Annotated in this window: 42 protein-coding genes and 2 pseudogenes; 30 read left to right on the plus strand and 14 right to left on the minus strand. The window is 37.9% G+C overall.

Translation table 11 applies throughout. The features are described 5' to 3' along the window. Positions 1–50: 50 nt before the first annotated feature. From AAHB12_RS23035 to AAHB12_RS23070, 8 genes are all read left to right on the plus strand, one after another. Entirely contained in the window at positions 51–317 is a 267-nt protein-coding gene (locus tag AAHB12_RS23035) for a phosphocarrier protein HPr (protein WP_129730791.1), read from the plus strand. Positions 318–404: 87 nt separating this feature from the next. Beyond that, a complete protein-coding gene (gene ptsP, locus AAHB12_RS23040; protein WP_342047339.1) occupies positions 405–2,141 on the plus strand; it encodes a phosphoenolpyruvate--protein phosphotransferase in 1,737 nt (578 codons plus the stop codon). A gap of 77 nt (positions 2,142–2,218) precedes the next feature. After that, the gene (gene fsa, locus AAHB12_RS23045; protein ID WP_342047340.1) at positions 2,219–2,887 is read left to right on the plus strand and encodes a fructose-6-phosphate aldolase; all 669 of its coding nucleotides are present in this window, start codon (positions 2,219–2,221) and stop codon (positions 2,885–2,887) included. A 163-nt stretch (positions 2,888–3,050) separates the two neighbouring features. Then, the gene (locus AAHB12_RS23050; RefSeq protein WP_342047343.1) at positions 3,051–3,872 is read left to right on the plus strand and encodes a pyruvate, water dikinase regulatory protein; all 822 of its coding nucleotides are present in this window, start codon (positions 3,051–3,053) and stop codon (positions 3,870–3,872) included. After that, on the plus strand, positions 3,869–6,547 hold the full coding sequence (ppdK, locus tag AAHB12_RS23055; RefSeq protein ID WP_342047345.1) for a pyruvate, phosphate dikinase: 2,679 nt from the start codon (positions 3,869–3,871) through the stop codon (positions 6,545–6,547). The genes AAHB12_RS23050 and ppdK overlap by 4 nt, the downstream gene beginning before the upstream one ends. Before the next feature lie 60 nt (positions 6,548–6,607). Then, entirely contained in the window at positions 6,608–7,945 is a 1,338-nt protein-coding gene (locus AAHB12_RS23060; protein ID WP_342047347.1) for a glucose-6-phosphate isomerase, read from the plus strand. Positions 7,946–8,247: 302 nt separating this feature from the next. Further along, positions 8,248–9,198, plus strand: a complete 951-nt coding sequence (locus AAHB12_RS23065) for a sugar ABC transporter substrate-binding protein (RefSeq protein WP_342047348.1) — start codon at positions 8,248–8,250, stop codon at positions 9,196–9,198. A 255-nt stretch (positions 9,199–9,453) separates the two neighbouring features. Next, the gene (locus tag AAHB12_RS23070) at positions 9,454–10,563 is read left to right on the plus strand and encodes a GerAB/ArcD/ProY family transporter (RefSeq protein ID WP_342047350.1); all 1,110 of its coding nucleotides are present in this window, start codon (positions 9,454–9,456) and stop codon (positions 10,561–10,563) included. A gap of 96 nt (positions 10,564–10,659) precedes the next feature. Here AAHB12_RS23070 and AAHB12_RS23075 read toward each other — a convergent pair whose 3' ends face one another. The 6 genes from AAHB12_RS23075 to AAHB12_RS23100 all read right to left on the minus strand — a co-directional run bounded on the left by AAHB12_RS23075 (position 10,660) and on the right by AAHB12_RS23100 (position 17,106). Beyond that, positions 10,660–11,856, minus strand: a complete 1,197-nt coding sequence (locus tag AAHB12_RS23075; RefSeq protein ID WP_342047352.1) for a Ger(x)C family spore germination protein — start codon at positions 11,854–11,856, stop codon at positions 10,660–10,662. A gap of 17 nt (positions 11,857–11,873) precedes the next feature. Beyond that, entirely contained in the window at positions 11,874–13,454 is a 1,581-nt protein-coding gene (locus AAHB12_RS23080; RefSeq protein WP_342047354.1) for a spore germination protein, read from the minus strand. Between the two features lie 929 nt (positions 13,455–14,383). Next, the gene (locus AAHB12_RS23085) at positions 14,384–14,713 is read right to left on the minus strand and encodes a bh protein (RefSeq protein ID WP_342047355.1); all 330 of its coding nucleotides are present in this window, start codon (positions 14,711–14,713) and stop codon (positions 14,384–14,386) included. A gap of 93 nt (positions 14,714–14,806) precedes the next feature. After that, positions 14,807–15,760: an MBL fold metallo-hydrolase gene (locus tag AAHB12_RS23090; RefSeq protein WP_342047357.1), complete on the minus strand. Its 954-nt coding sequence runs from the start codon at positions 15,758–15,760 to the stop codon at positions 14,807–14,809. A 92-nt stretch (positions 15,761–15,852) separates the two neighbouring features. Next, on the minus strand, positions 15,853–16,035 hold the full coding sequence (locus tag AAHB12_RS23095) for a YolD-like family protein (protein WP_342047358.1): 183 nt from the start codon (positions 16,033–16,035) through the stop codon (positions 15,853–15,855). A gap of 294 nt (positions 16,036–16,329) precedes the next feature. Next, positions 16,330–17,106 (minus strand): Cof-type HAD-IIB family hydrolase, encoded by a 777-nt coding sequence (locus AAHB12_RS23100; RefSeq protein WP_342047359.1) that lies wholly within the window; start codon positions 17,104–17,106, stop codon positions 16,330–16,332. A 628-nt stretch (positions 17,107–17,734) separates the two neighbouring features. Here AAHB12_RS23100 and AAHB12_RS23105 point away from each other — a divergent pair. From AAHB12_RS23105 to lipA, 10 genes and pseudogenes are all read left to right on the plus strand, one after another. Beyond that, complete coding sequence (locus AAHB12_RS23105; RefSeq protein WP_342047360.1) at positions 17,735–17,863, plus strand: GapA-binding peptide SR1P; 129 nt, start codon at positions 17,735–17,737, stop codon at positions 17,861–17,863. Positions 17,864–18,267: 404 nt separating this feature from the next. Next, positions 18,268–19,251, plus strand: coding sequence for a pyruvate dehydrogenase (acetyl-transferring) E1 component subunit alpha (gene pdhA / locus AAHB12_RS23110; RefSeq protein WP_129730762.1), 984 nt, complete (start codon positions 18,268–18,270; stop codon positions 19,249–19,251). A 17-nt stretch (positions 19,252–19,268) separates the two neighbouring features. Next, positions 19,269–20,252 (plus strand): alpha-ketoacid dehydrogenase subunit beta, encoded by a 984-nt coding sequence (locus AAHB12_RS23115; RefSeq protein ID WP_342047361.1) that lies wholly within the window; start codon positions 19,269–19,271, stop codon positions 20,250–20,252. A gap of 12 nt (positions 20,253–20,264) precedes the next feature. Then, positions 20,265–21,644, plus strand: a complete 1,380-nt coding sequence (locus AAHB12_RS23120) for a dihydrolipoamide acetyltransferase family protein (protein WP_342047363.1) — start codon at positions 20,265–20,267, stop codon at positions 21,642–21,644. 24 nt (positions 21,645–21,668) lie between these two features. Beyond that, a pseudogene (locus AAHB12_RS23125) lies at positions 21,669–21,830 on the plus strand (alpha-ketoacid dehydrogenase subunit beta); the annotation flags it as partial. A gap of 30 nt (positions 21,831–21,860) precedes the next feature. Continuing rightward, positions 21,861–22,052 (plus strand): annotated as a pseudogene (locus AAHB12_RS23130) (biotin/lipoyl-containing protein); the annotation flags it as partial. Positions 22,053–22,175: 123 nt separating this feature from the next. Next, positions 22,176–23,603 carry a dihydrolipoyl dehydrogenase gene (gene lpdA, locus AAHB12_RS23135; RefSeq protein WP_342047391.1) on the plus strand — a complete coding sequence of 476 codons (1,428 nt, stop codon included), beginning with the start codon at positions 22,176–22,178 and terminating at the stop codon, positions 23,601–23,603. 51 nt (positions 23,604–23,654) lie between these two features. Further along, on the plus strand, positions 23,655–24,602 hold the full coding sequence (locus AAHB12_RS23140; protein ID WP_342047364.1) for a sugar-binding transcriptional regulator: 948 nt from the start codon (positions 23,655–23,657) through the stop codon (positions 24,600–24,602). A 691-nt stretch (positions 24,603–25,293) separates the two neighbouring features. Further along, a complete protein-coding gene (locus tag AAHB12_RS23145) occupies positions 25,294–26,241 on the plus strand; it encodes a sugar-binding transcriptional regulator (protein WP_342047365.1) in 948 nt (315 codons plus the stop codon). 150 nt (positions 26,242–26,391) lie between these two features. Further along, entirely contained in the window at positions 26,392–27,282 is an 891-nt protein-coding gene (lipA, locus tag AAHB12_RS23150) for a lipoyl synthase (protein WP_342047367.1), read from the plus strand. Between the two features lie 462 nt (positions 27,283–27,744). Here lipA and AAHB12_RS23155 read toward each other — a convergent pair whose 3' ends face one another. The 4 genes from AAHB12_RS23155 to AAHB12_RS23170 form a co-directional block, all read right to left on the minus strand. After that, positions 27,745–28,071, minus strand: a complete 327-nt coding sequence (locus AAHB12_RS23155; RefSeq protein ID WP_342047368.1) for a hypothetical protein — start codon at positions 28,069–28,071, stop codon at positions 27,745–27,747. 453 nt (positions 28,072–28,524) lie between these two features. Then, on the minus strand, positions 28,525–30,132 hold the full coding sequence (locus tag AAHB12_RS23160; protein ID WP_342047370.1) for an FGGY-family carbohydrate kinase: 1,608 nt from the start codon (positions 30,130–30,132) through the stop codon (positions 28,525–28,527). Positions 30,133–30,541: 409 nt separating this feature from the next. Next, complete coding sequence (locus tag AAHB12_RS23165) at positions 30,542–31,867, minus strand: NAD(P)H-dependent oxidoreductase (protein WP_342047371.1); 1,326 nt, start codon at positions 31,865–31,867, stop codon at positions 30,542–30,544. A gap of 404 nt (positions 31,868–32,271) precedes the next feature. Then, complete coding sequence (locus AAHB12_RS23170; protein WP_342047373.1) at positions 32,272–33,219, minus strand: sugar-binding transcriptional regulator; 948 nt, start codon at positions 33,217–33,219, stop codon at positions 32,272–32,274. Between the two features lie 387 nt (positions 33,220–33,606). Between AAHB12_RS23170 and AAHB12_RS23175 the strand changes: the two genes are divergently transcribed. From AAHB12_RS23175 to AAHB12_RS23190, 4 genes are all read left to right on the plus strand, one after another. After that, entirely contained in the window at positions 33,607–33,897 is a 291-nt protein-coding gene (locus AAHB12_RS23175; protein ID WP_342047393.1) for a hypothetical protein, read from the plus strand. A 582-nt stretch (positions 33,898–34,479) separates the two neighbouring features. Continuing rightward, positions 34,480–35,766, plus strand: coding sequence for an MFS transporter (locus AAHB12_RS23180; protein ID WP_342047375.1), 1,287 nt, complete (start codon positions 34,480–34,482; stop codon positions 35,764–35,766). 202 nt (positions 35,767–35,968) lie between these two features. Next, positions 35,969–37,408 carry an NADP-dependent glyceraldehyde-3-phosphate dehydrogenase gene (locus tag AAHB12_RS23185; RefSeq protein ID WP_446715602.1) on the plus strand — a complete coding sequence of 480 codons (1,440 nt, stop codon included), beginning with the start codon at positions 35,969–35,971 and terminating at the stop codon, positions 37,406–37,408. A gap of 79 nt (positions 37,409–37,487) precedes the next feature. Then, positions 37,488–38,339, plus strand: a complete 852-nt coding sequence (locus tag AAHB12_RS23190) for a lipoate--protein ligase family protein (protein ID WP_342047378.1) — start codon at positions 37,488–37,490, stop codon at positions 38,337–38,339. A 458-nt stretch (positions 38,340–38,797) separates the two neighbouring features. Here AAHB12_RS23190 and AAHB12_RS23195 read toward each other — a convergent pair whose 3' ends face one another. Next, a complete protein-coding gene (locus AAHB12_RS23195; RefSeq protein WP_342047379.1) occupies positions 38,798–39,688 on the minus strand; it encodes a sugar phosphate isomerase/epimerase family protein in 891 nt (296 codons plus the stop codon). A 132-nt stretch (positions 39,689–39,820) separates the two neighbouring features. Between AAHB12_RS23195 and AAHB12_RS23200 the strand changes: the two genes are divergently transcribed. Next, complete coding sequence (locus AAHB12_RS23200; RefSeq protein WP_342047381.1) at positions 39,821–40,627, plus strand: helix-turn-helix domain-containing protein; 807 nt, start codon at positions 39,821–39,823, stop codon at positions 40,625–40,627. A 339-nt stretch (positions 40,628–40,966) separates the two neighbouring features. On the opposite strand, the gene nspC is transcribed toward AAHB12_RS23200, so the two are convergent. Together nspC and AAHB12_RS23210 are read right to left on the minus strand one after the other, a co-directional pair. Continuing rightward, entirely contained in the window at positions 40,967–42,094 is a 1,128-nt protein-coding gene (gene nspC / locus AAHB12_RS23205) for a carboxynorspermidine decarboxylase (protein ID WP_129730728.1), read from the minus strand. Position 42,095: 1 nt separating this feature from the next. Beyond that, entirely contained in the window at positions 42,096–43,334 is a 1,239-nt protein-coding gene (locus AAHB12_RS23210) for a saccharopine dehydrogenase family protein (RefSeq protein WP_129730726.1), read from the minus strand. A 1,079-nt stretch (positions 43,335–44,413) separates the two neighbouring features. Here AAHB12_RS23210 and AAHB12_RS23215 point away from each other — a divergent pair. The 5 genes from AAHB12_RS23215 (at position 44,414) to AAHB12_RS23235 (ending at position 48,502) form a co-directional block, all read left to right on the plus strand. Further along, a complete protein-coding gene (locus AAHB12_RS23215) occupies positions 44,414–44,935 on the plus strand; it encodes a DUF1456 family protein (RefSeq protein WP_342047383.1) in 522 nt (173 codons plus the stop codon). A gap of 248 nt (positions 44,936–45,183) precedes the next feature. After that, positions 45,184–45,891 carry a M48 family metallopeptidase gene (locus AAHB12_RS23220; RefSeq protein ID WP_342047384.1) on the plus strand — a complete coding sequence of 236 codons (708 nt, stop codon included), beginning with the start codon at positions 45,184–45,186 and terminating at the stop codon, positions 45,889–45,891. Positions 45,892–46,145: 254 nt separating this feature from the next. Continuing rightward, positions 46,146–46,820, plus strand: coding sequence for a hypothetical protein (locus tag AAHB12_RS23225; RefSeq protein ID WP_342047385.1), 675 nt, complete (start codon positions 46,146–46,148; stop codon positions 46,818–46,820). A 104-nt stretch (positions 46,821–46,924) separates the two neighbouring features. Beyond that, on the plus strand, positions 46,925–47,767 hold the full coding sequence (locus AAHB12_RS23230; protein WP_342047387.1) for an IS200/IS605 family accessory protein TnpB-related protein: 843 nt from the start codon (positions 46,925–46,927) through the stop codon (positions 47,765–47,767). A gap of 555 nt (positions 47,768–48,322) precedes the next feature. Continuing rightward, positions 48,323–48,502: a zinc-binding dehydrogenase gene (locus AAHB12_RS23235; protein WP_129730718.1), complete on the plus strand. Its 180-nt coding sequence runs from the start codon at positions 48,323–48,325 to the stop codon at positions 48,500–48,502. Positions 48,503–48,710: 208 nt separating this feature from the next. On the opposite strand, the gene AAHB12_RS23240 is transcribed toward AAHB12_RS23235, so the two are convergent. Continuing rightward, complete coding sequence (locus AAHB12_RS23240; RefSeq protein WP_342047389.1) at positions 48,711–50,093, minus strand: L,D-transpeptidase family protein; 1,383 nt, start codon at positions 50,091–50,093, stop codon at positions 48,711–48,713. A gap of 918 nt (positions 50,094–51,011) precedes the next feature. Between AAHB12_RS23240 and AAHB12_RS23245 the strand changes: the two genes are divergently transcribed. Together AAHB12_RS23245 and AAHB12_RS23250 are read left to right on the plus strand one after the other, a co-directional pair. Beyond that, complete coding sequence (locus tag AAHB12_RS23245) at positions 51,012–51,266, plus strand: hypothetical protein (protein ID WP_129730714.1); 255 nt, start codon at positions 51,012–51,014, stop codon at positions 51,264–51,266. 131 nt (positions 51,267–51,397) lie between these two features. Further along, entirely contained in the window at positions 51,398–51,682 is a 285-nt protein-coding gene (locus tag AAHB12_RS23250) for an HU family DNA-binding protein (protein ID WP_129730712.1), read from the plus strand. Positions 51,683–52,159: the final 477 nt, after the last annotated feature.

The following is a 52,159-nucleotide window of genomic DNA, read 5'->3' on the forward strand; positions in this document are numbered from 1 at the left end:
AGCTATTGTAAAAGTATACAAACCTAAAAAAGATAATGGAGGAATCTAAGATGGTTGAAAAAAGTTACACAATAATCGACGAGGCAGGAATTCATGCTCGCCCTTCAACAGCATTAGTCAAGGCGGTTACGCCATTTACATCTGAAGTGACTCTTGAGTACAAAGAGAAACAAGTAAACTTAAAATCAATTATGGGAGTTATGTCACTGGGGATTCCAACTGGAGCCATTGTGAAGGTGATTGCAAAAGGTGATGATGCATTACAAGTAATTGAAAAACTTGACGAAGTAATGCAACAAGAAGGCCTTGCTAAATAAGGGAACCAGATTGACCTGAAATATATTTTAGAAGAGCAGAAGATGGGATGTAAGCCAAAAGTATAAAAGTAAGGGGTTATTAAAATAATGTCTACAACAATTAAAGGAATTGCAGCTTCTCCGGGGATTTCCATTGCTAAGGCGTTCCGTTTGGAGAATCCTGAGCTTACAGTGGAAAGGAAATCAGTGACGGATACAGAAGCAGAAGTATTACGCTTTGAAGAGGCGGTTACAAAGTCTGAAGCAGAGTTGGAAGTCATCAAGGAGAATGCTCGCAGGGACCTTGGGGAAGATAAAGCAGACATTTTTGCTGCTCATCTCCTTGTATTAAATGATCCGGAACTTATTAATCCGATTAAAGGTAAGATTACATCTGAACAAGTAAATGCTGAATTCGCTTTAAACGAAGTTGCAACAATGTTCGTTTCAATGTTTGAGGCCATGGAAAATGAATATATGAAGGAACGCGCGGCTGATATCCGCGATGTGACAAAGCGTGTACTTGCTCACCTCTTAGGAGTAACCATCGTCAATCCAAGTACGATTTCAGAAGAGGTAGTAATTATTGCAGAAGACTTAACTCCTTCTGACACTGCTCAATTAAATCGTCAATATGTAAAAGGTTTTACAACAGATATCGGCGGTCGCACTTCGCATTCAGCGATTATGGCTCGTTCACTGGAAATCCCAGCAGTTGTTGGAACTAAAACAGTTATGGCCGACATTGAAAATGGTGCGTTAGTCATTGTAGATGGTTTGGATGGACAAATTATTGTTAATCCAACAGAAGATGTCGTGAAGCAATATGAAGCTAAAAAAACTGCTTACGAAGCGCAAAAAGCGGAGTGGGCCAAGCTTGTCAATGAAAAAACAGTATCGGCTGATGGCTATCACGTAGAATTGGCAGCCAACATTGGGTCTCCTGATGATATGAAAGGTGTACTCGAAAACGGCGGTGAAGGTGTAGGGTTATACCGTACTGAATTTTTATACATGGGACGTGATACACTTCCAACTGAAGAAGAACAATTCGATGCATACAAAACAGTATTGGAACGTATGGAAGGAAAGTCAGTTGTTGTTCGTACACTTGATATTGGCGGTGACAAGGAACTCCCATACTTAGACCTTCCAAAGGAAATGAATCCATTCTTAGGATTCCGTGCTATCCGCCTATGCTTAGAAATGCAAGATATGTTCCGTACACAGCTTCGTGCTCTATTACGTGCTAGTGTATATGGAAATTTAAAAATCATGTTCCCGATGATTGCAACTCTGGCTGAGTTTCGACAAGCAAAGGCTATTCTAATAGAAGAAAAAGAGAGACTTCAGACTGAAGGTGTTGCTGTTTCTAGTAACATTGAAGTCGGGATGATGGTAGAAATTCCATCTTCTGCAGTTATAGCAGATCTTTTTGCCAAAGAAGTCGATTTCTTCTCAATTGGAACAAATGATTTAATTCAGTACACATTAGCAGCTGACCGTATGAATGAACGTGTTTCTTATCTTTACCAGCCATATAATCCGGCTATTCTTCGCTTGATAAAAAATGTCATTGATGCTGCTCACAAAGAAGGGAAATGGGCAGGTATGTGTGGAGAAATGGCAGGAGATGAAGTAGCAATACCAATTTTACTCGGACTTGGCTTGGATGAATTTAGTATGAGTGCTACTTCCATTTTACAGGCAAGAAGCAATATTCTTCGATTATCAAAAGCAGAAATAAAGGAAAGAGTTGAACAAATTTTAAATATGGAAACGGCTGAGGAAGTAGAGAGATTTATAAAAGCCACCTTTCTAGAACAGAAAGATGTACTAGTTTAAGTGCAGGATTGCTTACTACTTTTCTAGTTAAATCATTTGGATCTGCTATTTCTCACAAAAAATGGAGGCAATTTATCATGAAATTTTTTATAGATACTGCAAATCTTGAAGATATTAAAAAGGCATATAGCATCGGTGTTTTAGCTGGCGTTACAACAAATCCTTCTTTAGTTGCTAAAGAAGGAGTTAAATTCGAAGATCGCATTGCAGAAATCTGCCAAGCTGTGCCACGTGTAGAGTCTGTTTCAGCTGAAGTAACTCCAGATGCAATTACAGCCGATGAAATGATTGCGCAAGCTGAAGAGCTTATCAAAATTAACGGCGGGGATGAGAAGGTTACAATTAAACTTCCTATGACGTTAGCGGGTTTAGAGGCTTGCCGTTATCTTGCAGATAAAGGTGTTAAAACAAACGTTACCCTTATCTTTACAGTGAACCAAGCGTTATTGGCAGCTCGTGCAGGTGCAACGTATGTATCTCCGTTCTTAGGCCGCTTGGATGACATTTCTGAGGATGGCGTACAATTAGTAGCAAAAGTAGCAGAGCTATTCCGTGTTCATAATTTTGATACGCAAATCATTGCAGCGTCTGTTCGCCATCCAGATCATGTTACTCGTGTAGCAATGGCAGGTGCCCATATTGCAACGATTCCGTATGCAGTCATTGAGCAAATTTCTAAGCACCCACTAACGGATCAAGGCATTGCAAAATTCATTGCTGATTGGGAAAAAGCTCCTAAAAACTAGGTTTGACTAAAATAAAATTCCTTAAATTATAAAAATGAGTGTTAGTGTGTGATAAATTCTTAAAAATTTTAGATAGAGCCATACTTGTAAATAGGTTGGCTCTTCTTTTTTAATTCAGAACAAATATATTAATAGTTTGTACTTGTAGAAAGGTAGAACAAACTTGAATCAGAAGGAAATTGTTTATGTAGTTTCGGACTCAGTTGGAGAAACAGCTGAGTTAATTGTAAAGGCAGTTGCAGCTCAATTTAATGGGGACCATGTTGAAATCCAACATTATTCCTACGTACAGCAGATCGAAGATATTGAGAATGTTATTGCTCTCTCAAAGCAAAGTAGCTCTATTATTGTCTATACAATCGTAATTCCGTTTTTAAAGAAATATCTTGACCAAAGGGCACGAGAAGAAGGAATCGTTGTAATTGATTTAATAAATCCGCTTATGGAAGCATTTGTTCAAAAATTTAAAGAGGACCCCAAGTGTGAGCCTGGATTAATGAGGAAATTAGATGCTAACTATTTTCGAAGAGTGAAAGCAATTGAATTCGCAGTAAAATACGATGATGGACGGGAACCTCAAGGGTTAAAACGTGCAGATATTGTATTAATCGGAATTTCCAGAACATCAAAGACACCACTTTCAGTATATTTGGCCCATAAAGGACTGAATGTGGCAAATATACCTTTGGTACCAGAAGTGGCACCTCCTGCTGAACTTTTTGAAATTGGAAGAAATACATGTGTCGGCTTAGTGATATCACCAGACAAACTGAATGAAATACGTAGGGAGCGTTTGAAAAGTTTAGGGTTAACCGCTCAAGCAAGTTATGCAAATTTAGATAGGATTCTTGAAGAACTAGACTATGCTGAGAAGATTATGAAACGCTTAGGTTGTCCGGTCATTGATGTTTCCAATAAAGCAGTGGAAGAGACGGCTGATTTAATATTAGCAATGTTGAAAAAGAGGAAAGTGGGGGTTTTATGAGTAAATTCGTATATATGTTCGACGAGGGAAAGAGTGAAATGAAGGAGCTTTTAGGGGGGAAGGGAGCTAATTTGGCAGAAATGACGCGAATTGGCCTGCCTGTCCCTTATGGTTTTACCATTTCAACAGAAGCTTGTAATTCCTATTATGATACGGAGAAATCTATTTCTACAGAGATAGAGTTTCAAGTATTAGATGCTCTTCATAGACTTGAAGAAAAAACAAGTAAAAAGTTTGGAGACCCAGCAAATCCTCTGCTTGTTTCTGTACGATCCGGTGCTGTATTTTCGATGCCAGGAATGATGGATACAGTTTTAAACCTTGGAATGAATGATGAAACTGTGAAGGGGATGGCCAAGCTTACAAACAATCCGCGTTTTGCCTATGACTCTTACCGCAGGTTTATTCAAATGTTTAGTGATGTTGTACTGGGTATAGATGGTTTTTATTTCGAGCAATTTTTAGAAGAAATAAGAGAACAAAAGGGATATTCTTCAGATCCTGAAATGACTGCAGGTGATTGGCAAGAAGTTATTAAAGGATATAAAGATATTGTAAAAAAGCATGCTAGGAAGGATTTCCCCCAGAATCCAAAAGAGCAGCTATTCCTTTCTGTTCATGCTGTATTTGATTCGTGGAATAATCAACGTGCGATTGTATACCGCCGTCTGCAAAAAATTCCAGGGCATCTTGGTACAGCAGTGAACATTCAAAGCATGGTCTTTGGAAATATGGGGAACGATTCCGGTACTGGAGTTGCCTTTACACGTAACCCATCCTCCGGAGAACGTAAGCTGTATGGTGAATATTTAATCAACGCTCAAGGAGAGGATGTTGTGGCAGGCATTCGCACTCCCCAACCAATCTCTGCCCTACAGAATGAAATGCCGGAAGTATACGAGCAGTTTGTTGAGACTTGTCAGCTTCTTGAAGGGCATTATCGTGATATGCAGGACATTGAGTTCACTGTGGAACGTGGTAAACTCTTTATCCTTCAAACTCGCGCTGGTAAAAGAACAGCTCAAGCAGCAATTAGAATTGCAGTTGAATTAGTAGAAGAACAAGTTATTAGTAAGAAAGAAGCACTCCTTCGTGTAGACCCAGATCAGCTTAATCAGCTGCTTCATCGTCGAATCGATGATTCATATGAACGGAAACCATTAGCTAAAGGCCTGCCGGCATCTCCCGGAGCAGCAACAGGCCAAGTGGTATTTGATGCAGATGAAGCAGAACTATTAGCGAAAGAAGGAAAACAGGTTATCCTTGTTCGCCCAGAAACTACACCTGATGATATCCATGGAATGGTTGCAGCTCAAGCAACTGTCACTAGCCGTGGCGGGATGACAAGCCATGCGGCAGTTGTAGCAAGGGGCATGGGAAAAGCTTGTATCTGTGGCTGTGAATTATTAAAAATTGATTTAAAAACAAAGCAGTTTAAAGCAGGAGACATGGTTGTTGTAAATCAAGGCGATATGATTACGGTTGACGGTTCAACAGGTGAAATCATGTTAGGTGAGATTCCAATGATCGAGCCACAGCTTTCGGATGAGTTTCAGCTGTTGCTTACTTGGGCTGATGAAGAGAGAAAGATCGGTGTAAGAGCAAATGCTGATAATCCAGAGGACGCTAAAAAAGCACTAGAGTTTGGGGCAGGCGGAATTGGATTATGCCGTACAGAGCATATGTTTATGGATGCAACTCGAATTCCTATTGTTCAGGAGATGATACTTGCTGAAACGTATGGGGAACGAGAAGCTGCACTCAAAAAGTTGCTGCCAATGCAACAAGGAGATTTTGAAGGAATCTTTGAAGCGATGCAAGGAAACCCTGTAACGATTCGTCTACTGGATCCTCCTCTGCACGAGTTTTTACCGGATAAGGAAGAACTGCTTGTTGAAGTAACAAAACTTCAAATGTCGGATTCAAATTCCAATGAACTAAGGGAAAAAGAACAGCTGTTAAGAAAAGTTCGTCAGTTGCATGAATTTAATCCAATGCTAGGCCACCGAGGCTGCCGATTAGGAATGATTCACCCTGAAATTTATGTGATGCAGGCAAAAGCCATCTTTTATGCAATTGCAAATGTGAAAGAAAAAGGAATAGATGTAAAGCCAGAGATTATGATTCCTTTGGTTGGTCATGTAAATGAGTTAAAAGAAATGCGTGAATTGGTAATGAAAGCTAGTTTGCAAGTTACGGAGGAAACTGGGCAGCAATACGATTACTCCATTGGTACTATGATTGAAATTCCTCGAGCAGCATTAACAGCTGACCAAATTGCACAAGAAGCGGACTTTTTCTCATTCGGAACAAATGATTTAACACAAACTACTTTTGGATATAGTCGTGATGACGCAGAGGGTAAATTCCTTCAAAGTTATATTGAAAGTAAAGTTCTTCCGGAAAATCCATTTGCCATCCTTGATCAAGAAGGAGTAGGAAAACTAGTGGAAATGGGTGTAAAACTTGGCAGACAAACAAAGCCAGGATTAAAAACGGGAATTTGCGGAGAGCATGGCGGAGAAAAAAGCTCGATTCAATTCTGTTATGATGCAGGATTGGATTATGTAAGCTGCTCGCCATACCGAGTCCCGCTTGCACGTCTTGCAGCCGCTCAAGCTACCATTAAAAATAAACAAAAAAAGGAAACAAATGAGCTTCAAGCACAAATATAAAAGGAACATTTTAGAAACTAAGTAGGAAGAATATAATCCGACATAAAGGAGAAAGACAAAGTGACGATTTCTTTTGATTACTCAAATACATTACCATTTATGCAACAAAAGGAGTTAGAGGGTTTACATGAATTTGTAACGGTAGCTCACAATATGCTTCATGAGGAAAAAGGAAGATTATCCAAGTACCTTGGCTGGGTGGATTTACCGACTAACTATGATAAAGATGAATTCTCAAGAATTAAACAGGCTGCTGAAAGAATTCGCAACAATTCTGATGCTTTAATTGTTATTGGAATTGGGGGATCTTATTTAGGCGCACGGGCAGCAATTGAAGCATTATCTCATACATTCCATAATCAAATGAACAACACAACTCAAGTGTATTTTGCGGGTCAAAACATTAGTTCTACTTATATATCCCACTTACTAGAGCTTTTAGAAGGAAAGGACATCTCTATCAATGTTATTTCCAAGTCTGGCACTACAACAGAACCTGCTATTGCTTTCCGGATCTTCCGCGACTATTTGGAGAAAAAATATGGGAAGGAAGAAGCTAGAAAACGTATTTATGCTACTACTGACAAAGAAAAAGGGGCATTAAAAAAACTTGCAGATGAGGAAGGATATGAAACCTTTGTTATACCTGATGATGTAGGTGGAAGATATTCTATTTTAACTGCCGTAGGACTTCTTCCAATTGCTGCAGCTGGGCTTGATATTGATCAAATGATGGAGGGAGCCGCTACTGCCGCTCGTAAATACAATAATTCTGACCTTTTCACAAACGAAAGTTATCAGTATGCGGCTGTGAGAAATGCACTTTATTCTAAAGGAAAGTCTATTGAGCTGTTCGTAAACTATGAACCTTCCCTTCATTACGTATCTGAGTGGTGGAAGCAATTATTTGGGGAGAGTGAAGGAAAAGATCAAAAGGGACTATTTCCTGCTTCAGTTGATTTTACAACGGATTTGCACTCCATGGGGCAGTATGTGCAGGAGGGGCAACGTAATTTAATTGAGACAGTATTACAGGTTAAGAAGCCTAAAATTGAAATAACAATCCAAGAAGATCCAGCTGATACTGATGGTTTAAACTTTCTAGTAGGAAAAACAATGGATGAGGTCAATAAAAAAGCCTTCCAAGGCACGGTGTTGGCGCACGTAGATGGTGGAGTGCCAAATATGGTTGTAGAACTAGACGAATTAAATGAATTCGCATTTGGTGAAATGGTTTACTTCTTTGAAAAGGCTTGTGCAATCAGTGGACTCTTGTTGGGAGTCAATCCGTTTGATCAACCAGGTGTTGAAGCGTACAAGCAGAATATGTTTGCCTTACTTGGTAAACCAGGTTTTGAAGCAAGAAGGGCTGACTTGATGGAGCAACTATCTAAATAACATTGTATTGAAAAAAGGACAATCTTAAATCTTACTAACTAAAACTTTAAAGACTAAATATATTGCAGGAGTCTTCCTAATGGAAGGCTTCTTGCTTTATACGATAAAAGGGAGCACTAGAATAAACGATTCCCGTTCTATCCTATTTCAGCCCCTTATGTTATAGAGAGTAGAAATGACATTCTCATTAATAGAAATATTGAATCAATATGAAAAACTTCCGTTTGGTTTAATGCTGTTTTAAGAGGAGATAATGAAAAATTGTAATTGATAAAAGCACGCCCCTCCTAGGAAGGAGATAAATGATGAAAAAAAAATGGATGGTCCTATTAGTTATATCAGTCTTTCTAGCCACTGTAGCAGGAACTATAACCAAGTTCCTTAGAAAAGACAATAGACCTAGAGTGGTTGTTGTTTTACAAGAGAAAAACTTACAGTATTGGAATATTGTTCGGGCAGGGGCAGAAAAAGGATTTCAAGAGTTTGATATAAAGGGTAAGGTTGTCATACCTAGCGGCAAATCAAAAAAAGATGCATTAGTGTATACACTAGAAAATATTCTTAATGAACATCCAGATGTATTAGTAGTAGCCCCTAATGGATCACCTGCTGTCACGGCTATCTTAAAGAAGTTTGTTAAAAATAAGATTCCTGTATTATTAATAGATGCAGATATTCCTTTGGAACATAAAACGGCTTATATTGGCACTAATAACTTTGATTTAGGAAAAAAGGCAGGAGAATTACTAGCTTCACAGCTGCAGCCTGGGGATGAAGTAGCCATTCCCTTCCTTGCTGAAGACTTAACACACCCAATTCTCAGTGAACGGATGAAAGGAGCTACACTTAGTTTAGAAGCTGCAGGGATCAAAGTCGTGACAGAGCAAGATCAATCTTCATCCATTAAACAACTAATGACAACGATTTTGCAGAAACATCCTAATGTAAAAGGTGTGTATACCACAACTGACTTACGTGCACTGGAAGCTTTAGCAGTCATTGAGGAGCATGGGCTTAAAATGCCAGTCATAGGAGCAGATGGAATTAATGAAATGCTTGAGTTAATAAAGGATGGAGTGCTAACTGATGCAGTAGCACAGAATCCTTATGATATAGGATATATAAGCGTTGAAACCGCATTAAAGGTTATAAAGGGAGAACAAGTTAAAAGAAACACTGATACAGGAGTAGATATTATCAGTAAAGATAATGCAAAACTGAAATTAGACTTTATGAGGGAATTGTTGAAATGAAGTTTCACTATTCATTATCATGAAATGAGAATCCGCAATAATGACACCCCTTCTTGTGATTGTTTGGCTGTACTTACATTCTACAAGAAAGGTGTTCTTTTTGTACTTCTTATGATTTTCTTCTGAATAGTTAACACACCCGAGGGAATATCTAATAGGAAACAGGAAAAAATAAGGCGATGATATTGTAAGTAGATTTTGTGTATATCATCTTATTTATAATAAATTAGCCCAAAACCTAAAGGGTGAGGTTTAATGGAAAGAATTACTGATTATCAATTGTTTACTATGACATTTTTATATCAACTAGGAACTACCATCATATATGGTTTCGGGTCAGCTGCTGGTCGGGATGCGTGGGTTGCTGCCCTATGTTCAAGCCTTTTAGGAACTGTAGTTGTTATGATGTATATCGCATTAATGCGTATGAATCCCGGATTAACACTTATCGAATGGTTCCCGGCACAACTCGGACGTTGGATAGGAATACCACTTTCATTGTTATATCCACTTTCATTCATATATGACGCAGGACGAATTATAGGTGACCTAAGAGATTTAGTCCCGACCACACTTTTACCGAATACCCCTCCCTTAGTATTTAATGGGCTCTTCATGCTTATCATCACGTATGCTTTATTCCTAGGCATCGAGAGCCTTGGACGAATGGGAGAAACTTTGTTTACTCTAATTTTAGTATTGTTCTCAATTGAAGTCATATTACTTTTTAGTTCAAAAGTGATGCATCTAGACTATCTATTGCCTGTATTAGAGCATGGATGGAGTTCAATTTGGAAGGTTGTATACCCAAACGGAATAACACAAACATATGGGGAAACAATCGCATTCGCGATGATTTGGACGCATACAAAGAACCCTGAAAGGATTATGAAGGTTACCATTTTAGCAGCTCTATTCTCTGGCATGATTCTTTCACTCTCATTAGTATTAGCCATTACGATTTTTGATGAAGACCTATTCAAAAGCAGTATTTATCCGCTGTACTCCTTGCTTGGAGTTGTAAATGTAGGTACTTTCATCAATAACTTAAGCCCTTTTGGTGTAATCTACTTTACAACAACGGCATTTTTTAAAACGTATATCAAAATATTCGCAGCCATAAAAGCAATTCAACAGTTATTACGCCTACAGGATTATCGTGTGCTCATCTTGCCTGCGGTTGTTATTGTCCTGTGTATAGGTATGACAGTTTCAAAAAATGTCTCCGAGCACATATTCTATCTTTCTCTAAAGATTAACGCTCCTTATGTATGGGTACCGTTATTTCTCATTTTACCAGGTATCCTATTGCTTATAGCATGGATTCGACAGAGGTTAGAAAAAAGAAAAAAGAGCAGTACTTAAAAAAGAAAAAACGTCCTTTATAATGGATACGTACAAAATACCTGTACTTTCATCTTAAAGGATGTTTTTTAGTGTAGATACTATACAAGGTGAGTGCTACTTTTCTGTTCCGATTTCTCCCACGCTTGTACTTTTGGATGCTCCTGTCAATCCAATGAAGCGAATTGCTATGTTAACATCGACTGAAACGTCTACTTTAGTAAATTCCTGTTTCCATTCACTTTTTATCTGTTTCCAATGAGCTGGATATTTGCGATAAATTGCACTTCCAAACCCGAAAATGTCTGCCTTGTATTTTTTTTGTAACTTTTTAACCAAGCGAAGAACACTTCTTTCAAATTGTTCCTCTACATCCTTTTCTACTATGTTTACCTTAGTTGATTGTGTGAGGTCAAATGTTGTGTGGTTCTGTTTTACTTCCCCATCACCGGTTAGTGTAATATGTACTTTTACCTTATTCCCCTGTATGGTCGGCTGAATGTTACTTTGCAGGTTCCTTATTTCTAAGCCAACCTCGCCGTCCCCTTGTGGAATAAATACTGTTCTGTCTCGGTAGGATAGTTTTTTTGTTATCCACATTTGGTCTTTTGCTTCCTCAGGGTTTAAGAATCCAACTAATTTTAAATTTTCGTTAAAAATAGCACTCCCTGCAAATTTTATGGTGCTCTGAGATAGTTCTTGGTTTCCTTTCGGAGAAGAGGAATCCAGTGTCCATGCTGGTACGCTGGAACTATTTGAAACATTCGTACTCGTCACTACCAAGTTCAAAAAAGTAGCATTCGCTTCTGTACCAAGTTGCTTGTGTATTTTTAGCGATGCCTGAGAGGAGCTAGATTCAAGAGGATAGGACATTTTCAATACATCTGCACCTTGTTTCCCTTTTACAACAGAGATATCTGTTCGTATCCCAGCTTCTGGGTCCCGTATAATCATATCTAAGATATCCTTTATACCGCGTTTCGCAAGACGCTCCCCAATATAGATAGACTGCCGCTGATTTTTAAATATGTGCCGAGAGAGCTTGTTTTGCAGATTTTGTCTTGCTTCATAGACACTTTTTCCATCCGCTGTTGCTATGAAAGTACTACCCTCACCTCCGCCACCTCCCTTTTCCCCTGTAGATATCTTAGAGGGGATAAGAAACTGGCCACTCACTTGATAGGATCCATTTTTTTTCACATCCCAGCTCAACCCAAGAACAATAGCCTGCTCATTTAACTCTTTACCATCCCAACACCCAGTCATAGCCAATAGAGACAAGAAAAAAATTATAAAAATGAAGGGATTTTTCATTGTTTTTACCACTTCCCTTATCTTTCCGGATCTGGTTTTTGCCCTTTTGGAACTCGTACGATATCTTTTCCAGCTATCAACCTAGGGAGAACTTGCAACATCCAACGGGGTGCTCGCCAAAGTGTATCTTTCACTCCTCTCCCAACATGTGGCTTCAGCGGACTGAGATATGGAACACCAAATGAGCGAAGGCTAGTCAGATGCAATAAAATTGTCAAAAAACCCATAGCGACCCCGAATAGCCCTAAAGTTCCTGCTAAAATTAGCAAAGGAAAACGAAGAAGGCGATAAGCTAATCCTAAGTTATAGCGTGGAATTGCAAACGAGGCAATACCTGTTCCTGATACGACAATGACGACTGAAGCTGAGACGATTCCTGCACTGACCGCGGCTTGTCCGATAACCAAGGCCCCCACGATACTTACCGCTGAGCCTACCGGCTTTGGTAGACGAACACCCGCCTCTCGGAGAGCTTCAAAGGTAATTTCCATCAAAAAGGCTTCGACTGCTGTTGGAAACGGACTTGTTTCACGAGCAGCAGCAAAACTTATAAGTAAACTTTGAGGCATCATCTCTGGATGAAATACTGTAATAGCTACATAGAGAGAAGGCAAGAACAATGCCGCATTAAAGAGAAGAAAACGAATCCATCGAATCATCGTCATATACATAAATCGTTCATAGTAATCCTCAGCCGCTTGCAAGCCTGCATAAAAGGTAAAAGGGACTAGAAGAACGAAAGGAGTTCCATCGGTAAGGATAGCCACTTTCCCTTCAAGCAGATTTGCAGCCACAACATCGGGCCGTTCTGTGTTTTGAATGGTAGGAAAGGGGGAAAACGGCGCATCTTCAATAAATTCTTCAATATAACCAGATTCTAGAACACCATCAATCTGAATACGCTTTACTCTTTTACGCACCTCATCAAGAACAGATTCATTCACAATTCCTTCAATATAAGTAATAACAACGTCTGTTTGAGTGATCTCACCGATGCGCAGAGGTTCCATTTTCAAACGTGGACTTTTTATTTTTCTCCGCAACAGACTTGTGTTTGTACGAAGTACTTCCGTAAAGCCTTCCCTTGGTCCACGAATCGCTGGCTCTGAACTTGGTTCCTCAATGCTTCTTGCGGCCCAGCCTTTTAGGTCCGCAAGTAAAACATTATTTTGACTTTTAGCCAAGATAGCAATGTTGCCGCTTACGATCCCTTGAACCGCTTCCTTCACTGTAGAAACCATGGTTGTTTGCGCAATCGCAATCAGTTGATCTTTAACCATTTGTCCAAGTTGGGTAATATCCCCTAATCCCTGGGGCATCCCTTGAAACATTATTGGTTTTAAAACAACTTCATCTAGTATTTTCGAATCAATTAAACCATCGACATAAATTAACAGGAGGTGTGCTTGTTCATGAATTTGAATCGGGCGAAAAACGACATCAGAACAATGGTGAAAAATATCTCTAAATAGTTTTTCATTTTCTGTAAGGTCAGTACCTACATTTATATTTGAAGGTAATATATTGGAATCTTCTAATTCCTGTATCCTGTTTTTACGTAACAATGTAGTCTGTCTTCGCCTCCGAAACCTAATCATAACTCTCCCCCTATGGTAAAGATGCTTCCTATCAGTAGCTGCTCGTACATCGATTTGTTCATACATTTTACCTTAATTGGGTTTTTTATTCGTAAAAGAGAGATAAAGCGGCCGATGTGTCAGAAGACCTTTAGCCCGTTTGACAATGGTGGATTGGGCACTCTCGTAATGAGAAGATATTTTCAGTTACAATGTAGACTTGCTCATTGAGGAGGACTCTACGGCATAGATGAACTTTTGAATTCTACCCTTGTGCAACTTCCTTGGTATATCATCAGGGTGACTGTGCTTATCATTCAGGAAATAAAAGGAAAATATATTGGTATTAATGTATGATATGCTGAAAATCTTTATTTTTGAGGGAAAGATTTGGCTTTAGTACTTGTTTGCTAAAGGAGAAAAAATTCTCGGTAGGGGTATTCAAGATTTTACTGATAAATGGAATGGCTATTTGAGAGATAATCCAAAAGAAACAGGTTGTTTAGTTATGAGAGATTGTAACGAGATAGACTTGAAATCAGGAAGGTTTCTTGATAAAAAACACAGTTGATGTGATGCTTTCTTTAAGACATATTGAACAAGCGCCCAAAAACTCCTATCATTATAAGGAATTAGCTAAAGGATTATTCAAAACTTCCTAATCTGGTTTTACGGGGTGAGCCTTTGAGTATTAAACTGGGGCTACAAAACAAATATGTGAACTGTCATCCGACCAAGGGATTACTTCCATTTTTTAAACCTCAAATAGGATGAGGAGTAAGCTAATATCATAAAAAATTAAATATATACATTTGGACTTTAAATTGAAGCTCGAATGGGTTGCTGTTTTATATTCTCGGTGTCTTTAACTATAGAGAAAAATAGGAATCCTTTTCTTTATGTTAAAGGCACCGCATGGTATCAATTTTTAAGTTTTCTTTACCAAATCCTTACTTTTTATACTGTTTAATAATTTTATATGACTGGTTTAAATAACGAATAAGCCGATAGGGTTTGCTAATAACACGAATAGGAATTTTTGCTAAAAATTCATCTAAACCTTGTTTATACTCTTCTGTAATTCGTGATGGCTTTGTTGAGATTCGATCGTACACTTCCTTATAAAGTTCTTTCATAATGTCAACTTTAAATTCTATTGTATTGTGGCATTCTTCACATTCGATATGCTTCATTTTTTCGTTAATATAAGTAATAACGTGCGGGGTGTTATTGTTACAGTGTATACAATATAATTGGGCCTCCATTTCGGAACTTTTCATATTACTGTCCTCCCTACATCTACTCTGAATTCCGACCTGATTTAATTTTAACAAATTAAGTTAATGTTTTTACAATCATTTGCATATTTTGTGCTACTTATCTTGCCTCTGTAGGTAATCAACAAGACCCATTGCACAAATGTCCATATCAATCTGCAGAGCCTTGTATGCTTTCGCATCTTCTGGAACGCCGCGCTCTGTTAAATATGCTCGAACTGTAGTAAATAATCTATTAGAAACTACGGACGCCATGATCGCGGTGTCTGTTTCACTTGAAAACACATCTTGTGCTGCAGAAAGAAAAACTGGCAGCCATGTTTCCACGTGTTCGTACACTTCCTGCGGATTAGCAGATTTACCGTAGTGTCCGAAATAGATAAAATCGGGATTTAACTGTCGTATACGGTACATAGAATGCAGCATTTCACCTGGATCGAACTGAGAAGGAGAAGTTGTGGGAAGATAAAATCCCACATTATATTGCTGTAAATCACGGTAGTATACACCGATTGTATCGCCTGTAAACATACCATTCGTAAGAGAGTCATGAATGCTTATATGGTGTTTCGCATGTCCTGGTGTGTCGTAAAAAGTTAGTGTCCGATCAGCACTGATGTGAAGGGTATAACCATCTTGAACAGAAATTACACGTTCTTCTGGGATGGGAACAATTGGGTGAAATAACTCATCAAATTGATTTCCGTATACAGCCTGCGCTCCCTTGATTAGCTTAGCAGGATCAATCATATGACGGGCACCTCGTGGATGGACGATCAACTTTGCGTGTTTGCACTGCTCCATAAGTAGTCCAGCCGCTCCCGCATGATCAAGATGAACATGGGTGACAATGATATAAGCAACTTGATCTGGCTTGATATCTAATTCTTTCAAACCCTGTAAAATATAAGGAAGAGAAGGACTTGCGCACGTTTCGATAATCGTGATTTGCTCATCAAGTAAAATATACGTACCTGTGCGTTCTTCGAGCTTCAAATCAAAATCATCAATTAAAAACAAACGTTCTCCAAGCTTTTCTACTTGTTTCATACAATACCTCTTTTTGTGATTGTTTGGTCATACTTACTTTTTAAAAGAAAGGTGTGCGCTTTTATAAAAAAGTACTTTCAATTTGTAGCTATTCAAGAAATTTTCATGATTTTAGATAAACGTATAGATAAAATTTTCTCCTGTTGATCTTTTAAAGAAAGGGTTTGTTCTGCTAAATTAAGTCCTTGAACATGCCCTTTACATTTATATAGTTTACCTTCTTTATAATAGTTAATGGTAACCAATTCATTTTTTATTAGACTTCTTAAAAACATAATACTTCCTCCAATATGATCAATGCTAAATAATATGTGTTTCAACATGAGTTTAAAAACTAATTAAAGTAAACGTTTGCAATCTTTTGTGGCCTTTTGACTAAATTTCGAAACTTGTTAAAACATGAATAAATGATTGAAGCAGTATAGAGTCGCTCATAATGGAGGGAGTAAAAACCAGACTTTTATTGCTTGGCTTTTATCCCTACATCAATTTTTTTATTTCTATAATTTTCCATAATTATTTTCGTTTCTGTTGCATTTATGTTGGAAACTCTAAGTAACATGACAGTTTTACTTTAATAGTCCTACTAGTTCTAATCCATGAACAAGCCCGTTATCATCAACATCTTTTGTAACATATTTTGCAATTTTCTTTACTAAATCAGGGGCATTTCCCATCGCCACACTATTTCCAACAAATTGGAGCATTTCAATATCGTTTAAATTATCTCCAAACGCATAGACTTGTTCCTTTGTATAACCTAACTTTTCAATAAATCTTGCGATACCTTGAGCCTTAGATCCACCGAAGGGAAGTACATCCATTGAAAACTGATGCCAACGGATGAAGTTCAAATCATGAAAATTCTCTCCATATGCTGCTTCATGTTCATCTGTACAAAACAGAAGAGCCTGATAAATTTCTCTATCTATGAAGTAGTAAGGATCACGCTCCGGATGCTCAAAACCTAATGTTGTAATACTTTTTTCAATATGCGGATGATACACGATATTTGCTTTCATTGTATCGCTTCCCATATAGACAAGAGGATGATTGTATTGGGATGCGAAATTCTTTAAAGCATGCAGCGATTTTCTATTTAGAGGGTTTTTATAAATAACCTCCCCGCGTAACACTACATACTGTCCATTAAAGCTAATAAAAGAATCAATTTCTAACTCTTCTCTTAGCTCCTTAAAGAGATAAGGAGCACGTCCTGTTGCAATTGCCACCTCGTGTCCATTCTCTTTTAGTGTCTGAATTGCCTGTTTAGCTGAAGATGGTAACTGTTTATTGTGATCAAGGAGTGTACCATCTATATCAAAAAAAATCATTTCTGGTTTCATAATCTCAACTCAATTCATTTTAATTTTCAGAAAAATAGTCATTAACATTTTTTATTGATGTGAACATATGTTAATTAAATTAAATCGGGAATGTAATGAATTGTCAATAAAAATCTATGTGAAAAGATTGTAAATAAGTTTTTTAAATCTATACCTTTAGTTCATGGAGGTAGTTTCTTAGATAAGGTTATATTCCTAAGAATTAAAACAATAGTACTAAGTACGAATTGTAGCCAGGTGGTTTTTACACTGTACGAAAGTATAAATTTTCGGCTAGAAGTGAATTCGACGTAGTCGGAAATTTTAGGAATACAGTGTAAGTGCAACTACACCTCTGTCTTCGCCTGAAGGCTCGCCAATCGGTGAGTTTTCTTTAAAGGATGCCTTAGCTTTAATTATGTGTAATTCATAAATAAGTAGTCAGTAAGTTTTCACTTAACCTTCTATGGTAAAAGGATTTATTTAAGTGCTAAAAATTTTAAAAAATATTTTATACCTTGACTAAAGCTAAAAATAATTCTATGATTTTAACAAAAGTAACTATAAGTTACAAATGATAAGAAAACGATTTCGAAACATGATATTTGTTGGTCAAAAGGTATTAATAACATTAGGGGGAGGAATGGAAATGGGCACAATTATATGTCAAGTTTGCAGAGGAACAATCGGAAAATTTGAAGATGAAAAGGTAATAGTGCTTGATGGACATTGCTGCTCGAGCTGTAAGAAAGAAAATAAAGAGTGTAAGTCTGTCTAGCAGACATCGACTTGTAGATTGGGGGATCTGTTTTCTAATCCTGAACCTAGTCTATAAGCCTTTTTGTATAGTGGAATACAAGTAGGATTTATTTTATGAAGGATAGTTACGATGTTATTGAAACATGAGGGATTAAACGGAAGCGTTTACCTTATCTCATCGATATAGTAATCCAGAAAAAGTAGGATAAATATGAAGTATCGATGGTTCTTAAGGGATGGTTTCTCTGATAATATCGCTCATTATTCTAATTCGATAAGAGCTACGTTTGCTATTTCCAAGATAAGAACCTAATAAAAGAAAAAATTCATGAAATATTTTTACCTCTTGACTAATTGCAAAAATGATTTTATGATTTTCACAAAGGTAACTGACAGTTACAAATGTTAAAAGGGGGAGCAAATATGTTGAATACACTACAATTACCTTCTCATATAAAAGAGGAGAAACTGGTAAGTCTTTATAAAGAAATGTGGCTTATTCGGTATTTTGATGAAAAGGTAGACCAATTTTTTGCTAAAGGGATGATTCATGGAACTACTCACCTTTGTGTAGGGCAAGAAGCATCAGCAGCTGGATCTATTGCAGTTCTTCAACCAATCGATAAAATTCTAAGTACTCACCGTGGTCATGGTCACTGTATTTCCAAAGAAGGTGACGTAAACAAAATGATGGCTGAGCTATTTGGTAAAGTAACAGGCTATTGTAAAGGAAAAGGCGGCTCCATGCACATTGCGGATGTCGAAAAAGGGAATCTTGGGGCTAACGGAATTGTAGGGGGAGGAATCCCGCTTGCTGTAGGCGCTGCGTTAACGTCTAAGATGAAAAATCAAGGATATGTAGTATTATGTTTCTTTGGAGATGGAGCTTCTAATGAAGGTAGTTTTCATGAAGCTTTAAACTTAGCCGCTATTTGGGATTTACCGGTTGTGTTCATTTGTGAGAATAATCAGTATGGAATGTCTGGCCCTGTAAAGGATATGACTCGAGTTCAAAATATTGCAGATCGTGCAATCGCTTACGGTATGCCTGGCAAGGTAGTAGACGGAAACGATATGATTGAAATCATGAATACAGTACACGAGGCAGTTGAGAATGCTCGACAAGGAAACGGTCCAGCTTTAATCGAGATGAAAACATACCGTTGGAAAGGTCATTCAAAAAGTGATGCGAAGAAATATCGTACACGTGAAGAAGAGGCAGAATGGAAACAAAAAGATGGTATTAAAAGATTTAAGGAAGTACTAATCGAAGCAAATATTTTAACAGAAGAGGATGCAAAGAAGTTGCAGCAAGAAGCGAAGCAAGCAATTGAAGATGCAGTAAAATTCGCTGAAAATAGCCCAGAACCACCACTATCAAGTCTATTAGAAGATGTATATGCCTAAACTTGGGAGGGATTAAAATGAGAACGATTACGTATTTAGAAGCAGTTAGAGAAGCGATGAGTCAAGAGATGCGTCAAAACGAAGACGTATTTATTCTAGGAGAAGATATTGGAGTATACGGCGGTGCATTTGGTGTAACACGCGGAATGATTGAGGAATTTGGTCCTGAGCGAGTTCGTAACACACCTATTTCTGAAGCAGCTATTGCAGGGGGAGCTGTTGGAGCAGCCCTTACTGGTATGAGACCAATCCTAGAGCTACAGTTCTCCGATTTTATAACAATCGCGATGGATCAATTGGTAAACCAAGCGGCTAAAACACGTTATATGTTCGGTGGTAAAGGTAAGGTTCCAATGGTAGTAAGAACACCAGCGGGATCTGGTACAGGAGCAGCTGCACAGCACACTCAAAGTTTAGAAGCTTGGATGGCTCATATTCCTGGTTTAAAGGTAGTGCAACCATCAACTGCTTATGATGCGAAAGGTCTATTGAAAGCAGCTATGGACGATGATAATCCGGTTATTTTTTATGAGCATAAATTGCTATACAAAACAGAGGGTGAGGTACCAGAAGAACAGTACTCCATCCCATTAGGAAAAGCAGACATTAAGCGAAAAGGTAAAGACGTTACCATTGTTGCTACAGCTATCATGGTGCATAAAGCACTGGAAGCGGCAGCAGAGCTTGAGAAGGAAGGCATCGATGTAGAAATCGTTGACCCTCGTACGCTAGTTCCATTAGATGAAGAAACAATTATAGAGTCAGTAAAGAAAACAGGTCGTCTTATTGTAGTACATGAAGCAGTTAAGCGTGGTGGTTTTGGCGGTGAAATTGCTAGTATGATTGCTGAAAGTGAAGCATTTGACTATTTAGATGCCCCTATTAAACGATTAGGCGGATTAGCAGTGCCAATTCCTTATAACCCAACGCTAGAGAAGGCTGTTATTCCTCAAGTTCCTGATATTATTGAAGCGGTAAGAGAAACGGTTCGTTTTAAATAAGGGGGAAGAATCATGGCAAAAGAGATTTTTATGCCAAAGCTAAGTAGTACGATGGAGGTTGGTACCCTTCTTCAGTGGTTTAAGGAAGAAAGAGATACTGTTGAAATCGGGGAACCATTGTTTGAAATTATGACTGATAAAATTAACATTGAAGTTGAAGCATACGATGACGGTATTTTATTAAAGAAATATTTTGATCAGGATGCCCAGGTTCCTGTTAACCATGTTGTTGGTTATATTGGCGAAGCAAATGAACAAGTGCCTGCAGAACCACCAGGGGTGGCTGGAGAAACTGCCGATTCAGCACAAGAAGAAGTGGCAGCAGCAACGGCAGCAACGGTTGAAAGTGCTCCGGAGGCAGTTGTAGTTCATTCTGGTGAAAAGCCGCGCGCTACTCCTGCGGCAAGAAGAGAAGCAAAAGTGAAACAGATGGAATTAGCAACGATTCCAGGGAGTGGCCCGAATGGAAGAATTCATCTGAAAGATGTCAAAATGCATGTTGCCCCGGGTGTAGCTACAGCAAAAATTACACCACTTGCAAGCAAAATCGCAAAACAAGAACAGGTTGATGTATCGACACTTACGGGTAGCGGTCTAAACGGCAAAGTTCTGAAGCAGGATGTAACTGCAGCTGTTCAAGGAAAAGATAAGAAAGCGGCAGCAACTTCGACTTCTTCAGAGAAACAAGGAAAAGCAGCTTCTCCAGAGAAGCGAAGAAAAATTGCAGGTATGCGAAAAGTTATTTCTGACCGTATGTCTCAAAGTGCCTTTACAGCACCACATGTGACTTTAACAAGCGACATCGACATGACAAAGGTGAAAGAGTTACGTACGCAGTTATTGCCTATTATTGAAAAGCAAACGGGATTCCGTTTATCCTATACGGAAGTTATCATCAAAGCAGTAGGAACGGTATTGTCACGATTCCCAGCTCTCAACGCGTCATTTGTAAACGATGAAATTATTTATAATGATGACGTTCATATCGGTTTAGCAGTTGCCGTGCCGGATGGTTTAATGGTTCCGGTTATCAAAGATGTAACGCAAAAAGGATTAGCAGATTTAACGACAGAAGCAAAAGATATTGGTAAACGAGCAAGAGAGCAAAAATTATTACCTGATCAATTAAAAGGATCTACATTTACAATTAGTAACCTAGGTATGTATGCTATCGACACATTTACTCCAATTATTAATCAACCTGAAATTGCAATTTTAGGTGTAGGAAGAATGGTAGATAAACCAGTTGTTGTAAAGGGATCTATTGAAGTCCGTCCAATGATGGCAGTTAGCTTATCATTTGACCACCGTGTTGTTGATGGAGCACCAGCTGCAGAGTTCTTAACAGAGTTAAAACGCGTTCTGGAAAATCCGTTTGAGCTATTAGTATAAAAGGTGAGAATATAATAAAATCGTATAATCGCTGAGAGTGAAGCGCTCGATTATTTAGATGCACCTATTAAACGATTAGGTGGACTAGCAATGCCAACTCCTGATAACCCAACGCTAGAGAAGGCTGTTATTCCTCAAGTTCCTGATATTGTTGAAGCGATAAGAGAAACGCTTCGTTTTAAATAAGGGGGAAGAATCATGGCAAAAGAGATTTTTATGCCGAAACTAAGTAGTACGATGGAGGTTGGTACTCTTCTTCAGTGGTTTAAGGAAGAAGGGGATACTGTTGAAATCGGAGAACCATTGTTCGAAATTATGACGGATAAAATCAACATCGAAGTTGAAGCATACGATGATGGTATCTTATTAAAGAAATATTTTGATCAGGATGCCCAAGTTCCTGTTAACCATGTGGTTGGTTATATTGGTCAAGAAAATGAACAAGTGCCTGCAGAACCACCAGGGTTGGCTGGAGAAACTACTGATTCAGCACAAGAAGAAGTGGCAGTAGCAGCAGGAACGGTTGAAAGTATTTCGGAGGCAGTTGTAGTTAATTCTGCTGCGGCAAGATATGATATCGTAGTAATAGGCGGGGGTCCCGGAGGTTACGTAGCAGCTTTGCATGCTGCGGAACTTGGGAAAAAAGTAGCCTTAGTTGAGGCAGATTTTTTAGGCGGTACATGTTTGAACAGAGGATGTATCCCTTCTAAAACATTATTAAAACATGCTGAAGTAATTGAGTCAATTGAAGAGGCTAGAGCTTGGGGAATTGAATCAGGGGAGCTTTCCTTTTCACTGGATAAAATGAAGAAGCGCAAAGACGATGTAATTCAGAAGTTACGTGGCGGCATTGCTTATTTGTTAAGTCAAGGGAAAATTGACTTGCATCAAGGCTTTGGCATCCTTGAAGAAGGAAAAGTGATTAGAGTAGAAACAAAAGCAGGAGAGACAACAAGAATCCAGGCGGATCGCATTATTGTAGCAACTGGATCAACACCGGTTGTACCACCAATTCCTGGTTTAGCTTCTGCTCAGTTTGATACGAGTGATACTATTTTCGATCTTCCAGCTATACCTAAATCAGTTGTGATCATTGGCGGTGGCGTAATTGGTGTGGAATTTGCTTGTATCTTTGCTAGCCTGCAGTCCGATGTAACTGTTATTGAGGCAGCGGATCGTATTATTCCAAGTGAGGATGCAGATGCATCTAAAGTATTAACAAAGCTTTTGAAGAAAAAAGGTATCCGCTTCCATACGAGCACAAAAGTGACGGAAGTGCAGCAAGTTGGAGAGCAGAAGGTTGTAAAGTGTACAGATGCAAAAGGAAAAGAACTTTCCTTTGAAACAGAAACACTTATCGTGAGTGTTGGACGAAAGCCAAACCTTTCTGCAGTTCAAGATGTAGCAATTGAAAAAGAAGGTCCTTTTATTAAGGTCAATGAAAAAATGGAAACAAATCTACCAGGCATTTATGCAGTAGGCGACGTAGTTGGAGGTTATCAATTAGCCCATGTTGCTAGTGCTGAAGGTGTTGTGGCAGCAGCTAATGCAGCAGGCCTGGAAGAAAAAATGGAATACAAAGTGGTTCCTCGCTGCATTTATACATTGCCTGAAGTTGCGAGTGTTGGTATGACAGAAGAAGAGGCAAAAAAGAAAGGGCTATCTGTACGTACGGAACGCTTTGATCATGTTGGAAATGGAAAAGCACTAGCTCTTGGAGAAACAAATGGCTTTGTAAAAGTTGTTTACGAGGAAAAATATGGTGAAATTATTGGTGTAACAATGGTTGGACCGCATGTGACAGAGATGATCTCAGAAGCCTCTGCCTTTATGTACCTGGAAGGGACTGTCGAAGAAGTAACAAAAATGATTCACCCTCATCCAACCGTTTCTGAAGCGTTTTATGAGAATGCAATGCATATTGTTAATAAGATGAGAACGAATGGTGTTCTTGTTTAATATAGTTGCTTACTAGAATAAAAGTAGCTGTATAAGTAAAGAGGCGATTATATGTTAGGTTCGGAAGAAAGAAGACAAATGGTGAAGGTTGCTAATTTGTACCATCTGAATGGTTGGACACAAGAACAAATCGCAAAACGAGTAGGTGTCTCAAGACCTGTTATTTCAAAGCTATTACAAAGAGCAAAAGAAATCGGGATTGTAGAGGTATATATTAAGGACGAGAATTCCCATACAGTCGACTTAGAGCTAAATCTAGAAAAAGAATTTGGGCTAAAAGATGTAGTCGTGGTTTCAACTGCTGGATATACACCAGAGATGAGGAGAAAAGCAGTTGGACAAGCAGGTGCTTATTATTTAGCTAACAATCTAAAAGATATTAAGCGACTAGGAATTTCATGGGGAACTACTGTAGCTGAAGTTGTCAAGGAGTACCCGTACGAGCGAAGAGAAGATGTCAGGATCATTCCTCTAGAAGGGGGAATGGGCCGTCAATCTGTGGAGATACATGCTAACCAACTAGCATATGAATTATCTAAAAAGATGAATAGTACCTGTTCTTACTTGTATACACCAGCAGTCGTGGAAACAGAAGAGTTAAAAAATCACCTCATGGCAATGCAAGAGATTGAAGTGGTCCTTGAAGAAGGAAAGAATGTAGATGCAGCACTTATCAGTCTAGGGAACCCTCATAAAGAATCTACACTACGGGAGATTGGCTACTTAAAGGAATTTGATTTGGATAACCTTCGGAAATTTGGTGCAGTAGGCGATATTGCTTTTCGTTTCTTTGATAAATTAGGAGAACCTATTAATCATCCAATAAATAACAAGGTTATCGGTATCTCATTGGAACAACTAAGGGCAATCCAAACAGTTATTGCAGTTGTAGAGGGTTCACATAAAGCTGAGAGTGTGCTAGGCGCTTTAAAAGGAAATTATCTAGATGTATTAATTATAGATGAGATAACGGCAGCACTGCTTTTGGATAACAGATAGATGGCTGACCTAGGGGCCAATCACAATGGCCCCTAGGTTCAGCCTCTTTGTCTATAGCTACCTTTACAAGTCCCCAGGATATAAATATGCTGAAAGGCATGGTAGTAAAAAATCAGTAGGGATAGTAAGGCTGGTTAAGGGGATATCTACATTATCAGATGTCATTTCTGAAATACTTTCAAATATGAAGATGTACAGCTGTGAAAGATTATGAAGAATCAAGGGAGGTCTGAAAAAGCTGGCAAGCTATCTAATATTCTATATTCATTGGTCCCTAAATTTAGCTTTAACCTATTAAATATTTGTCGTCTTTCTTCCTTATTATAAGGGAGCATAAGCTAATGTTGGTCAGGTTTCATTCTACTCTAACGTTTGAAACTAAAATTTTATTGAAACATAGTCAGTATTACATTACTTAAATTAAATGAAATAAATTAAGTTTCAAATAATCTATTTAGTATATGTGTCATCTCTATCCAAACAGTAATAGCATAGAATGTTTATTTAAATTAGATAGGATGGATTGTTTATGTTGATGGAGATAAAATGAAAGAATGGGGAAAAATAAGAAGTATCGTTTGCTAATTAAGCATACGAATAGGTACTCTGCCATTCAGGTAAGTTTGACTATTATCCCCTACATTTTAAATTTCCAAATATTTTAAGTATTTTGGGGTATAGAGGTGATTGTATGTTAGATTGGGAAGAAAAGAAACGTTTAGCTCAAGTAGCTAATTTGTATTATATGGAGGACTGTACACAGGAACAAATCGCCCAGAAAGTTGGCGTATCTAGAAGTCTTGTCTCAAAACTTTTGCAGAAGGCAAGAGATGTTGGAATGGTAGAAGTATATATTAAAGATGAAGATTTTCGTACGATACAGCTGGAATATCAACTTGAGAAGAAATATGGATTAAAGGATGTAGTTGTAGTTTCGACTTCTGAACTTACTCCAGAAATGATAAAAAGAGAAGTGGGACGAGCAGGCAGCCATTATCTTTCCAAAAGTTTAAAAGATGTAAGCCGAATCGGTATTTCCTGGGGGGCTACTTTGGCAGAATTGGTAAAGGAGCATCCTGTTGAACAAAGGGAAGGGATAAAAATTATTCCTCTTGTTGGGGGCTTAGGAACGAAACGTGTTGAGCTACATTCTAACCAGTTAGCATATGAGTTATCAAAAAAGATGAATAGTACCTGTTCCTATTTGTATGCCCCAGCCGTTGTAGAAACAACAGAATTAAGAGATCGGCTTGTTGCTATGAAGGATATCGCATCAGTGCTTGAAGAGGGGCAGAATGTAGATATAGCCCTTATTAGTGTTGGGAATCCTTATCAAAATTCTACTATGAGGATGCTTGGGTATTTGCAAGATCAGGATTTGGAGCAACTCCGTAAAGCAGGCGCAGTAGGTGATATAGCCTCCCGTTTCCTAGATGAATCGGGAAATGTAGTTGAAATTCCACTAAATGATAAAGTTATTGGTTTACCTCTAGAAAAACTAAAGAACATTAAGAAAGTTATTGGGGTAGTTGATGGAATTCATAAGTTAGAAAGTTTATCTGCAGCTTTGAAAGGAAACTATATGGATGCATTAATTGTAGATGAGCAAACAGCGTTAGCCCTGTTAAAAGACAACTAACACACCTAGCATAAATATTTCTTAATCAAATTCCAATCGACCCCAATTTCTTTTGTATTGAATTTATTTTAAAGAGGGGTGAATATTGGCCCCTATTTTATCTTTAATAGTTATTGTTTGGATACATTATGCTATATGGAGATGGTTAGAATGGTAACAAAAACAGAGAACCTTCGTAAACCCGAGTGGTTAAAAATTAAATTAAATACAAATGAAAACTATACTAACCTCAAAAAAATGATGAGGGAAAAACAACTGCATACAGTTTGTGAAGAAGCGAAATGCCCGAATATTCATGAATGCTGGGCCATTAGAAGAACGGCTACCTTTATGATTTTAGGAAGTATTTGTACTCGTGCTTGTCGCTTCTGTGCGGTTCAAACAGGAGTACCAACAGAGTTGGATTGGAGAGAACCTGAAAGGGTGGCTGACTCAGTTGTACAAATGAATTTAAAGCATGTTGTAATCACTGCAGTTGCTCGTGACGATTTAAAGGATGGTGGGGCAGGGGTATTTGCTGAAACTGTACGTGCTGTACGTCGTAAAAGCCCTTTTACTTCTATTGAGGTTTTACCATCAGATATGGGGGGGATCTATGAGAACCTAAAAACCTTAATGGACGCACGCCCGGATATTCTCAATCACAATATTGAAACTGTGCGACGCTTATCTGACCAGGTTCGTGCGAGAGCAAAATATGAGCGTTCTCTTGAATTTTTACGCCGTGCAAAGGAAATGCAACCGGATATTCCAACTAAATCGAGTATTATGATCGGTCTTGGAGAAGAAAAAGAAGAAATTATTGAAGCTATGGATGATTTACGAGCAAATCAGGTAAATATTCTTACAATCGGCCAATATTTACAACCATCTAAGAAGCATTTATCAGTTATGAAATACTGGATGCCTGCTGAATTTGATGAGTTAAAAGAAATAGCTCTAAGCAAAGGGTTTGATCATTGTGAGTCAGGTCCCCTTGTCCGCTCATCTTATCATGCTGATGAACAGGTAAACTTGGAAAAAACACAGTTGCGTGGCTAAGGTACGGAGATGTAATGATTGTTAACTTGTATTGCGGTTATATGATTAGAAAATTTTATTGTAACTAGATTAAATAGAGCTTTAATGTAGATTTATATTTCTTAATAAAAAGTGCTCCCATTGAATAATAAGGGAGCATTTTTTATCATCAGTTGCATATTAGCCAAATGGAAGCGATGATAGATATGGATCATTTTTCTGAAAAACATGAACATAGAAACCCTTGTTGATTTTAAAGAATACTTTCTACTAAAGCTCTAGTTCTGTACAGAATTTGAATTTCTATAGGATGTAATGAACACCTTAGCTAGGAAAAGGTAACTTAGATTAAGATGTTATTTCCTTCGAGATAGGATAATTTACATTTTGGCACCACATTTTTAACAGATCTTCGAAAGAGTCCCCCCTTTTAAGCATATAAAGCAGTAAGAGGGGACAGCTCACCATCCCTATTTAGAGGCTCTAAGATAATTGAATTTCTAAATCTTTTTTTACCTCAGGGGAATGAATTTTCTCAATCCTATCTAATCTGAAAATTGGGACAGGAAGAGAGTTCGGTCTGCCGAGAGGTGTAATAATCTGTTTCCAATAAATTTCTCCCTCAACTTCAACAAAATTACCAATAATACGAGAAACGATTGATTCCTCACTTAAAATAGGAATCACTTTAATTTTATCTTCTCCTATTTGAATTGCATCATCAATCTCGAGAAAACAGATGCAGTTGATATTTTCTTCGGCATGATATGGGTAAGATCTTTTTTTGAACACTTCTCCTTTAATTCTCATGTTGAACTCTCCTTGATGAGACTATGGCTCCTCTTTATAAAGGTAAGATATCTTTTACAGGCTATTAACCAACGCTAATTTTTTTCTAAACTCTGTTTACCTTCTATGGTATTTAAATGTATTACAGACTATCACTATTCTGACAACGGAACAATAAGGATGAAAAAAGGCAAATCCACCTATAGGTGAAGTCTGCCTAAAATGGGAAAATTGATCCATATATAAGTTTTTAGAAAAGCATAAGTCAACCTGGCAGGCCAGTTGTCTTATGCTTTTATTACACTGTAAGAAAGTATAAATTTCCAGCTAGAGGTGAATTCGACGTAGTCGGAAATTTTAGGTACAGTATAAGTAGGGCTACGCCTCTGCCTGCGCCTAAGAGCGGGGCTCGTCAATCGGCGAGTTTTCTTTAAAATTTAGGAACAAGAGTTAGATAAGGGTCCATTAGATGCCTTACTTTAAACCACCTACTAAATCAAGTTGATTAATTTTTTTATTTTCCCCATATTCAATTATGGAATTGTGGATAAGCGTATTTTCCCACATCCAATTATGGAATTGTGGATAAGCTTTTCTGTACTGTTCAGCATATAATTGATATTTTTCATGATTTTCTTGATTAGGTTCAATGATTTCGCTTTTAAAGCGAACCATATTTGAAACAGCCTCTTCAATATTCTGATAAGCCCCCGCAGCCACACTAGCTAAGATTGCAGAACCTAAACAAGCCACTTGGTTATCCTCAGGGATGTTTATGGCAATATTGCTAACATCGGCGTGAATTTGCATAAACAGCTTACTATTTGTTGCCCCACCAGCTGCATATACTTCTGTAGTAGCAATTCCATTATTTCTAAAATTGCGGATGTTATAGTCTGTTCCGTAGGCAATTCCTTCTATAATCGCTCGATAGATGTGCTCTCTTCCGTGTTTTAGTGACAAACCAGAGATCATTCCTCTAACATTAGGATCTACATGTGGTGAGCGATTACCTTGCCAGTAATCCAAAACGATAAGACCTTCAGAGCCTGGTTGGATTTGAGCTGCTTCGTGATTTAATAAATCATAAACGTTTACATTTTTTTGATTTGCTATATACTCCAAGTCTTTGCAAAAGTTTGTTCGGAACCATTTTATAGTGGAGCCTGAAGAGGATTGTCCAGCCTCTACTAATCTTAAGCCGGGAACAAGAGCATTTGGGAATGAACCCATAATCTCTTTGGCATGAACTTGTTTATCTGTTAGTGCATAGACGTTGTGTGATGATCCCGTAATAAGGGCTAATTTCCCAGCTTGAACTACCCCTAAACCAATCATGCCATTAAGGGCATCTACGCCTCCGCGAGCCACTGGTGTTCCTTCACTAAGTCCTAACTCCTCTGCTGTTTCCCGTGTAAGTCCACCAACAAGTTCTCCTAATTTGTATATATCTTGAGGCAGCTTTTCGAAAACATCGTCTAAACCAATTGATTCATAAAAATGTCTTGGTACTCCGCCTTCCTCCTCGTTGTAATACCATCTGTATGTGGTTGTACTAATGCTTCCTGTATGTCTACCTGTTAATTTATACGTATACCAGTCGGAATAATCTAGTATTTTATCTGCGCTTTCATATAGTGCAGGTTCATTTCTTTTTAACCATAGAACCTTACATGGCATCCACTCTGGGGAAACTTTTCCATAACCGTTATACTTTAAAGCATCATGACCAGAACGGGAAATCATATCCGCTTCTTCGTGGGCTCGAAGGTCCATCCACATAAGAGCACGACGTAAAGGTGTTCCATCATTTTTACATAATACCATGGTCGGGCAAGTAGTATCTAAACTCAAACCAATAATTTGTTCCTTGTTTACTCCTGCTTGACTCATTGCTTGTCTTACACTATTTACTAAGGCTGACCACCATTCACTAGGATCTTGTTCTGCCCAGCCAGGATTAGGATGATATGTTTTATATCCGGTAATACCCATACCAACTTGCTTTCCAGATAGGTCATAAATCCCTACTCTTACACCCTCCGTACCTCCGTCAATCCCCATTACTAATTCTTTTTTCATTTATAAAACCTCCCCGTTCCTATCAATGAAGTAAGTTTAATCAATTATATACATTTAGATTGTGTGAATTTTAATATTGAATTACCTTTAATAGTGTCTCTGTATACTGTTGCGTGGAAAAGTGGAGTTAGCAGTGTTTATTACTATATAGCAATACAAATTTGATGAAAGCTCATATTGATTTCTGTTCCTCAAATTTGTATTGCTATCTCTGTAAATAAGAGAGATAAGGTTCAAAGCAAAGCTAAGGAGCTTTTAATTTGAACCTTATTATCTCTCCCATAAAATGTTTAATTCATACATATCCAAGTTAATATATCGAGACAATAACAGGAATTCATATAGTCATGGGATGTAATTCTAGGCTGAAAGACATGTGATTCTTGCATGTCTACTATAGATTTTTCAGTTATACCAAAACAGGTTTTGTTTCCACTGCAGGCTTTTTAATACTCTGTGCTTGCAATGAACGTAACTTCCAAATCATGGATTCTTTTTCCTGTTCAATATCATCAAATGTGATGATTTCTCCTTTTTTCACAGGACGAGTCACAACAACATTTGCATCCACTAAACCGATAGGCAGTGCATTTGCGCTAGAAGATTCACTTTGGGATAATAGTTTTCCGTAAACAGTAAAGCCTCCGATACCATCAAGGCGAGAACCGGGCTCTAAATCCACTTTTGCTACAGCTACTGTTTCTGCTTGTAGGCCTGCCCATGGAGCAATTGTCGCTTCCTTATGGAAGTATGCACGAGCAACAGAAAGCGGTGTTTCTAAGCTTGTTAAGTGGTATGGTCGGTATAGGATATAGTTTGGACCATCGCCCATTTTTAAATAATTCATTTCATGGTGAACCTCTGGCTTATCAGTAGAGATAATAGCAAATACACCTGGCGCTACTCCGTTTACATAGTCAACAATACCTTTTTTATTTAGAATTCCTCCATCTTCTTTAAGCTGGAATAACCCTGGAAGATCTTGAACTGTTCCTGTAGGACCGTGCATACCAGCAACATCTGGCAGGAATCCTGTTGCATTCGCAACTGCATTCATTTCTACCATTGTTTTTGTTCCATCTTGGAACGAGGCAATCATTTTTGGACTAGCTCCCTTTGCCTTCGCTTCCGCCTCTGCAGAAGCTGGATTTGCAGCGTGATCTAACGGGTTATTTTTACCTTTTCCTAATGCAATGATTTCAAAACCAATTGCATCTGCAAAATCATATAATTCCATAACCGCTCCTGGCTCATCACCTGCAGAACCTGTATAAACTACTCCGCTTGCATCTGCCATTTTCTTTAACAGTGGACCAACTGTTACGTCAGCTTCTACATTAAGCATAACAATATGTTTTTTATTTAAAATTGCTTTCCAAGCAATTTCAGCCCCAATATTTGGAACACCTGTTGCGTCTACAATTACATCTACACTAGGTAAGCTAGTAACTAGTTCACTATACACAGTTCCGATAACTTTTCCTTGCTCAATTGCTTTTTCCGCTTCTTCAAGCTCATTTGTTATTACAATGGATTGTTCGTTTACTCCTGCCTTAATGTAGGCTTGTTGAATGAATGCAGTATGAAGATCTGCTGTTGCAACAACACGCATACCTTTCATACCTTCAATTTGTGAAATCATTCCTCTCCCCATTTGTCCACAACCAATTAATCCAACGCGTATTTCTCTGCCCAATTTCTCTAACTCTCTTAATTTATAATTCAATCCCAACATAAAACTAGCCCCCTCCAATAATTTTGTGATAAAAAATGACCTTGAAACTTCGATTTATCGCTTTAGTAAAAACAGTTCTATTTGTTATTCCCACCTTAGTATTTATGATCCAAGATGTTTGTTTCTTCTAGTGTATTTCTTATGCAAAAGAAACTTTATAAGCAAGCGATTACAAAGCTTAATAAAAATTTTTCTGTAGAATTAGGAACACTAATAGCTTCTTAACAAAAGTTACTGTTTGTTACTTTTGTTAAGATTATAGAGCTTTACTGCAAAAATTGTCAACATCTAAATTTCTTCAGTGAATTTGCTTAGAAGGAAAAAATCGTTTTGTTATTAGATTTGCACAAAAAGTAAAAGGGTTTAATTCAATCATCACTTTAAGTGACTTTTGAATTAAACCCTTACTGTTCTTTTATAAGAGCTGAAGCTGTGTGCTCATCTATAATCAGTACATCTATATAAGAGCCCTTTAAAGCAGCTGATATACTCTCTGATTTATGAACTCCTTCAACTATTCCAATAACCTTCTTAATTTGTCTTAATTGCTCTAATGGTAGACCAATGGTTCTATGATTTAAAGGATGGTCAACTGCATTTCCTGATGCATCAAAGAAACGGGAAGCAATATCACCAGCAATTCCGATCTTACGGAATTGCTGTAAATCTTCGTCTTGTAAATATCCAAGATTTCTCATTGTAGAATCTTTATAGGGGTTTCCTACACTAATAAGAGCTATATCTACATTTTGTCCCTTCTCAAGAACCATTTTAATATCTGGTATCTCTAAAAGATACTCTTTTAGCTCTGCTGTTTCTACAATGGCTGGGGCATACAAGTATGAACTTGTTCCGTGCAGCTTTTTTGCTAATTCATATGCTAATTGATTAGCATGTATTTCGATATGCTTTGTTCCTATGCCACCTACCAGGGGGACAACATTTATTTCTTCTCTTTCTTCAAAAGGATATTCCTTCACGAACGCTGATAAGGTTTCCCCCCAAGAGATCCCAATTTGTTTTGTGTTCTCAAGATTTTTGGAGAGGTAATAGGCTCCGGCTTGGCCTACAGCCCTTCTTACTGTTTCGGGTGCAATCCCTTCGGTGGATACTACTACAGCATCCTGTAATTTATATTTATCCTTCAGCTGTTGTTCTAATTCAACAGTATGTATACTTTCGTCCTTAATATATACTTCTACAATCCCACTATCTTTTGCCTTTTGTAATAATCTACAAATAAAAGGTCGAGACACACCAAATTTTTTTGCTATTTTCCCTTGTGTCCAGCCCTCTATATAGTATAAGTTAGCGATCCTCACTAATTGGCGTTTTTCTTCCGAACCTAACATATAATCCCCTCTTTATTTACACAGGTATATTTATTATACCAAGTAACATTTGTATTAAACAAGAATCCTCTACTGTCTTTTAGAATTTTCAGTACTTCAAGCTCTATAAAACAACTCGCAGATAGTTGTAGAGGAGGAAGCGTTTGCGTTTGGTTTTTTGAATGTATTGAAAGCAGGGGAATTTATATACTTAAAAATTAAGTAATTCAAATGATAATTTTTGAGAGTAAAAACAATGGTTTTCAAAATTTTATTGACAATTAACGTAAAAAAAATTTATAATTTTATCAAAATTAACCTGTTGTAAATTTTGATAAAAGGAGGTGGTGAATACTTGGGAGATTGATTTTCATTACAAGGGGAAGCATCTATCCGGATTCACAATAAATTGCTGAGTTAACAGGTATAGGGGTTATAGATGGTTTAAAAGCATCTATTCCCAGTCACGAAATAGCTTGTGTAATTATTGACTGTGGCGGAACTGCACATTGTGGCGTTTATCTTAACATGGGGGCGATGATAATTAATTTACTGCCTACATCACCATCAGGGCTACTTATGCATTTCATTAAAGAACATAATTTCGTATCACGTATTAAAGAGGAGCATATTGACATTCTTCAAGAAAGTACAGATGAAATTGTAAGCGTGCACAATGCAAATACAAAGCATTTCTAATCCTGCTCCTTTGAATTTGAAACGGATAAAAGAACAGACTAAACAAAAAAGTAACTAAGTATACATCACAGAAATCTCAAAAAAACCAATCATTAAAAAAGTTGGAAGAAGTATAAGCAGTGTCGTTGGAATCTTTTATTAGGCGACATGTGAAACAGTTTAACGAGTATATCCTGCTTTTTATGACTTTGGTTATTACTATTATTAGGATTATTGTATTCACGGAAATAGGAGATCTTATTACAAAATTTGTATCACCTCTTGCAAGGAGCATTTGGGGTCTTTTAATTTTATCTCTCATTTGTGAAGTTCCAATTTTATCACTGTTACTTGGTTCAAGTGGATTTGAGTCAATAAGTTGAACACCAAAATGTGAGGGCTTTCAACGGGGCTAGGGAAGCTCATCTCTCTGGATCATCTGTGTGGGAGAAAAAATGATTCCGAGTATTGATGTTGTATCAAAAATCATATTTAAAAAATCAATCTAAATTCTAAATGTGAAAATATAAGTTGGTGCACTTAAGGAACAGATTCCTAGGTAGCTGGGAACCTGTTATTAAGGAGAAGAGGGGGAATTTGTTTATGAATAGCGTGTTAAATAAGGTTGGCTTGGATTCTAAAATGGCTTTAGGATTTATTGGAGTTATGCTGTTTATGATGGGAGATGGTCTTGAACAAGGATGGCTTTCTTCATATTTAATGGATAAAGGTTTAACAGTACAACAGTCTGCTTTATTATTTTCTGTGTATGGTTTTGCAGCTGCGATTGCAGCTTGGCTTTCTGGTGTACTTGCTGAAATTTTAGGGCCTCGAAAAGCAATGACTCTAGGGTTGTTTTTATTTATAGTGGGAACAGTTCTTTTTATGACACTTGGCATTAATCAGATGCATCTTGCTATTATGATTCCAACATATTCCTTAAGAGGTTTCGGTTATCCTTTGTTTGCATATTCATTTTTAGTTTGGGTTACGTATTATGCTCCAAGTGAAAAGCTTGCGACAGCTGTAGGCTGGTTCTGGTTTGCATTTGCAGCGGGGTTAAATGTTTTAGGCGCATTCTATTCTAGTATTGTGCTTTCGACTTTAGGAGAAATTAACACACTTTGGAGTGCATTAATTTTTGTTTTCTTGGGTGCTACAATTGCCATTCTCTTAAATAAAGAAAAGTCTGAGAATAAAAATAGCAATAAATTTGAAACTAAAGCAGAGGTGATTAAATATCTTGCAAAAGGTATTACTATTGCTTTTGAAAATCCAAAAATTGGGTTAGGTGGTATTGTAAGAACAATTAATACAGCAGGAGCATATGGGTTTGTTGTATTTATGCCAGCTTATATGATGGAAGTAGGCTTTACACGATCTGAATGGTTACAAATTTACGGAGCACTTTGGACAAGCAATATCTTTTTTAACTTAATCTTTGGAATTGTTGGAGATAAATTAGGTTGGAATAGGACGATTATGTGGTTTGGTGGAGTAGGCTGTGCAATCTCTACTGCGGCGTTTTACTATATTCCAGCTATTATGGGGCCTAATTACTTAGCTGCAACGATTGTGGCAGCTTGTTTTGGAGCATGTCTAGCGGGTTATGTTCCGTTATCAGCTTTAGTTCCATCATTAGATCCAAGTAATAAGGGTGCTGCAATGTCGGTTCTGAACCTTGGAGCAGGTTTAAGTACATTTTTAGGGCCGGCAATTGTAGGCGTTTTCATCGGGAGTTTAGGTGTATCAGGTGTTATTTGGATTTATACAGTGTTGTATTTACTCAGTGCATTCCTAATGAAATTTATTACACTGCCTGAACAGAAAGAAGCTGAATCTACAGATTCCAGTAATCTTAAGAGAGCAGTCGGTTCTAATGTGAACTAGGGTAGGGATTTGACTGAAAAATACTTTTAGTATATGAGCTAAATACAAAAAAGAATATTAGCGGGGAGTTGAATCGGAATTGAAAATAAGTTTGCTGATTCCGATTCAATTTTTTCTTAGATAAAAAACTAAAAATTTAAACTGTTGAAAATACAAGGGATTTAGAGGAGGGATACTTATGGTGTCTGTATTGTCAACTTCAATGAATGTAAAAACGTATAAGTTCTTTATAGATGGAGAATGGAAAGAAAGCAGCTCCCAACAGGCGATCGAAATTTACTCGCCGTATTCTCTTGATCTGATTGGAAGGGTACAGGCTATTACAAGAGAAGAGATAGATGAAGCTATTTCTTTCGCACAGGAGGCGCAAAAAACTTGGAAGGAAGTTTCCTTACAAGAGCGTGCGAAATATTTATATAACTGGGCAAATGAATTAATGAGCGTGCAAGATGAAATTGCTGAGGTTATTATGAAGGAGGTCGGCAAAAGTTTAAAAGATGCGAAGAGTGAGGTTGCACGGACAGCAGACCTAATTCGTTATACAGTGGAAGAAGCTCTTCATATGCATGGTGAGAGCATGAAAGGAGATAGTTTCCCGGGAGGTTCTAAATCAAAAGTTGCAATAATTGAACGCGTTCCATTAGGTATAGTGCTCGCGATTCCACCATTTAACTATCCAGTAAACTTAGCTGCTGCTAAACTAGCACCAGCACTTATTTCAGGAAATGCTGTCATCTTTAAACCTGCGACCCAGGGAGCAATTAGTGGGATTAAAATGATAGAGGCACTTCACAAGGCAGGCCTTCCAAAAGGTCTTGTGAATATAGTAACTGGTCGGGGATCCGTGATTGGTGACTATCTAGTCGAACATAAAGGAATCAATATGATCTCCTTTACTGGCGGTACAAATACAGGCACTCAGTTGGCAAAAAAAGCAGCTATGATTCCACTTGTACTGGAACTAGGCGGTAAAGATCCGGGTATCGTATGTGAGGATGCGGATTTACAGGAAGCGGCTAAGCAGATTATTAGTGGAGCATTCTCTTATTCTGGTCAGCGCTGCACAGCAATTAAGCGTGTGCTGGTACATGAAAGTGTGGCGAATGAACTCTTAAAAATTCTAAAACAAGAAGTAGAAAGATTATCTGTAGGTTCTCCGGAAGAGGGAAATACAGTTGTGCCATTAATTGATACCGGATCAGCAGATTTTGTTCAAGGCTTAATTGATGATGCACTTGAAAAAGGAGCAACACTTGTGACAGGAAACAAGCGGGAAGATAATTTAATACATCCTACCCTTCTAGATCATGTCACAGTTGATATGCGTGTAGCTTGGGAAGAGCCGTTTGGGCCAGTATTACCCGTGATCCGCGTGTCCTCTGATGAAGAAGCAATTAGACTTGCAAATGAATCTGAATTTGGTTTGCAGGCAAGTATCTTTACACAAGATATTAATAGGGCCTTTACAATTGCAAATCAGATTGAGGCAGGCTCTGTTCAAATTAATGGACGTACGGAACGAGGACCAGATCATTTTCCGTTTATTGGAGTTAAAGGTTCCGGTATGGGAGCGCAAGGTGTTCGCAAAGGTCTTGAATCTATGACGCGTGAAAAAGTGACAGTCTTAAATCTTACGAAATGAAATTTTAAATGTTAAATATGTTGCAGGGGTCTTCCTAATGGAAGGCTTCTTGCTTTATCTGATAAAAAGGAGCACTAGCATGAACAATTCTCATTCTATCTTATTTCAGCCTAAGTGGCGTATTATCGATCAATCAAGCTTGGGTTCACAGTTTCATTCACTTCAATCCTTTGCGATGGATGATACGTTATGTACAACTGTTGGAAGTGGTATTTCCCCTGCCACTATTCGTTCGTGGGTTCATCATAATACTATCGTTCTTGGTATTCAAGATACGAGGCTTCCCTATCTCCAAGAAGGAGTACAGTTCTTACAAAAGCAAGGATATAACGTTGTTGTGCGCAATTCTGGAGGTCTGGCAGTTGTACTTGATGAAGGAGTACTTAACGTATCTCTTATTCTGCGTGAGACAGGGAATAACATTGATATTAACCGCGGCTATGATGCGATGTGGAACCTTATCCAAAGGATGCTGAAGGACTACAATACTAGAGTTGAAGCAAAGGAAATTATAGGTTCATATTGTCCGGGCAGCTACGATTTAAGCATTCAATCCAAAAAGTTTGCAGGCATTTCACAGCGTCGTACTCGTGGAGGCATTGCTGTGCAAATTTATTTATGCGCAACGGGAAGCGGTTCTGCCCGCGCGGCTCTCATTCGTGATTTTTATAGGATTTCCTTAAAAGGGGAACAAACGAAGTTCGTGTATCCAAGTATTGTTCCAACAACGATGGCATCCCTCTCAGAATTGCTTGGAAAGTCTATTTATGCTTCAGATTTAATGATGCGAATCCTGCAAGACTTGCAGCATATGGCAGATCTATTAATCCCGTCTCAGCTTACTCCAGAGGAAGTGCCAATTTATGAGTATAACTTAGCTCGTGTTGTGGAACGAAATAATAAAACATTGGCTAAGTATTATCAAGTATAGCTAAAACCTCTGTAAACATATGGCCTTTGGTAGGAGGAAAGGGATATTTTTCAAGGGGAAAAGTCTGTCCGAGGCTGAGTGAGCCTCGTTCATCAACTATTCGGCTTTCCAGCATAAAATAGTTCCACTAGGAAATTTATCGTCTCTTTATATATACATCAAGTGTTTGCACCAGAACCATGTGGAGAATTGTGGTTTTAAAATAACTTAGATACGGTCGTGTGTACAAAAAATCTCCCTGCCTAGCAGAGAGATTTTTTACACTTTAAGAAAGTATAAATTTCTAGCTAGAAGACAATTCGACGTAGTGAGAAATTTTAGGAATAAAGTATAAGTGCAACTACGCCTCTGTCTTCGCCCAAAGGCAGGGCTCGCCAATCAGCGAGTTTTCTTTATGAGAAAGTATAAAATTTTAGAATTAAATAATATATTCCACTCAAAGAAGATTAGTTAGTAAATCAGGAAAGGGAGGGGGAAACTACCGGTTGGTCCCAATACTTCTCCACATGAAAACGGGTGACCTCTGCCGCTGTTCGCACATTTTCCTTCTGAGTTAACTCATAATAGTCTGGACGGAATACCTCAACAGTGCAGCAGTTTCCTTCAAAGCCAATCTTTTTGAGAGTGTCGGCATAGCGCTTGTGATCGAGACATCCTCGTGGATCACCTGGCCAAAGGCGCTTTTCATCGGTATTGTATGCTGCACCGCATGGCATGTCCTCTGTGTCGTTCAGATGCCATACAAAAATCTTTTTCCCGTCTGCCTTTTCTAGTGCGGCCCATTCGGAAGCCATAGCATGGAAATGATATTGATCAAGCGTAACGCCGACCAGTGGAGAATCTACCTCTTGTACGATTGCATATGCATCCTCGAAGCGATTGATCGTCATACCCGGGCTGCCGCAAAACTCAATGGACAGTTTGATGCCATGAGGCTCAACCTTTTTAACCATTTCTTTTAGGACAGCAACTGCATCTGTACGAATTTCCGCTCTGGTTGCATGGACTGTAATATTTTCACTAGGAACGACAACTATCATCTTGCAGTTCAGAATGAGGCAGCGATTAATAATTTCATCTAACTCTGCCATAACTGCATTTTTTTCCTCCTGAGTCTGCTTCATGTTAAAGAATTTCAGGGCATTGTAGGACAGCATAGTAAGGTTATGAGACTTAAACCAATCTCCTAACTGTTCAATGGTGAACTTTCCAGCTTTAAGGTCACGGTCAAGACATTCGGATTGAATGTCAATGTAGTCAAAACCATACTTTTCACATAGTTCTAGATCCTTCAATACAGAGTGATCCTCACAGAAACGGTTGCATCCTTCATTAAAGCCAATTTTCATCTCGTGTTCCTCCTGTAAATAATTTATAATTAGCATACCAATCGATAGACACAAGGAGTGATCGATATCATCCCATATGTTTCTTTCAAATCTACCGATAAGAGTGCCATCGCTTTGGAAGTATTCCATACGATGGAACCTGTTCCAGTGCATCGTCATGATTTTCAGGAATTTGTCCTGATTACGAAAGGTTCCTGTATTCATCAATTCAAGGATATTTCTATGCCCTTGATTCCCGGAGATGTATTTCTTATCCCGCCTCATGAGGAACATGCCTATGTCGTTGAAACTCCAGTTAGCATGTACAACTGTCAATTTTATCCCGAACAAATTGCAGATTGGTGGGATGGGCAATTTGGAGGATTGCTTAGCGACTTGAGTGCACCAGAAGATGATAGTCCAATCTCTCCAGCAGATCTAAATCGCCAGCAGATCATTCATCTGTCTGTTTCGGATGCTGAACGGGTTCAAATGATGATGGAAATCATGCGTCAAGAACAGCTGGAACAGGGTTTCGCTTTTCAGCAGGTCAAGCAGGACTATTTAAACCTGATTCTTATCATCATTTTCCGAGCACGACTGCAGCAGTATACCCAGCCTGAGCGAGAAAATTCCTCCCGTGACCTCATTGCTGTTGCTCAGAAGTTTATTGAAGAGAATCTTGCTGAGCGCATTGATTTTTCCGATTACGCTCGAATGAATAACATTAGCCCAGGGTATTTTCGGGCTATATTTAAATCAGCAACGGGACTTCCTCCGGTAGAATATCTCAACCGCCTGCGCATAGTTCGTGCAATTGAATACCTAAAAGACGATGCGCTATCTATAAGTGACGTATCTGCTGCAGTAGGTATTTATGACGCAAATTATTTCTCACGGCTGTTTCGGAAATTCATTGGCTACTCACCGAGTGAATTTCGAAATCAGGTTCATAAATAACCTATCCATTGAAACGTATGATGTTTGCGCTTACAAATATAACACACACAGAAATTAGGTTAATAGAAGAAAACAAATAGGTATTAGCATAAAACGCATATTTCTTGAAAAAATTCTCGGTAGTAAATAAAATCAGTAGGACTCTTAGTGCCCATTCAAAAACACGAAATATTAACAGAAGAATGCTAGTTAGTAGATGGGGAAGGGTTTATCAATGACTGATGTGAGCAAAGTTTCTAAAACACTCATTTTATCTAATCAAAAGAATTCTATATATAAAAAGGGAAGCAACATCCTCTGGATGTGCTTCCCTTTTATATAATAATCTCTATTATTCTCTTAAGAGAGTCTCATTTTGAAATCTTGATATCCAAACTCACGAACAATTTGGCAATCTCCATCTTTATGCTTGATCGCAATTGCTGGGAGTGCCATACCGTTGAACGTAGTATTTTTTACCATTGAGTAAATTGCCATATCACCGAATACCAAGCGATCTCCGTGTTTTAATGGCTGGTCAAAGGAATAGTCTCCGATAACATCGCCTGCCATACAAGTTTGGCCTCCGAGTCGATATAGAAATGGCTTTTCTCCGACTTCCCCTGAATTGAAGAGAGGAGGACGATAAGGCATTTCCAACACATCAGGCATATGACAAGATGCAGAAGTATCAACAATAGCAATATCAATGCCGTTTTTCATTGTATCAAGAACAGTTGTAATTAGGTATCCAGCATTAAGAGCAACAGCTTCGCCTGGCTCAAGATATACTTCTAAACCGTATTTCTCCTGCATTTTCTTGATACATTCTTCAAGCAATGAGATGTTATAGTCTTCCCTCGTGATATGGTGACCGCCGCCAAAGTTGATCCATTCCATCTGCGGGAGCCATTCTCCGAACTTTTCTTCCACTGCTTCAAGCGTTTTTGCTAAATCGTCAGAGTTCTGCTGACAAAGTGTGTGGAAATGCAGCCCTGAAACACCTTCAAGCAGTTCGGGACGAAACTGTTCTTTAGTCACACCAAAACGAGAACCTGTTGCGCATGGATCATAAATATCATGTCCGTCTTGAGTGGAGCATTCAGGATTGATGCGCAAGCCGACTTTTTTGCCAGCTTGCAGCACTTTATCCTTAAATTTCTCCAACTGTGAGAAGGAGTTAAAAATGATATGATCACAAATATCAGCAATTTCATCAATTTCATCATCACGGTAGGCAGGGGCAAAGACATGATTCTCTTTGCCCATTTCCTCGTAGCCTAGACGAGCTTCAAACAATCCGCTTGCTGTTGTACCGTGTAGATACTCTGCAACAAGAGGGTACATCTTATACATCGAAAATGCTTTTTGTGCCAAGATGATTTTGCATCCTGTACGTTTTATAACTCCGCTTAAGATCTGTAGATTTTTTTCTACAAGACCTTCATCAACTACATAACATGGTGTCGGTAATTCTTCAAATCGCATCTTAACGAACAAGCTCCTGTTCTTTATCTTTAATAGGTTCAGCATCCACTAAAACTGGATTGAAATCTTCTTTCCATGGAAGACCCCATTTGTTTAGTGCTTCCATGAATGGATCTGGATCAAATTCTTCAATGTTATATACGCCTGGTTTGTTCCATTTTCCAGTCATCAGCATCATCGCACCGATCATCGCAGGAACGCCTGTTGTATAGGATACCGCTTGAGAACCAACTTCTCTATAGCATTCTTCATGGTCACAAACATTGTATACATAATATGTTTTATCTTTTCCGTCTTTTTTACCTTTAAAGATACAACCGATGTTTGTTTTACCTTTTGTGCGTGGTCCAAGTGAAGCAGGGTCTGGTAACACAGCTTTCAAGAACTGAAGCGGGATGATTTGCTTTCCTTCAAATTCAATTGGTTCAATAGAAGTCATTCCTACATTTTCAAGACATTTTAAGTGAGTAAGGTAGCTTTGGCCAAATGTCATGAAGAAACGGATACGTTTAAGTCCTGGCATGTTTACTGCAAGAGATTCAAGCTCTTCATGGTATAGCAAATACATATCTTTCTCGCCAACTTCAGGGAAGTTATAAACACGTTTGATTTCCATTGGCTGTGTTTCGATCCACTCACCGTTTTCCCAATATCTGCCGTTAGCTGAAACTTCACGGATGTTGATTTCAGGGTTGAAGTTTGTTGCGAAAGGATAGCCATGATCCCCTGCATTACAGTCAAGAATATCGATATACTCGATTTCGTCGAAATAATGTTTCAGTGCGTAAGCAGAGAATACGCCTGTTACACCTGGGTCAAAGCCGCTGCCTAAAAGAGCAGTAATGCCAGCTTTTTCAAAGCGCTCGCGGTAATCCCATTGCCATTTATATTCAAATTTTGCCGTATCTTCCGGCTCGTAGTTTGCTGTATCTAAATAGTTTGTTTTTGTTGCAAGACAAGCATCCATGATAGTTAGATCTTGGTACGGTAAAGCTAAGTTCATAACGATATCTGGTTTTACTTTTTCAATTAAAGCAATCAATTCATCCACGTTATCTGCATCAACTTGTGCCGTAGTGATTTTCGTTTTGCCGCCATCTAGCTTAGCTTTTAATTCATCACATTTTGATTTTGTACGACTTGCGATACAAATTTCTTCAAATACCTCACTGTTTTGAACACATTTATGGATAGCTACTGAAGCCACTCCGCCACAACCAATAATAAGTGCTTTACCCATTTTCATATCTCCTAACTAAATAGATTTTGCAGTGCAAAGAAGAATTTTATAACAACAAAAAAGCAAGTGAAAAACGCATAATGGCGCACACACTTGCTTTTGATATAAATCATTAATATTAAAAGTCACGTATGTCCATGACAAAAGGTCATAGGCATACATCCACCAATTCATTACGAAGACATAATGGCAGAAAGCTTTTTAATATTAATCATATATCATTACAGGATCAGAGTCTATATAGCAAATAATTACTTTTACTACTCTTATTGACCGTTTCACAAGTTGATGTGCATATGCACTGGTTGTAAAGTAACCAACTTATAAAATTTGAGCTTTTAACTCAATCAATAAGGCAACTAAAGTTGCCAATCGGCATTTGACCCGGCTGTCCGTATGGCCTTAACTTCCTTAAGGAAGTAGTCAAAATTATCTGCTTGGAAAGATCCAGATATATGATAAGCTTTCCAAATTAAAATGCTACTTTATAGTAGCAGTATATCATTCAAATAGCAATAGTAAAGTGAAAAATACTTCCACAAACTCCAACTAACTAAATCAATATTAGGATTTTTGAGTTTTTTTGATAACTTATTCATTTTCTAAGAAGAAATGCTTGAATATTGCATTACGGCTTACATTAATACTTAATTGGGCTACGATTTGATTTAGTTATAATTTTTGTGGAATAATTCATCGTACCATCATCAGATGGATTTTTAACATCATATGGTGATTTTTGCAAGTGTGTGCTCAGTACTATTTGTGTTCATGTATTAATTAATAAGCCCATTTTGTTGATAGGTTATTCAGATAATGAGGATATTATCTACTGCACTCCTAATATTTCCGACCACGTCGAATGAACTTCTAGCTGGGAATTTATACTTTCTTACAGTGAAATAAAAACTATAAAACCTGTCTGTAAAGTGTTAAAGTATTACTTTAACGGCCAGCAGCTTAAGTGTTATTTAAGGACTATTCTTGATGATATGATTGTATTCGAAATCATAAAAGCTGGAATCTAGAGGATACAATTTGAATGCTATACAAATGATCAACATTTTAGGGGGTTCACGATGAGTATAAGTAATAATGATATATTAATTAGAGTAAGATATGCGCTAGACATAAAAGAGACAGACATGGTAGAGATATTTAAGCTTGGCGGTATTGAAGTAACAAGAGAAGATGTGCGGAAGATGCTCGTAAAATTAAAAAACAATGACCATAATGAAGCTGATATAGCTGAAAATGACGATATCATAAAATGCAATAACAATATGTTAGAATCGTTTTTAAATGGCTTTATTGTTTTTAAAAGAGGCAAACAAGATCCGAAACCAGGGCAGCCTGATAAACCAGCAATGTCTGTAAAGAGTACTGAAAGCGTAAATAATCTGATTTTAAAGAAATTGAAAATAGCACTTGCATTAACAAGCGAGGATATAATGGATATATTAGAGGAAGTAGGAGTCCGGATAACAAAAGGAGAATTGAGCGCCTTATTACGAAAAGAAGGTCATAAAAATTATAAAGAGTGCGGTGACAGATACGCCAGAAACTTTTTAAAAGGATTGGCGGTAAAATATCGAGGATAAGGGTTCGTGAATTGCTTCTTTCCTATCATTAGTAGGCATGAATTGTCTAGGAAAACGATCCCGAAAACAATTCGAGCACAATGAATACACATGTATGCTCACTGTAAGAGGTAAAGGATACGATGGCTGGAGTAGGAATTTTTTATCCTACTCTAATTTAATTGTGCCATGTATAGGTTTTAAATAAACCGAACCCCACGTATAGTTATAATGCGAAACCGACATTAACGGATACTCTAGGTGATGAAATGATACATACATATTTAGGTGAAACAATTAGTTTTAATCTAACTTATAAAAAGCGAACGTCCATGGCCATTTATATAGATGCTTATGGAAATATTGAAGTCCAGGCTCCTAAAGGGACACCTCTTGAACATGTGCTTCAATTGTTAGAGGAAAAGTGGGATTGGATTGGGCAAAAATCAAAGGAAATAAGGGATAGAACGCTTGGGCCAAAGGAGAAGGTCTATAATGATGGTGAGAGCTTTCTTTATTTAGGAAAGGAATATCCTATACAGATCTCTCAAGATATAAATATCAAGCAAGACCATGTAGTGTTTGAAGGGGATAAGCTGCATATATATGTGAAACAGCTTGAGGATGAAAAAGTAAAGCAAGCCTTAAAACGATTTTATTATCAGCAATGTAAAATGTTAGTTGAAAGGAGTATTCAGTCTTATCAAAGCAACTTTAAAACAAAACCACGTTCTGTTCGTATTGCTGATAATAACAGTAACTGGGGAACCTGTAATGCAAGGCAGCAGTTAACATTCAATTGGAAGCTGGCAATGGCGCCGTTAGAAGTTATTGACTACGTAGTTGTTCATGAGATGTGTCATATGGTTCATCTGAATCATGATCGATCCTTTTGGCGCCTTGTCGGGAAAATGATCCCGGATTATAAGGAAATGGAAAATTGGTTAGCGTTATCGAGCTGGAAAATGACTGTTTAGCAATAGGGTTTATTGGAGCAAGACATAAGCGAGCTTAAAACTCCTAATAAAAAATAGTGTGAGCGACCTTGTGATTCTTAGGAGGTTACAACAGTTGCTAAAAAATTACCGAAAGTTATTTAAAATGACTGAATCCTACATCTAAAAATACATTCAAAACAAGTTAAGTTCTCTGTTGAACTTAACTTGTTTTTTTGTTAATATATACCTTATAAAAGAACATTTGTTCTGCGTAGAAGAGAGGTGAAACGGACATGTCTACAAGCAAGAAAAAAGAGAGAAAAACAACCATTTTTGGTGTACTGATCAACATGACAGAACAGATGAAACAAGAAGTGAACCAATGTATGTTTGACTATAGCTTCATGTTCCGTTTCTCCTTTAAGCGTTTAGTAGAAATAGAACGAGAACATGAGTTGGATGAAGATCGTAAAAAAGCCATTCAACAATTGGAAAAAGACGTATCTTCTCGTACAGGCTATCCCATCCGTGTTGCTAAAGATGCTGTAGCGGATGCAAATGAGCTCCTTACAGCTAGACATACACTAATGGTGGAATACCATGAGCTGTGGAAAGAACGTTATGAGAACACAAAAGCAAAGTATGAAAGGTTCAAACAGAATCCGAATGTAAACCATCGTTCTTTCCACATGCTAGGTTTACAAAACAAAATGGAACGTCAGCTGAAACAGATACAGTTTTATGAACAGCACATCTTGCAGTATACCTTTCCTTCCATTGTGTTTAGAGGCCGTAAAAACTTTGAGGAATTACAAAAAGGGAATCTTTCTAAAGAAAAGTGGAACGAATTACGAAACGGTCGTATGAGTTCTCGCGGAGATGCAACAAAGGGGGGGAATCCAAATCTTCGTGTCCTAGAGACAGAAGAAGGATTTGCTTTGCAAATGATTTCTAACCGTAAAGTGTAAATGGAAAGAAGTTTTACTATGAAAAAACTTTGATTCCATTATACATCGCAACAAAATGCTCTAAGAAAACAAGAAAACTAAATGGTCGCAAATATCCAGAAGTAATGAAACGAGCATTGGAATCTGGAAAAGCATATCAAGTAGAGATTTTAAAACGTGATGGACAATATCATGTGAGAATTACCGTTTCAGAAGAAAAGCCAATTGTGCAAGAAAAGATAAATGGTTATCTTGCGGTAGATACAAATATTGATGGGTTGGCTTTGTGTTTGATGAATGAAAAAGGATTTCCTACAAAATTCACTTGGCTCGGTGAAGGCGGATTGCAATATTACCCAACCCATAAGCGAGAAAATGTCATTTGGGAACTTGCCCATCAAGTGGTATGGCCATGTGTAGAACAGAAGTTAGCTCTGGTGATGGAAGATCTTGCATTCATCCATAGCAAAGATGTCTCGAAGAAAGTAAGACGTAAATCACACCAATTCTGTTACCGGAAGCTGTTAGAATGCATGGAAACACTATGTATTCGTTATGGCGTAAAACAGGTACAAGTAAAACCACAATTCACTTCTGTGATTGGAAGATTGAAATATCAAACTCGTTTCCGGGTCAATGTTCATTCGGCTGCTGCTTTAGTCATAGGAAGACGGGCGATTCCTGGGCTTCGTGAAACGGTTCCTAAGAAATTGTTGTGTGTATTAACTAAAAAACAATTGGAAACATTCCATGAGCAAAATGAATGGAAGCAATGGAGTACCATGCAAAAACAAGCAACCAAACTACTGAAAAAACAAGGTGCAGCTTTCTACCAGTGGCATGATTACAAGAAGCGCGTGTATCAGGCTCTTATAACACCAAAAGCAAGAAAAACAAAGTCTTCAAACAAGAAAAGAGAAACGAAGGCTTCTTTTGACACCATCATTGTACATCCGATTGCTGAGTAAGGTGCACTGATAGCACAGATCGTTTTCATAGATACATGATTCAAACAGATCCCTCCCTAGCTGGAACATCGTGAAGAAGGCTAGGGAGAGCTTTGGAGGGACAGGTTATACCTGTAATAAGGAACAAGAATATCCCTTATTGACTGAGCGAGAGCGGTCCCTTAGTGTGCAATCCTGTGGGCACACGTCTTCGAAAGGAGATGTAAAACTTCTAGTTTCGTGCTTAACGATAACTTTCAGTAAGTTTTATGAACCAGGATACTTGAGGTCGCTTCCTGTTGTTTTAGACATTTTAGTGCTATACTTCGAAAAAAAAAACGCCATCCTTTTCATGAATTTATTGATAAGGACGGCATTTTTTGCGTTTGTCAGAAAATATAAATCTCAGCTAGAAGCGAAGCCGATATAGCAGGAGATTTTAAGGATAAAGCGTAGTTACGAGTGAGTCTTCTTTATAGATACTTCATTATAATTTGAAGGTCTTTTACAGTTTTTTTAGCGATATGTATTAATGAGATGAAATGATCAAACCCAAGTAGGTTAGGGGGAATATTTATGAAGGCAATCGTTTATAACAGATATGGCCCACCTGATGTTCTTGAATTAAAGGAGCTTTTTGAGGCAGGTAAAGTAAAGCCTGTTATTGATAGACATTATAAGCTGAGTGAAGTTCCTGAGGCCTTCAAGTATTTTGCAGAAGGACACGCTCAGGGAAAAGTGATTATTACTGTGTGAAGGTCAATTCAGTGTTTTCTGTTATTACTGTCAATTGTTCGGCAGCTGATACAAGGCATTGGCCGTATTATATTATGTGGAAGTACGTTAGATATCCTTTACATAGAAAGAAGTGGGTAAGAGCTTAAAATACGATTTTGGTGCAAAAATGGATGATTTAAGAGAAAGAAGCAGCAGGAAATCACTTATGATTCCCTGCTGCTTCTTATTAATAAACGACCACTGGATCGTTTTGACTAAGGTTATCATACACAGCCTTCATAGCATCTGACGGTGTGTTGACACAGCACCCTGATCCTTGCGACACATAAGCGTCACTTGCCCAGTTCTTCCGCCAGCTGGCATCGTGGAACCCGCAGCCGCTGTTCGTAAAGGGAGCCCAATAGTTTACTTTAACGGAATAATTCGGATTGCCTACTGAACTGCCCTCAAGTGTGGATGGTGATTCTTTATACATGATATACCATACGCCTGGTGGTGTATCTTCATTGGTTACATGTTTGCCTGTAACCACATTAGTTGTAACTGCTAATTGCCCGTTTTTATAAATCCAAATACGCTGTTCTGAAATGGATACTTCAGCATATGTATTGCCAATACCATTGTTCGTTGTATTGTCATAGCCGATACCATACGTGCTATAACCCACTCCGTAAATATTGGAGGCAGAAAGTGATGTTTCTCCTTTTGCAAAGGACTCCTGAATTCGCTTCGTTTCCTTATCGATATTAATTGCCCAGCCATAGGTTTGTCCTTTTACCGATATTACTGAACCTAAATGTGTTTTAAACGTATAATCTTTATTTAGTGTTGATTGAGAAGAATTAATTTCAGCAATCTTATTTTTAATATCGGTTGTATCAATGCTATATTGCATATCCTTTGATATTGATGCGTTTTTAATGAGTTCGCTGGCTTTTAAAGAATAGACTTGGTTTTGTACCTTATAATCAATAGTTCGTCCAAGGAGATCCTGCAGCTTCTTTTCTTCTTCTTTTACAATTGGGTCATCCGCTTCAATAGGCTGAATGTATACGGCATTCAGCTGAATCGTGCTGTTATGCTCTTGTTTTTCATAATCCTTTAATAGTTCGGCAACATCATATTGCTCCCCCTTAACGCTTTTAGAGATTGTGACCTTGCTCTGCTCCAAATGGGCTTGCGCATCTTGTGGGGCTTTTAAGCTCTGATTCATTGAGGTAAGCTTTTCCTCTACTAGCTTTTTCAAAGTCTGGCTTCGATACTGATCCTCTTTGCTTGGTACTAATGTATACGTGACAGCCTTTGAGGAAGGAAAAAAAGTTCGCTGTTTTTCTAATAATTTCTTAATGCTTGGCAGGTCTTCGTTTGTGAATCCCAGCTTTGTATCTTTTTCATCGAGTATTCGTTCTTTTCCAATATAGACTTCATTTTTTAATACAGATGACTTTAATTTTTTCATTGCTTGCTCAGCGGTTAGTCCACCGACATTGGTGTCATTAATCACAATATGCGTATTGAACCGGGTTGCTTGATAATAGCTGATTCCTCCAAGTAGGAGTGCGACAACAAAAATAATGCTGCCTGCAATAATGAGATTAGTTTTACGCAAGTTCTTTCACCTCAAAAAATTATTTTACACTGTAGGAAAGTCTAAATTTCCATCTAGAAGCAAACTCGATGTAGCGGGAAATTTTAAGAACAAAGTGTAAGTGCAGCTACGCCTCTGTCTTCGCCCAAGGGCAGGGCTCGTCAATCGGCAAGTTTTCTTTAAAACTTTGTTTAGATTAAAAGTATTTTAATCCTACGCTATCTATCTATTAGGGCCAATGGATAAAAAGACCTCTAATATTCTTAACCTTATGTAATAATTGAGTGAAAATGAGGTTCCGTGGTCGCTAGTAAGAAAATTTATATCGGATCCCCTCTAATAATATTGAATTGTTAAGTGACTTATCGTAAAAGAAGTTTATTATGGTTGCTTACTATAGTATATCAAATTCTTTATTTAGTGTACTCTATCTTTAACTATTGTTTTCATTTATGAAAAATTGATTCTATTTTCGGGATTACACAAGCGATTTCTAAATTAGAGGAAGCATTGGAAAATGGAAAGCAAAACCTTGAAGAGACATCTGAAAATGCGATGAGATTAATGGATTTATGTAGTAGACAAATAAATAAAATTAAGGTTGGCCTACTACCATTTTAAGTCGAACTTATATATCTACAATGAACAGGAAGGAATCTTTCCTAATTATGTACAAAAGTATTATATAAAAGATTTGTATAAATTTTTGGATCTAGGACAAGAATAAAGATAGAAAAAGATGAGAGGTGAGTTGTCGTATTCTAAAGGACTAACACCAAACGGATATATGCTTGCACCTAGAGTGAATAGAAAAACTGTTTGGAAGATTTACAGTCACCTAGACTAAGCCCTATTGCTACGAGGAAAATAACAAACGCTCTAACAACATGAATCCAATTACAAAGGCTCATTTTCTCAGAATATGGAGGAGGATGAACAATGGATAATGTAGAACGGATTATTGAATCGTCTGGTGTGCTAGTCGAAACTATGAAGAAATACTTATACATCGTAGATGCTCAAATTGAACGCCTCGAAGCAGCAATTGATGGAATTCAGCAAGTTGTCTTAGAAGAGGGACAATCTTCTACACTCCCAAACGGGAAAACTGTAAATTGGAGGGAAAAGCTTTGTTCAAGGGAAAAGGAGCTCAAAATCATGAAAGAATTACGGGATAAAATTGCTGCTTCATAAGCTAAGATTATCACATATATAAAGAGAGGTATTTTTTTGCACAAGCAGAGGAAATTAAGAGGTTTAGGCTGAAGAATATAGAATTCAGTAGGATAGGCAATATATCATATATAATCTTGGAGGTCTTATTTATGAATAAAACAGATCTTGTCAATAGCGTAGCTGAACAAGCGGAACTAACGAAGAAGGATGCGGCTCAAGCGGTTGATGCTATATTTGATGCAATCCTAAATTCATTGAAAGCGGGAGATTCAGTCCAAATACTTGGGTTCGGTAACTTTGAAGTACGTGATCGGGCAGCTCGTACAGGACGTAACCCGCAAACCGGTGAAGAAATTGAAATTCCGGCAAGTAAAGTTCCGGCATTTAAACCAGGGAAACAATTGAAGGAAGCAGTTAAGGAAGTATTAGTGTAATAAAGAAAATTCTCCGATTAAATTGTAAAAAGGGAGGGGTCTTCTGGTTGGATTACGGAAGACCTTTTCTAACTCTTATTTGGGTAGGATGCCTCGATTTTGTTATTATGTATGATGCATAGTCTCATTAACATAGTGGTATGAGGGATACAATGAGTTCTAAAAAACAGGCATATTTTTTATGTATAAAGGTATTGCAATAACTTTATAAGATATGTTATATTATATTTCTGCCGCTGATACTGAAACAAATCGCGGTGAAGCGAAATCTTTTTCTTAACCAGCTTTCGATTGCTATGAAGAACTCAACATAGCTGAAGGAATTTACTTTATGAAAAGCTGTTGACGAGAAAAGTAAGCTATGATATATTGTTAATCCCGACTAAACATATGATGTTTATGGGGATGGATCGAAAAATGTTTGACACGAAATAAATAAGATGTTATATTGAGGAAGTCGCCTTTGAGCGATGGACG

This window comes from Bacillus sp. OTU530 (assembly GCF_038440375.1).

Excerpts from the sequence above, each read along its gene's own strand:
- AAHB12_RS23245 (WP_129730714.1), top strand. The coding sequence starts at position 51,012 with ATGGATAATGTAGAACGGATTATTGAATCGTCTGGTGTGCTAGTCGAA.
- AAHB12_RS23080 (WP_342047354.1), bottom strand. The coding sequence starts at position 13,454 with ATGATTAGGTTTCGGAGGCGAAGACAGACTACATTGTTACGTAAAAAC.
- AAHB12_RS23225 (WP_342047385.1), top strand. The coding sequence starts at position 46,146 with ATGTCTACAAGCAAGAAAAAAGAGAGAAAAACAACCATTTTTGGTGTA.
- AAHB12_RS23210 (WP_129730726.1), bottom strand. The coding sequence starts at position 43,334 with ATGGGTAAAGCACTTATTATTGGTTGTGGCGGAGTGGCTTCAGTAGCT.
- AAHB12_RS23145 (WP_342047365.1), top strand. The coding sequence starts at position 25,294 with ATGTTAGATTGGGAAGAAAAGAAACGTTTAGCTCAAGTAGCTAATTTG.
- ppdK (WP_342047345.1), top strand. The coding sequence starts at position 3,869 with ATGAGTAAATTCGTATATATGTTCGACGAGGGAAAGAGTGAAATGAAG.
- AAHB12_RS23195 (WP_342047379.1), bottom strand. The coding sequence starts at position 39,688 with ATGAAAATTGGCTTTAATGAAGGATGCAACCGTTTCTGTGAGGATCAC.
- AAHB12_RS23065 (WP_342047348.1), top strand. The coding sequence starts at position 8,248 with ATGATGAAAAAAAAATGGATGGTCCTATTAGTTATATCAGTCTTTCTA.
- ptsP (WP_342047339.1), top strand. The coding sequence starts at position 405 with ATGTCTACAACAATTAAAGGAATTGCAGCTTCTCCGGGGATTTCCATT.
- lipA (WP_342047367.1), top strand. The coding sequence starts at position 26,392 with ATGGTAACAAAAACAGAGAACCTTCGTAAACCCGAGTGGTTAAAAATT.
- AAHB12_RS23170 (WP_342047373.1), bottom strand. The coding sequence starts at position 33,219 with ATGTTAGGTTCGGAAGAAAAACGCCAATTAGTGAGGATCGCTAACTTA.
- AAHB12_RS23100 (WP_342047359.1), bottom strand. The coding sequence starts at position 17,106 with ATGAAACCAGAAATGATTTTTTTTGATATAGATGGTACACTCCTTGAT.
- AAHB12_RS23095 (WP_342047358.1), bottom strand. The coding sequence starts at position 16,035 with ATGTTTTTAAGAAGTCTAATAAAAAATGAATTGGTTACCATTAACTAT.
- AAHB12_RS23085 (WP_342047355.1), bottom strand. The coding sequence starts at position 14,713 with ATGAAAAGTTCCGAAATGGAGGCCCAATTATATTGTATACACTGTAAC.
- AAHB12_RS23185 (WP_446715602.1), top strand. The coding sequence starts at position 35,969 with ATGAATGTAAAAACGTATAAGTTCTTTATAGATGGAGAATGGAAAGAA.
- AAHB12_RS23180 (WP_342047375.1), top strand. The coding sequence starts at position 34,480 with ATGAATAGCGTGTTAAATAAGGTTGGCTTGGATTCTAAAATGGCTTTA.
- AAHB12_RS23075 (WP_342047352.1), bottom strand. The coding sequence starts at position 11,856 with ATGAAAAATCCCTTCATTTTTATAATTTTTTTCTTGTCTCTATTGGCT.
- AAHB12_RS23165 (WP_342047371.1), bottom strand. The coding sequence starts at position 31,867 with ATGTTGGGATTGAATTATAAATTAAGAGAGTTAGAGAAATTGGGCAGA.
- fsa (WP_342047340.1), top strand. The coding sequence starts at position 2,219 with ATGAAATTTTTTATAGATACTGCAAATCTTGAAGATATTAAAAAGGCA.
- AAHB12_RS23220 (WP_342047384.1), top strand. The coding sequence starts at position 45,184 with ATGATACATACATATTTAGGTGAAACAATTAGTTTTAATCTAACTTAT.
- AAHB12_RS23250 (WP_129730712.1), top strand. The coding sequence starts at position 51,398 with ATGAATAAAACAGATCTTGTCAATAGCGTAGCTGAACAAGCGGAACTA.
- AAHB12_RS23140 (WP_342047364.1), top strand. The coding sequence starts at position 23,655 with ATGTTAGGTTCGGAAGAAAGAAGACAAATGGTGAAGGTTGCTAATTTG.
- AAHB12_RS23200 (WP_342047381.1), top strand. The coding sequence starts at position 39,821 with ATGGAACCTGTTCCAGTGCATCGTCATGATTTTCAGGAATTTGTCCTG.
- AAHB12_RS23235 (WP_129730718.1), top strand. The coding sequence starts at position 48,323 with ATGAAGGCAATCGTTTATAACAGATATGGCCCACCTGATGTTCTTGAA.
- pdhA (WP_129730762.1), top strand. The coding sequence starts at position 18,268 with ATGTTGAATACACTACAATTACCTTCTCATATAAAAGAGGAGAAACTG.
- AAHB12_RS23160 (WP_342047370.1), bottom strand. The coding sequence starts at position 30,132 with ATGAAAAAAGAATTAGTAATGGGGATTGACGGAGGTACGGAGGGTGTA.
- AAHB12_RS23230 (WP_342047387.1), top strand. The coding sequence starts at position 46,925 with ATGAAACGAGCATTGGAATCTGGAAAAGCATATCAAGTAGAGATTTTA.
- AAHB12_RS23105 (WP_342047360.1), top strand. The coding sequence starts at position 17,735 with ATGGGCACAATTATATGTCAAGTTTGCAGAGGAACAATCGGAAAATTT.
- AAHB12_RS23155 (WP_342047368.1), bottom strand. The coding sequence starts at position 28,071 with ATGAGAATTAAAGGAGAAGTGTTCAAAAAAAGATCTTACCCATATCAT.
- AAHB12_RS23090 (WP_342047357.1), bottom strand. The coding sequence starts at position 15,760 with ATGAAACAAGTAGAAAAGCTTGGAGAACGTTTGTTTTTAATTGATGAT.
- AAHB12_RS23120 (WP_342047363.1), top strand. The coding sequence starts at position 20,265 with ATGGCAAAAGAGATTTTTATGCCAAAGCTAAGTAGTACGATGGAGGTT.
- nspC (WP_129730728.1), bottom strand. The coding sequence starts at position 42,094 with ATGCGATTTGAAGAATTACCGACACCATGTTATGTAGTTGATGAAGGT.
- AAHB12_RS23215 (WP_342047383.1), top strand. The coding sequence starts at position 44,414 with ATGAGTATAAGTAATAATGATATATTAATTAGAGTAAGATATGCGCTA.
- AAHB12_RS23115 (WP_342047361.1), top strand. The coding sequence starts at position 19,269 with ATGAGAACGATTACGTATTTAGAAGCAGTTAGAGAAGCGATGAGTCAA.
- AAHB12_RS23035 (WP_129730791.1), top strand. The coding sequence starts at position 51 with ATGGTTGAAAAAAGTTACACAATAATCGACGAGGCAGGAATTCATGCT.
- AAHB12_RS23070 (WP_342047350.1), top strand. The coding sequence starts at position 9,454 with ATGGAAAGAATTACTGATTATCAATTGTTTACTATGACATTTTTATAT.
- AAHB12_RS23190 (WP_342047378.1), top strand. The coding sequence starts at position 37,488 with ATGAACAATTCTCATTCTATCTTATTTCAGCCTAAGTGGCGTATTATC.